Here is a 57,671-nt window from a genome sequence, read left to right as displayed (position 1 = left end):
CCAGTTGTGATGACTTGCATTAAGATAATTTATCATTATAAATTATCTTAATTATTTAAACTCAGCAGGAATATGCTTTTGTTAGGGATAACTTCTCAGATTTCGCAAATTAACGATTATTTTTTATTAATCAAAAGATAAGAAAAAGGAATGAATAACATTCCTTTTTTACCATTAATTTTTTTTGAAATATTCTACTCTCGTTTTAGTTTTTCGGTATTGGCGATATAAAGGGCAACCACTAAGACTAAAATTGCAGCAGAATGAAGTAGTGTTGTCAGTGGATCGCTGTGATCAACAATAATTAAACGTATTACAGCCGTAATGCCGATATAGATAAAATACCTTAATGGAAAATGGTAACCAGACAAAAAATACTTAGTAATCAGTGCAATAAACTCGAAATAGAGGAAGTAAATCACAATTCCTTCTAATAGTTCATATGCTGTTGCTTCCTTTTGCCCACTAAACATTAAGGAGGCCATGGTGTACGTTTCTTTTGCTAAAAAGAAAACCAGTACAATCGCTAATGCGATCAAGCCAATATTTAATACCCATTGCAAAACCCACGCAATATTACTGGCGTGCCGCATATTTCTCATACTATTCATTCGTTATATTCCCTAGATAGTGATGCATATTGATATGGTAAGCTTGCGTGCACTTCCCCACATCAAATGCACAGAATTAAATCGCCTTCTATAAAAGGTTATAAGTCTTTTAGGTTATTGTAATTCATATTTAGGGTATTAACATTATGGAAGCAAAATAAAATAGATTAAATTTAACTAAGCCAGCAACGGCTGGCTCTCAAACCTTTTATTTAGCCATTAGCTTCATAATATCTTGTTCTGTCAGCATGGGTGTTTTTTCAATAAAGTTGTAGTACTTAGGTTTACTCTCAACAAATATTTGCATGGCCATCTCTGCATGCTGACTTTCTTCAAATAAAGCCGCAGAAACATAGTAAGAAGACGGTGAATGCAGATGATAAAATAGATGCGTTCCGCACCGTTGGCAAAATGCGCGTTCACCCCATTGTGATGAGGCAAAACGCGTCACCGCCTCTTCCCCTTCAATAACGACATCATCATGGCAATCAACACTAAAGCCAGGGCCACCATTCCAACGTTGACACATACTGCAATGACAAACACTTATTTTATCGATAGGCTGATGGGTACTAATTTTTACAGCGCCGCAGAGGCATTGCCCTTGATACATGGTATTTCCTTTTGATGATTCACGTTAGTTTAGTGCTCACTATAAGATGAGACACGATAAAAATACAAGGTGATCATTGCTTGTCACCAATTCGGAATTGGCGACCATTAAAGCGGCGATCTGTTGTTGTTTCAGTCAGCTCTACACGCCTTACCTCGGCTTGCTCACGCATTGATTCTATATCACCAAGATCTTGCATCTTATTTTGTTTCAATGGATGTTCTATTTTCACATTAACCTGCTCGTATGAAGTGACCGTTTCTGCCGCCTCAGCAAATAATGACGCGCTGGTTAGCAATGCGATAGCAATAAATAACTTTGAAAAAAAACGTGTTCTCATTGAAATTCCCTCCTGCTCAACCTTCGTTTTAGCGCAATACCATGTCAAAAAATAGTACCGACAAGTAATCATTTGGGGAATTTTGTAAATTTTTTAATAGCAAAATATGCCTTTTCTATAAAGGCGCTGTACGGTCGCTTATCACAATAGGGAGAACGTTTTCCCCCTATTAGCGATAAGGATTTTCGAAAGGAAGTTAATTTATTCTGATGACTTTGCATTCACTTCTTTTAATAGATACCAGCAGAAATACAGCAATACGATGATCCCTACCCCAAGTAGCACCCATAACGTGATAGTCATCCAGTCAAACTCATTTATCACAAAGTCATTTGATGTTAATTGCTCTTCACCACCCAGCTCAATAATCTCTTCTGGCACATACAATTTAGGATAACGATGCATTAATTCATCGATTGTTAGTGGTTGACCAAGTAACTCTTGGTAGCTGATATTATCAATACCGGCAAGCTGGCTCCCCCAAACTAATAGATAAGGCGATGCTCCTTGTACGTTGAACATTAAATTAACGGCATCGCGTTTCCCTTCAATATATGGTGGTTTATCATCCCAGCTGCCTTTTAATGCAGTAATTCTGAGTTTTTTAACCATTAAATCATTTAATACCAACTCCGGATTGCGGATTTCTTGGCCATTTTGTATTTGGTTATAGGCCACTATATTTGTTAGTGGTAGCCATTCTTCTCCAGAAGTAGAGGTATATTCAATGTGTAAAGGCAACACGCGGTTTGCTTGCCGCAATTGGATCACAATCGCACTTAAAGGCTGTGGCGAGGGTAAACGATATATTAATTGGTTTAGTGACACCCCTTCATTATTGGTAATAAAGTGGCAGGTCTCTTGCCGCCTTGTTGAATGAACAACCATAGAGGTCCCTTGCGCCATTGTTAAATCAGGGATCTTCGTCTCTTTAGCTGCCACAATAATGACCATCAAATAAGGGGCTCTTAGCGCAACGTAATGCCCTTCTAATAACTTAATTGTATTGCTATAAATCCCCCCAGAGTTTGAATTCAAACTTATGACAGGCTGATAAGCAGAAATATTCACCCAATCCTGTTTATTATCGCTAGCATAAATAAACACTTTCCCTTGCCAATCTTGTTGATTATTCATCCACTGCAAAGAAAGTGTCTGAATCGGAAAATCTTCTTGATTATTATTTTGTCGCGTTAATAGATAAGATTGATATACCGCATCTTTGGCTTGCTGCATTGCGGGCAATTCTATGCGTGTTAGCTTACTTGGTTGCGTTTCAATCAAAAGATATTGTTGATCGTCGTGAGTTTCTTCTTTCGAATTGACTTGGTCTGCACGAATAATTAGTCGCTGCAAAGCAAAGCTAACTTGTGAGATTTTACGCCTCTCTTCTGTATCATAAAATAAAGCCGATGGAACCTCCTGACCTGTTCCATTAAACACTCTGACATCTTGTAATGTTTGAGGATATGCAGAGTTGATATAGGCTTCAGAAGGAAGCTCAAGCCAAGCAAACGAACTATTATCGCTAGAATATTTCAATTCTATGCCCTGATAAAAGTCATAGGGCGTTAATGCTTTTTGCTCTTGTGCATGCACGAAGCTAGACAATAAAAATGAAAAAGAAAGATAAACGAAAGTCAGCCACTTCCCTTTGCTTTTAGTTAGCTTCATCTTCAACCTCATTAGTTCCTTTATGTTGGGCTGTTTTTGGTGGCAGTGGTGAAAAATACCCCACCACTAAAATCAACACCGCGACAACAATAAAGCTTATTGCACGAGATAAGCCATCCTGCCCATAAATATCGACTAAGAATAATTTAGCAATAACACAAGCAAATATTCCTGCCCCCAAGAACCAGCTCATACGGTTTTGTTTAATGCTGGCAAAAATCATAAAGCCTAAAGCGACTAGTGACCAACTAATAGAGAGGACAGTTTGGACTAATCGAGAATTAAAGAGCGCATCGACATTCCAATTAATTTCAGCAAAATCGGAGATGATCCTGATGATTATGCCATTAAACCATACCCCACTCAGAACGATAGCCGAAAAGCCTAGTCCCCTAATGATCCAAAGGTCAAATTCCCTAATTTTCTTTAATTTTTGTATTAGCCCACGACGCATTAATAATAACGAAGCAATGCTAAATAAACCGGCTTCATCCAATGGGTTGATCAGTGGAACATAATTCCAGAATGTCAGTTTCCCATCTTCAAAATTAGCAATAAATGAGAGGCCGATTAAAACAACAATAACAGGTAAAAAACTATACCAATAAATTATACCGTTGCGTTTCATTGGCGGCATTTTTTGGCTTTGCAACCAATACATCACTAAAATTGTTAGGGTTATCGCCATCACATAGATAAAGTAACCAAGCTCATTCATTCCCCAAGGTAAAATGGCGACAAACCAATTCACTTGTGTCGCAATAAACGCCAAGATCAGCCAAAACGTTGCACCGTGTAATATACGTTGCAGCCAAATATTACGCGCTTTCTGAGCATGTATCACAAATAAAATCGAACTACCTAACATCACTGGCCAAATCAGAGAGCCATCTCCTCTCCCCATTGGGTTTTGGTCATTAATAAAATCCAAGGCCAGATAGTAATAGCCAATTAGCCAAATAAACGATTGGCATAACAATAAAGGCACCCAATCAGTCTTAATGGCTAACATGCGCCATAGCCAAGCGGAAATAATGACTAATGCCATGATGATGAAGCTTTCAGACTCACCGCTCCAAGATAATATGTCGGTGATAACAGGGAGCCATACAATCCAAATCATCAAGCCAAGAATTAAGAAAGCATAGCTAAGCACTTTGTAATTTTCTGATGTGCCACGTTTTACGTGAAATATCGCACCGGCACTGAAACAAGCCGCCAATAAGACAGGCACCAAATAAGTACTTGTACGGCTCCATATATTGAAGGAAAAACCAGCTAATAAGATCAAGGCACTCACTGAAATAAGCCATGGCCCAATTACGATTAGTTTTTTATTTTGCTGAGAGAAGCCATAGTACAGTAATAATAACCCTTCGACAGACCAAAGAATTGATGTCCATTCATAGGTGAGCGCCAGTGGTATTGCCAACGTAACGAACCCAATACCAATGATAATATTGCCTAATGCTAAATTTTTCCCCACCACAGCATAGCGTTTATGGATCCTTAACCCAGCGAGTAAATAAAGTAAACCGAGTAATAGTGCCGAAAATGCTGGCGCAAAGCTGATTTGCCAAGAAATTGCACACTGCATTGCCATACTAATAAAAGGTGGAACAAGCAGTAATGTATAGTCGACAACTAATTGCTTCTCGTGTGGGTAACGTAATGCAAATAATTGTGTTAACACATTAAACACAATTAAGTTAGCAATCAGAAACAGTTGGCTAGAAACATAATAGTCAATTTGATAATACTGTACTCCCCATAATAGTGCGACTGCATAGGTCATGAACATGCCAACTAAATTAAGTGGGCGCCATGCTTGCCATACACTAATCACTAAAATGGCGATTGATAACATTAAATAGTAGGAAAAGAGCAGAATATGATTTCCGCCACCAGTAGATAGCAAAATAGGCGCTAAATACCCGCCTAACGAGGCTAAAACAGCCAAACTGATCGCTCGTTGTAACAATGCAAGCAAAATACTGGCTGCACAAATCAAGATCATTGCAACGAATGCCATACTATAAGGTAGCATTGTATACAGTTTAAAAGCGGCAAAAACGGTAATGTAAAAACAGCCTATTGAGCCACCTTGTAAGATCAAGGCAAATAAAGACTTTTTATGGCGTAAATACCACCCCACACCAAGTAAAGCTAAACAAGCTACTGCACTCGCTATCAGGCGTACTTGTGGTGATAGCATGTTGTTTTGAATACTGAATTTCAGTAAATAAGCGATACCAAAAAACAGCAAAAGAATACCAATTTTTGCTAGTGGGTTCCCTTTCCAAATCCAACTAAAAAAGTGACTAAATAGAGGGACTACCTCATTATTTTGGCCACTCACTTTATTGTTTGAAGGATGACCAACGTTGTTTGAAGATTGAGCAACACGATTAACATCCACTGTTGGTTGGAATTGCCGTTGAGGTACTTCTTCTGTTACTTGGGAGTTTAAGACGGGTGGAGCCGTAGGCAAAGGCTCCAACTCATTAGAATAATGAGAGAGCTCTTCCGAGGCGCTTTGATATTGTTGTGGTTTTTCAGAGGCAACAATCGTTTCTGGAGGGCTCAGCTCCGTTTGCTGATTAATCTCCCTATCTTGATAGCGCTTTAGCGTTTGCTCTAATGATAGAATACGTTGATTTTGCTGGAATAATTGGTATTTCACTCGCTGGACAAAAACTATTGCGATAATCGCAAGTATAGGTGAAACAGCTGCTAAAATAGCAATTATTAACCCTATCAGTATCAAGCCATCCACAAATAGCTTTCCCTCATCTTTAAACCTACGATTAAAAAATTTGCAAAAAAAGCGTATTCCTCTCTTCGCCTAGTGTAGATAGCATTCTAGCTATTGCCAAGCTGCTGTAATAAATTATTACAAATTAAAGTGCTCGCTAGGTTATGCCTAAAAACGGTAACTCAAAAAGAGTTTGTCCTACAAGCCAACACGCTATTACTCTTATTAAGAGGAACCATAAAATAGCCTTTTTTGCTAATGTAATATGCTTATTGACTATTTTTTATCTCTCTTGATTCTCTGTAACTCTTTTTTTTGTTTTCATTGATGTTATTTAATAAAAACTCATCTTTTTTTCGCCTTTCTTTATAAATTTATGTTATTTATATGTTTACATTATTAAAAAATAAATACGCATTAATAATGTAAGAAAGAGTATCAATAAAAGAAGTATATACAAAATAATTTAGATTGCATATAAATAGTTTTATTTCGATACTCAAATTAGGATTAATCGATTCCATCAATCGCTGCTTAAATATGCTGGAAATATTTTTATTTCATATTATGAGGACATTATGCTGTTACATATAATAATGGCTGCACTTGGACCAATCATCCTCGGTTTAGCGGTCGGGTGGCTATCCGGGAAATATGGTTTTATAAAACGTGAGTATTCACAAGCGTTTGCAGACTTTGTGGTTAAAATTGCGCTACCTTTTGCTTTATTTCTTGCCGCTGCACAAGCGCCACCTTCCGTACTGCTAAATATTGATTATCTATTAGCGTTGGCGGTTGGTTTAATCGCTTCTTATATTATTGGCTTCGTGGTTGGTAAGTTATTCTTTCGTCATAATAAGAAAGATGCAGCAATGCAAGCCTTATCGGTTTCCTTCCCTGATATGGCTTACTGTGGACCACCTGTTTTATTAGCAACGGTCGGGTCGTCCGGTCTTATTGCGATGGTGTTGGGAAATTTAATTTATACCATTATTATTATTCCTTTTACCCTGTTGCTTATTAGTGGCAGACAACAGAATAATGGTATTTTTAAATCGATCGGCAAAGCGATTGCACAGCCATTAGTTTTCTTACCTATATTAGGGGCGCTATTAGCCATATTTGGCGTTAAATTACCTGAAATTTTGCAAAATTCGGTCAACGAATTAGGTAAAACCGCTGGTGGTGTCGCGCTGTTTTTCCTTGGCTTATTACTTTCAGGTATTAAGCTGAAAATCAGTGTTGAGATTGTGTTCAACGTCTTTGTGAAAAACTTTTTGCAAGCCGCATTAATACTAGGAACGGGTATTGCATTGGGGCTACAGGGCGATATGTTAAAATCAGCCTTTATTATCGGTATTTTACCAACAGCAACGGCGGTACCGGCACTGGCTATCAGTAATAAGGCTTACACGGACACCTCCGCTGGCACAGTTTTACTCAGTACATTAGCCTCCCTCATCTCAATTATTGGCGGTATTACTATCGTCGAAATGCTCTAACCTACTCAGCAGGCTAGCATTAGCCTGCTTTTCCTTCCTGATTTTGTTCACCGATTATTTGCCATAGAGATCACAAAAAAAGTATCATATCTATATATGATTTCTTTTCGCATTCAGGGAATAAATAATGAAAATTAGCGATGAATTAGCTTATGCAATCGCTTCCGTTACAGAGGTTGCGGCATTAGCCGCGCATAATTGGGTAGGTAAACAAGATAAAAACGCAGCAGATAAAGCCGCCGTTGAAGCCATGCGTAACCGCCTAAATGAATTAGATTTTCACGGTCAAGTCGTGATCGGTGAAGGTGAAATTGACGATGCGCCCATGCTATATATTGGGGAGCAAGTGGGTAATCCCTCAGCGAAACAGAAATTAGATATCGCTGTTGATCCTATTGATGGTACTCGTATGGTCGCCTGTAATGAGCACAATGCCATTGCGGTTTTAGCCGCAGCGCCAACGGGTACCCTGTTACAGGCTCCAGATATGTATATGGAAAAATTGGTTGTCGGTTACGAAGCCAAAGGTACAGTACATCTCAATAATCCATTAGAAAAAAATCTTGAAAACCTCTCCTCAGCACTGAATAAACCAATAGCTCATTTATCAATTGCTATGCTTGATAAGCCACGCCATCAACATATCATGCAAACAATTCGCAATTTTGGTGCGAATGTCATTGCAATCCCTGATGGCGATGTTTTAGCTTCCTTATTAGCTATCTTACCTGAGCATCCTATTGATATGATGTATGGTATTGGCGGTGCACCTGAAGGTATTATTAGTGCCGCCATTGCACGTGCTTTAGGTGGTGATATGCAAGCTCGTTTAGTCTCTCGTACTCAAGCTAAAGGAGATAATGCACAAAATAGACTCTTAGCTGAACAAGAGGCAGCGCGCTGCCGCCAAATGGGCGTGAATATTGGGGAAATTCTCACATTAGACTCAATGGTGAGTAGTAATGATGTCATGTTTGCAGCAACAGCCATTACCCCCACAGTGTTAATGGATGGCATCGCGCATCATTCCCACAGTTACACCTCGAATACGCTGCTAATTAATGGTCATAACCGTTCGTTAAAGATTATTAATAACCGACATTTCCATTAATCTCATCTGATCGAACTGGTATTAAACCTACCAGTTCTTTTTCAAAGCGCCTTTGTAAATCTACTTAGTTCGACGACATAATTGGCAATAATTTTCACCTTCACATTTTGACATTATTCTTCTAGGTTATAGAAGGATATTTTTTAATCATCTGTATCATGATCTAATAATGGAGTATTTATGAAATTGAAACTTTTTATCGCCACAGCCGTCGCTCTGTCAACCCTGTCTGCTTTTACAGCTCAAGCTAACTCAAATGCTAACGCTAGCACTACGTTTTCAGCGTCTGTCGCGAAAAAACTCAATAGCTATGAGGATATCATGGTAGGTAAAGTCTGGGTAACCACAGAAGCGCTTGATCAAGATAACAAGCAAGTTGACCCCGCCAATGAACAAGTTGCCAATTTCTTTGGACTTGCCGAATACTTTCCAGATGGCACATTTAAAATGATGACGCCAGAAGGTAAGCCAAAAATGCAGGGTGACTGGTCATTTAGTGACGATGGTAAAAGCCGCTCAATTACCGCGAAAAATGATAAAGGTGAAGTGCTATTTACCCGCGTAGTTGAAAACATCACCGTGACGCCGGAAGAATATACTTATCGTATTTATCCAACACCGGATGATAAATCAAAATACGTTGATATTGTGCATAAAGTGAAAAACTAATTGCCCCAATATGCGGTTGTTCCCTTGCATGGTATTACAACAACATATTCCTGACCCCATCATAGTAAAAAGGATGGTGACATAGTAAAAAGGCCATAGACAGCTCACCGTCTATGGCCTTTTATATAGGTTAAACTGCGTTATTTATCTTGTGCCAATGTCATACGGTTCAACATTGGAGCAGTAATCACCATCAAAATCGCAATCACACCCGTTACAATACCAATTTTCAAGAAGACATCACTGTAAACGGATAGTGATTCAAGTGAACTTGTCACCTTCCCTTCTGGTACAGCGGCCAAGGATGCTACGTAACCGGCAATAAATGCAGCAGCAGAGTTAGTTAAGAACCATGCTCCCATGATAAAGCCCATCAAACGCTGAGGAACCAATTGCGCTACCATCGCGAGGCCGAGACCTGAGATCATCAGTTCACCAATACTCTGGAAACCGTAACAAATTATGAGCCAGCCAGCAGACACTATCCCCGCCTCGTTGGCAAATTTCGCACCTAATGGCAACACCAAGAAGGCTGCCGAGCATAGCAACATACCGATAGCAAACTTGTGTGGCATCGGTAAGTGATCGCCCATTTTATTGTAGATTGCCGCCAGAATTGGGCTACCAATAATAATCCAGAATGGGTTTAATGCTTGATATTGTGCTGGTTCAACAGAGAATATTCCAAATATTTCATGCTCAACGTTGTGTAACGCAAAGAAGTTAAGCGAGGTTGGCATCTGACTGTACAGAACAAAGAAGACGATAGCTTCTAACATCAGAATAAGTGCAACAATCATGCGACGACGTGCAGAGCCATTTAGCGCTAAGGTTTCTTTAATAAAGATAACAATAATCCCTAGCGAAATGATACCCAATGCTGCACGAGCGATCTCCAAATTGTGCAGTAACCATGTAGAAATCACGATCAGAGCCACAACCCCTACAATAGTCACTAGCAATTTAGAAATCACTATTGGAGCAAAGTCAGGTTTAGAACCATGATCGGCAACCCATTTCTTACACATAAAGAAGTTAATCAATGTGATAACGAGGCCGACAACACTGAGGGAAAAGGCAATATCCCAACCATAATGTTTTGCCAACCAAGGCGTTGCTAACATCGAGAAAAGAGAGCCGATGTTAACGGACATATAGTACATGGTGAATGCACCATCCAAACGCGGGTCATCTTTTTCATAACAAGTGGATAGTAACGATGATGGGTTAGCCTTAAATAAACCATTACCAACAGCAATCGTTGCTAGCCCGATATACACCATGGAGACATCGTGCCCTGAATATGCGACGAAAGCATAACCAGCAATTAACACTAACGTACCGAGAACGATAACGCGTTTTGTGCCGAGAATTTTATCGCCTAACCATCCCCCAATAGCAACAAAGCCATAAACTAATGCAGCAAAAGCAGAAAACAAAGTAATTGACTCTGTTTCTGACATGCCCAGCACTTGGCTTAGGTAGAGAGGGAGGATCCCTTGGAGACCGTAATAACCAAAACGTTCCCAAAGTTCAATAGAAAAGATGAGATAGAACGAGCGAGGTTGCTTAAACGCGTTAAGACTGACTTCCTCTTTGTTGTTAGTTGTGGACACTAGTTACCTCTATGACAACCTGTACATAAGCAAAAAAAGCTAAATGGGGTACTGTTTATACCCTCAGCATTGTTATTGTCTCAAGAATTCCAGTTTAAAAATCCAAAGTTGTCCGGTTAAACGCGTTAAATTCACTAACTTCCCGCCGATACATTAACCTTCAAATTCGACATCACTGTGTGTAATAGGATGCTTATGAATCACAAACATAAAATTCAATGAGTTAAAGCAGATTTGATTATTTATTCAACATTGATAGTGATAAATACCGCTAGAAATGCGAAAATCAATTAAGCAATATACGCTATTTATGCACCAAAAATAAAGATTTAGCTAGTACTAATTACCCCATAAATAGTTCGATATCGTGAATAAGGTCACTTTTATAGCTAATTTACACAGTTAATACTGGATATTAATTAACCAATTGATACGTGAATGTTAAGCATTTTGTGCTAATTTTAAAACTAAGATAATTAAATTTACCTTAAGCTCATTTCAATTAATAACCTTATATCTTTCCCTCGGTGGATTGTTATATGACAGTGCCGTCCGACTAAAAAATCTATTATTGGATACTCTATTTGGGATGGGTTGTTTGATATTTAATCACGCCGATGGGAGTCGTATGGAACCACACTCCATCTATCTATTCACAGAACTAATCAGGTGGGATTTGAAGGAAGTTAGATAAAAAAAAGCCCAGCAAATCGGCTGGGCATAATGCATTCTACTTAAGGATCTTAGTTACTTCGAGTAAAACTACCATTTCATAGCTGCATTATTGCATTACTTCATGTAAAGAAATGAATGTTGAGGGTAAATATATGAATGTTTACGCAAGCAAACAGAATATACTTATTACTAAGACCACCAGCTCATACAAAAGGTTCATAATTTTTTATTTTTTTATCACCAGAAATTCCTTTTGCAGCACAAATAGCTATTTTGCGATAACCACCTGAAAGAGATTGTTTATTGCGCTAGGGAAAACAGCGAGTTAACCTTATGGTAGATACGTTAATAAAAGGATCTTCAGTGAAAAAATTTTTGTTGTCACTGTTCGTTATTTGCAGTGCCTTTGCGCTTAACAGTTATGCAGCACCTTTGTCTCCCCCTCAAGACAAACAACTGTTGCTCAAAAGTGCGCAGGACGGACAAGCCGAAGCTCAGTTTAACCTTGCTATGCTGCTTCAATCCGAAAAACAGTTAACGGAGGCCGCTAAGTGGTATCGTTTGTCGGCTCAGCAAGGGTTTACAAAAGCGCAAATTAACCTTGCGTTGCTGTATCAACAAGGCAATGGTGTCGATAAGAGCCCAGAACAAATGCTGTTTTGGATGAAAAAAGCGGCTGAAGCAGGCGACCCTCTAGGCCAATTAAATATGGCTGAATATACTCTGAGCGGCGTTGATAAATTATTGCCTAAAAATAAACAACAAGCCGAAGCTTGGTTGGTTAAGGCGGCAGCACAACATTTTCAACCCGCAGAATTAATGCTAGCTTACTGGTATGAAAAAGGCATTGCCGTTACTGAAGACCCCCAAAAAGCACAACAAATCTACCAGTCGCTAGCAAAGCAAAATAATCCCCAAGCTCTTTATTTATTGGGTTATCAAGCCGCCACTGGCATGTATGATAAAGCCGATTATCAGCAAGCCTATCAATACTTTTCACGCTCAGCTCAACTGGGCTTTTCACCCGCACAAAATAGCTTAGGTATGCTCTATTTGCATGGTCAGGGGGTGAAAAAAGAGGTGAAATCCGCGATTAAATGGCTAACACTGGCCTCCGAACAAGGTGAAATTTCTGCTCAATTTAATTTAGCATTAATTTATGCGAGGGGTGATGGTGTGCCTGCTGACCAAGCAAAAGCCTGTCACTGGTTTATTCGCGCAGCCCAACACGGTAATAATGACGCACAATATGCCACGGGAGCATGCTACCAATACGGTATGGGCGTCAAACAGGATGATAGAAAAGCACTTTACTGGTATAAGCTCGCCGCCTCTCAGGGAAATGAAAGAGCAGAAAAGAAAGTGTTGATCCTCGAAAATAACCTTAAAAAATAATCCTGCTTGTCTGCATAAAAACGGTTTGCTGTTTGTTTATGCAGACTTCATGATGTTATTAACCGCTATTTTTGAACGGCACGGTAGATTCGTTGAGGCCGCCCTACTTTGCCGTACTCAATTTCCGCTTCGATTTTATGTTGAGCTAAGCAGTACTCTAAATAACGGCGTGCCGTTGTACGGCTCAGTTTAATTGTTTCTGCAATTGTCTCGGCGGTATATTCCGCATCGGGTTGTGCAAAAAGTGAGAGCACTTTTTCGAGTGTCAACGCATCAATGCCTGTTGGTAGTTCCTCTTTGGCCTCCCCCCGTGCATAAGTATTAAACATATCGTCGATTTGGCTTTGATTCGTTTTGCTCCCTGCCTGTAACACTGATTTACGTTGAATATAGCGGTCGAGTGTTTGCCCTAAGCGCTCATAAGCAATAGGCTTCACCAAATAATCGAACACACCTAAGCGGATAGCTTCTGAGACAGTTTCCATATCGCTCGCCGCCGTGGTAAATACGATATCGGCATTGTTTCTTTCTTGGATCAATTCATGAACCAGATCAATGCCTTTACCGTCAGGCAAATAGTTATCGAGTAAGATGAGATCAGGCTTCATATATTCAATCATTTTTCTGGCCTGAGCCAAATCACCTGCAACCCAAACTTTATCGCAAGCGGGATAGGATTTTATATACTCACCGTGCATTTCTGCTAATAAGAGTTCATCTTCCACAATGAGGATTTTTATCTTAATCATTTTGCATCTTCACTTTCGGAATAAAAATTGAGAATAGAGTACCATGTGGTTGATTATCTTCAATTATAACCACACCATCACACCTTTTGACATACGAAGCCACAAGATACAAGCCAATGCCATGCCCATCGACTGACTCCGTTTTTGTTGTCATACCTCTTTCAAACCACCTCTCTTTCATTTCAGCAGGGAAACCACAGCCCTGATCCGCGACTTCGATCACAAACTCGCTCCCTTCATCAGAAAGGTACAACTCAACCTGCTTATTACCCTCATTATTTTTCAAGCTTGCTTCAAACGCATTGTCCAGAAGATTCCCCAAAATGGCACAAAATTCTGTACTGCTAAGTAACGGCGGTAACGAACTCAATTGGCACCCTTCTATAAATACCAATTGCACCCCAAGCTCTCTGGCACGGTGATATTTACCAAACAGTAACCCAGCGACTTGCTTATCGGCAAATTGCTTGCGTAATGAATCAATCAACTGCTGTTGTGACTCAGATTCCCCTTTGATCATCGCTAGTGCTTGATCATATTCCTTCATTTGTAGAAGGCCGCTCAGCGTTGACATCCAATTAAGGTGTTCATGACGCAAAGAGCGCAAATTCTCAACGTATTGACGTACTTGTGTCAATTGGGAATTGAGAGATTCAATATCATTTTGGCTACGAAAGCTAATGACCGCGCCAATTAAGTGATTTTCATCGTGTAATGCAATGCGGTTTGCAATCACATTTAACCCATTGAAGGAACATATGACATCATGTTGTGTGGTAGAGATATCATTAATAAAAAATGTTGCCGGCGTCACTAACTCACTGATAGCGCGCCCAACCAAATGGTTAGATGGTTCACTTAGGGAGAGCATTTTGCGTGCGTTGTGATTGATATTAATGATGCGCCCTTCACAATCAACGGCAATCACCCCTTCGAAAACGGCTTCAAAGATCCCTTTTTGCATAACCACCATTTGCGCGATCTGCTCAGGCTCCATCCCCAGCATTTGCCGTTGGATCAACCGAGTAAAAGCCCATGACAAAAAAAGCAAGATGACCAAAACCCCAAAAAAGGTGGCACCCGTTTGTACAAATAATTCACTACGGGAAGTTTCAATTTTATTGGTGAGGTACCCGATAGACACCACCCCAATCACCTTATTATTTTCATCAAATATCGGCGTTTTTGCGCGTACAGCATTCCCTATAGACCCTTCACCGTCAATAAAATAGCTTTCACCTCGTTCCAATGCACCGGGTTTATTCCACTGCATTTTAAAGCCAACCTTTTCTTGGTTTGGGTGATATAAGCGCATCGAATTTTCATCCCCTATCACCACATAATCATAATCTGAATCTTGATTTAGTTGATCTGCAATCACTTTGAGGCTTTGAATGTCTTTGGTTTTGACGGATTGGACGATACCTTCCATCGATGCAATCAGCTTCGCCTGGCTCATGGCAAGAGAGCGAATATTGGCCATTAAACGGTTTTCTGCCGTGTCGGTGAAATACTTGCCTAGGCTAAAAGTCAATACGACAGAAACGAGTAATAGCAAAAAGAACACCCGTACTGAAAAGGATATCGATTTATTTTTTCTAAATAGAGAACGTTGATGCTCTTTTGCCATGAGATACCCTATGTTACCTACTGAAAAGTAAAAATATTGTTACACGAAAAGCAAGCCAATAACACACACTAGACTCGATTTAGCGAGCAAATAAACACCATATTAATAATTAAATCCATTAAAACCAAGCAATAAAAAACATATCCCATAATAAAGTGCATAAAAACCATTAAACAAATACAAACTCCTTTTAGAAACATGAAACAGGTCAAATATAATAATGCTATAAGCATTAATATTAATATCGAAAAGGATAATTAAATAAAAAGCTAATGAGTTATTTATTAAATTAATATTAAGAGTTTTATTTAATTAACTTTAACATTAGTAACAACTTAAAAACATCTCTATATGAGATGCAGGATACTAATATGTTCGAAAACATAACGTTTCACCAAGTAAAACGTCATGAGAACAGGAAACTAGCTGAAATTGCTCAGTTTTTAAAAGAGAACGACCTCGATATTGATTCAAGCATTGACGTTTTTATTACAATTACGCGCAATGATAAATTAATTGCATGTGGTGGCCTCGCTAAAAATGTTATTAAATGTGTGGCTATCAGTGATCATGTTCGTGGTGAAGGTCTTGCATTAAAATTAGCCACTGAATTAGTTAACCTTGCCTACGAAAATAATACAACCCATCTCTTCATTTATACTAAAACTCAAAACGAAAGTTTATTTCAACAATGTGGATTCCATACTTTGGCTACTGTGCCAAATATCATGGTATTAATGGAAAATAGTTGTTGTTACTTAAAACGCTATATTAAAAACTTAAAAAACTACCGTAAAGAAGGCAAAAAAATAGGTGCTATCGTGATGAATGCCAATCCATTCACTCTGGGTCACCGCTATTTAATCGAAAAAGCCGCTCAGTCTTGTGATTGGCTACATTTATTTGTCGTCAAAGAAGATACCTCACGGTTCCCTTATAGCGTTCGCTTAGCACTGATTGAAGCTGGCACCAAAGGAATTGAAAATCTCACTATCCACAAAGGCTCTGAATACATCATCTCAAGAGCGACTTTTCCCTGCTATTTCATCAAGGACAAAGCCGTTGTTGATAATTGTTATACCGAAATCGATATCAAAATTTTCCGTCAATATATTGCACCAGCACTGGGGATCACACACCGTTTTGTGGGCACTGAGCCTTTTTGCAAAGTCACTAATCAATATAACGAAGACATGCGCTATTGGCTCGAAACTCGCACGCTTAGTTATCCACCTATTGAGCTGGTTGAATTTCCGCGAATGGTCTATGACGGCACGGCGGTATCCGCCTCACAAGTTCGTAGACTGCTTGCTAAAAAAGATCTTGCGGCGATCAAGCCGATTGTTCCCGAGGCAACCTATCGCTATTTAGAGGATATGTTAGCTTCCCGTTCAACATCGGCCCCTCACCGTATCGAAAATTCTGAATTAGTCACAGGTGAACTATGAAAATACTCCACGCAGCGGTTGCAGGCACGCTTGAATCAAGCGATGTCATGGTACGAATAGAACCCTTAGAAGACACGCAGGAAGTTTCAATACAAATCAGCAGTAGTGTTGAGAAACAGTTTGGTGATGCGATTGAAAAAATTGTCCTTGAATTGATTGAACAACATGAAATTGAAGGCGCTCAAATCATTATTGATGATAAGGGTGCCCTTGAATGTGTTCTTAGAGCGCGCCTAGAAGCCTTGCTTGCAAGAGCATGTGATATCACTGCATTGCCTTGGGAGGACAAATAATGACACCGGAAAGAAAAACTCGGACGCGTAGAAGCATGCTGTTTGTCCCGGGCTCTAATGCCGCAATGCTGAGTAACTCATTTATTTACAAAGCTGATGCGTTGATGTTCGACCTTGAAGACTCCGTCGCCTTGCGCGAAAAAGATACGGCTCGTCGTTTGGTCTATCATGCGCTACAACACCCTTTATATCAGGATGTTGAAACCATTGTTCGTGTCAATGCACTGGATTCCGCTTTCGGCGTCGCAGACTTAGAAGCCGTTGTTCGCGGTGGTGCTGATATTGTGCGTTTACCCAAGACAGATACAGCACAAGATGTTATTGATATCGAAAATGAAATTTTACGTATTGAGAAAAGCTGTGGTCGCGAACCTGGTAGCACCGGTTTGCTTGCTGCTATTGAATCACCGATGGGGATCACACAGGCAGTCAACATTGCTCACTCATCACCCCGACTTATTGGCATCGCATTAGGTGCCGAGGACTATGTCCGCAATTTGCGTACCGAGCGGTCTCCAGACGGTATTGAACTCCTCTATGCTCGGTGCGCCATTTTACAAGCTGCACGCTCAGCCGGTATTCAAGCATTTGATACCGTGTACTCTGACGCCAATAATGAAGAAGGTTTCTTAAAAGAAGCCGCACACATTAAGCAACTTGGTTTTGATGGCAAATCCTTAATTAATCCTCGTCAAATCGAACTCCTTCATAACCTTTATGCGCCGACACAAAAAGAAGTGGATCACGCCCAACGCGTTGTTGATGCCGCCAATGCCGCGGAACAAGAAGGCCGTGGTGTGGTTTCACTGAACGGAAAAATGGTTGATGGCCCTGTCATTGACCGAGCACGCTTAGTGCTTTCACGAGCGGCATTATCAGGTATTCGAGAAGAGTGAGGCATTGAAAATGACAACGATAACACAGCGCCAGGCACGCGTATCAGCCTATTTTGACCATATAACTGACGATGCCCCTCGTCAATTTAAAGATATTGGCAAAGTACAACAACAAGTTCAAAAACCCCGCAATCGCAAACTGTGTGATGATTTGCAAGTCGCCATCCGCCGTTCAGGTTTAAAAGATGGCATGACCATTTCATTCCACCATGCTTTTCGTGGCGGCGATTTGACCATCAACCTTGTCATGCAAGTGATTGCAGAGATGGGATTCCGTAATCTCACTCTGGCTTCTAGCTCGTTGAGTGCTTGCCATTCCCCATTAGTAGAACATATTCGCCATGGTGTTATCCGCAAAATTTACACATCCGGTATTCGTGGGCCATTAGCAGAAGCCATTTCCCGTGGTGAATTAGCTGAACCAGTACAGATTCACTCGCATGGTGGGCGAGCTAACCTGATCCATAGCGGCGAACTGAATATCGATGTGGCTTTTATTGGTGTTCCATCTTGTGATGAATACGGTAATGCCAATGGCTATACCGGTGAAGCTTGTTGCGGTTCATTAGGTTATGCAAAAATTGATGCCGAAACGGCAAATAAAGTCGTGATGCTAACCGAAGAGTTACTCCCTTATCCACATAACCCTGCTAGCATCAAACAAGATGAAGTCGATTATATCGTCAAAGTAGCGCGTGTGGGGGATGCCGACAAAATCGGTGCCGATGCAACTCGAATGACCTCTAATCCGCGTGAATTACTGATTGCGCGAACAGCCGCAGACGTCATCGAAAAATCAGGCTATTTTAAAGAAGGTTTTTCACTACAAACGGGGACTGGCGGTGCTTCACTTGCCGTCACTCGTTTCCTTGAAGACAAAATGCGTCGCCATAACATCTGTGCAGGTTTTGCATTAGGGGGTATCACATCCACGATTGTTGATCTGCATGAAAAAGGCTTTATTCGCAAATTAATTGATGTGCAGAGTTTTGACCGTGCTGCGGCAATGTCACTCGCCCGCAACCCGAATCACATCGAAATCAGCGCCAATCAATACGCTTGCTTTGACTCAAAAGGGGCCTCTGTTGATATGCTTGACGTTGTTGTACTCAGCGCCCTCGAAATTGATACACGCTTTAATGTCAACGTGTTAACTGGCTCAGATGGCGTGATCCGCGGTGCATCTGGCGGACACAGTGATACCGCGGTTGCATCAAAACTGTCAATCATTGTTGCACCTTTAGTACGTGGTCGCATTCCAACTTTAGTCGATGAAGTGATCACTTGTGTTACCCCCGGCTCTAGCGTCGATATTCTCGTCACTGACCATGGTATTGCCGTCAACCCTGCCCGTCCTGAGCTAAAACAGCAATTGGAAAGTCAGGGCATAAAAACGGTCTCCATTGATTGGTTACGCGAACGAGCTGAACTGTTAACGGGTAAACCTAATCCAATTGAATTTACAGACAAAGTCGTGGCAGTAGTTCGTTATCGCGATGGCTCTGTAATTGATGTCGTGCATCAGGTTAAGGAGTAACACCATGTTTTACCCACTGCCTGATACGATAGAGCAACCTGAAATTTCTTTATCTGAATTGTTGGCAAGCCGTGATGTTCGTCAGGCTCGGCAACAACAATGGATTGGTCTCCATCAGGTAACCCTGATTTCGTTTACTGTCGTTTTTCCTGGACCTGTTAAAGATAATCATCTTGTCAGGCAAATCTTTAATCAGGGATTAAATGCGCTTAAACAGGTGGCTCAATGCAGGCAGTGGGTACTTTTAGCACAACAATCTTTCGCTTTACCAACAGGCCCTGAATGTTTCGTGGCAGTCGATGCCGATGCCATTGAGGTTAAAACTGCCTTAATTGAAGCAGAAGAGTTATCAGCGGTCGGTCGCCTGTGGGATTTTGATGTCTTTGATGCACAAGGACGGCAATATTCGCGCTCTGAGCTGCAACTTCCTCCTAGACTCTGCTTAATCTGCGAAAAAGAAGCTAAGATCTGTGCGCGAGAGCGTGCTCATTCATTAAGTGAAATTATTCATCAGATAGAGGTGCTAGCCAATGCGTCCAATCACGATTGAGCAAACAGAGCAACTCACACAAGAGATCGTGCACTACTACAGCCAACTCGGCTGGCAAGCCATGATGGCAGAAGTCAATTTAACCCCCAAACCAGGGTTAGTTGATAAATTCAATACTGGCGCTCATAAAGACATGGCGCTGACCGATTTTCATCTTAGTGCTCATGCTATTGCACAACATTTTCCTGACTTTTTACTGGCAGGCGCCAAATATAAGCAGTACCCCATCGAGCAAGTTTTGACGCTTATTCGCCCTATTGGTATAGCTTGTGAAAAGTCGATGTTCCAATCCACCAAAGGGGTTAATACCCATAAAGGATCAATATTTTCTCTTGGATTACTACTAACCGTTATTGGTCGCCAATTAGCACTGCATGAACCCGTTTCAGCCATGAGTATCAGTAATGGGGTATCACAAATGTGCCGAGGCATTACCGCGGAACTAAAACATAAAACGATCCGTCCTACAGCAGGCCAGCGGTTATATCAATCTTTCGGTTTGACAGGCGCGCGCGGTGAAGCTGAAAGTGGTTATCAATTAGTCGTCAATTTATCGCTCCCCTACTATTTAAAACAACTTGTTGAAGGTAAACCACAAGAACTCGCATTACTTGAAACGTTAATCCTATTAATGGCGAACAATGATGATACCAATGTTGCCAATCGTGGTGGATTGGAAGGGTTAGCATGGTTAAAAACACAAGCGCAAACTTTACTCGACCAAGGTGGATTAACAACCTCTGCTGATTTAGAAAAAATTAAATCATTCGATAATCAATGTATCGCAAAAAATTTAAGTCCTGGAGGAAGTGCTGATTTACTTATTTTAACGTGGTTTTTATCTCGGTTACCTTATTCAAAAGACAGGATCCATTTTACTCATTAATAAAAAAATAAATTTAAATCAACATAGGAAAATTAAAAATCATTTTAATAAAGATATGTTAATTAAATATTGATTATTAGTTTAACGAATTTATAACTTATTTGGTATTGAAGAAGAGATTGACACTCTTCAACGAATCTCTGCATGCCAAATTTGTCATTAAACAAATTCATAATATTAAAGTTCATAAAATTTAATATTAATTAAGTTTAGTATTAATATTAAGGAAACTGGCCTATGCAAAAAGATAAAATATGGAAGCTATTTATTCTAATAGCGATTCCCATAATCATATCGCTTATTCCCACGCCGGAGGGGCTACCCCATATTGCTTGGTTACTATTTGGTCTCTACTTAGCCGCTATCGTCGGGCTGGTACTAAAACCTTATTCTGAACCTGTAATATTGTTAGCCACCATTGCTGCAAGTGCAACGATCATCGGTGTGACTGGCACTAAAGATGTCAAAGTGAGCGAGGTCTTAAGTGGTTATGCTTCGGGTACAACATGGTTAGTCTTTGCAGCGTTTACACTCAGTGCTGCTTTCGTGATCACTGGGTTAGGTAAACGACTTTCCTATGTTTTAATTGGTAAATTAGGTAGTACGACATTAGGTCTTGGCTATGTGACTGCCATCCTTGACTTAATTATCGCGCCTGCAACCCCCTCCAATACCGCGCGTGCTGGTGGGATTGTTTTCCCTATCATTAACAGTGTGGCTGTGGCTCTGGGTTCAGATCCCGAAAAAAGCCCTCGAAAAGCAGGTCACTACCTTTTAGTGAACGTTTATATGGTGACAAAAACCACCAGCTATATGTTCCTAACAGCTATGGCTCCAAATGCGTTAGCACTGGCGATGATGAGCGATATTATGGGCATTAGTTTGAGTTGGGGAGGCTGGGCGCTTGCAGCCGCAGTTCCGGGTCTTATCATGCTCATTTTAACGCCATTCATTATCTATAAGCTTTATCCACCTGAGTTAAAAAAGGTCAACAACAAAGAGATCGCCGCAAAAGGTTTAGAAGAGCTTGGCCCCATGACGGTAAGAGAAAAGCTGTTGAGTATTGTGTTCCTATTAGCTTTAGCGGGTTGGATCTTTGCCGATAAAATTGGTGTCAGTGCTTCCACGGTTGCGATTTGTGTTATGGCTTTGACATTAATTCTGGGCGTTGTGACTTGGGATGATGTGCTAAAAAATAAAGGTGGCTGGAATACCTTGATTTGGTACGGCGGTATCATCGGGATGTCTGGTGTACTGACAAAAGCTGGCTTTTTCGAATGGTTAGCCAATGTTATGGGTCAACACCTCTCATTCGGTGATCAAACCATGCTTGCCTTCTTTGTGATTATGTTTATCAGTGTTGCGATACGTTACCTCTTCGCGTCTGGCGGTGCTTATGTCGCTGCAATGGTGCCTGTGTTTGCAACTGTCGGTATGGTTGCGGGTGCACCACCAATGCTGCTAGCCCTCGGTCTACTCTTCTCGAATGCTTACGGTGGCAGCTTAACCCACTACGGAGGCGCGGCAGCACCAATCGTCTTCGGTGCTGGCTACAACGATATTCGTTCTTGGTGGATTATAGGTGGTATCGTTGCATTCTTAAGTTTACTGGTACATATGACAATTGGTTTAGGCTGGTGGGAAATATTAATCAGCTCCGGTTTAATTTAGAAAATAATAATCTGAATACAAATTAAATTAACAATGGGATCTGAGCTTATGAGATCCCATTTAAATATAAAATGCCCTCTTCCTATTATTTTGCTGTGCTACCGGCAGCGATTGTTTTTATTTCATGCCATCAACAGCATAAATAATAAATGAGCAATACTCTAAATAGGAAAATACATGAAAAAAATACCTTGTATGTTGATGCGTGGCGGCACATCTAAAGGCGTATTTTTATTAGCAGATGACCTACCAAAGAATATCCAAGAGCGCGATGAACTCATATTAGCTATTATGGGATCGGGCCACGCACTGCAAATTGATGGTATTGGTGGTGGTAGCCCTCAAACCAGTAAAGTGGCAATCATTAGCCGCTCCCCCCACCCTGATGCCGACATTGATTATTTATTTGCTCAAGTTTCAGTGACGGAACGTATTGTTGATACCGCGCCTAATTGTGGCAATATTCTCTGTGCCGTTGGCGCTTACGCCATCGAAAAAGGGTTAATGCCTATAACAGGTGATGAAACAACAATCCGAATTCGTAATATCAATACGAATACTTTCGTCAACGCCACAGTACAAACACCAAATGGTCATATTGTTTATGAAGGTGATACCACCATTGCAAGCGTTCCTGGTCATGCTGCCCCTATCGCCCTCACATTTTTAAATGCGTGTGGTACAAAAACTGGAAAACTACTCCCCACGGGCCATGCCATTGATACTTTCGATGGCGTCGAAGTCAGTTGTATCGATATGGCGATGCCAATTGTGCTCATTGACGCCCCTCAATTAAACAAAACGGGTTATGAGAGCGCGGCTCAACTTGAAGCGGATAAGGCGTTTATGCAGCGCCTAGAGAGCATCCGCCGCCAAGCTGGCCTTGCGATGGGATTAGGTGATGTCAGCCAAAAAGTGATCCCCAAGCCTGTTCTGGTTTCCCCTGCAATTCATGGTGGAACGGTTAACGTTCGCTATTTTATGCCTCATAAGTGTCACGGTGCATTAGCTGTTACAGGCGCCATTGCAATAGCGACAGGCACCATCTTAGAAAATAGCGTCATCAAGCGTTATTTAACAAAAAATGTCGATATGCAACATATCTCGATTGAACACCTCAGTGGTCATTTTGATGTTTCGCTCAATCAGCAAGGCGACTTCCCAGAAGGGTTACAAGCTTCCATTATTCGAACGGCGCGAAAGCTATTTTCCGGGGATGTGTATGTTCCTTAATCGGTTATCTCTCTGACACATGACGCCTATCTATTATAGGCGTCACCTTTCTCTAACTAGTGTGACTGAAATTCCCCTTGGATCACATAAGAAACTTGATGAGCCTCATCAGGTGTTGGCAATTCTAATTTACTTGCCATACGCTCCATTACCTTTTCTGGCACGGCGTAGTCACGTTGACGATTTTGTTGTTGCCACTGCTTGTAGGGAACTTCCAAATAAATAAGGTGGATTTTCGCCTGATAGCGGGCAAACAAACCGATCATACTGGCTCTTAATGACGCACTCAGTGAAGTTGCATTCCAAATAAAGTCCTTTTTTGCACGTAACAAGACTTTCGCCTGCTCCTTCGCTTGTTGAGCGACCCAATCTTGCGCATTTTTATCGGCAGGATCGATTTTATGCGCGCGACGAATTTCATCAAGGCAGACCACTTCCCATTGCGGATAATGCTGAGCAATAAAGTGATCTTTTCCCATTCCCGGCAAGCCACACAGCATAACCACTTCGCTTCCTTGCTCCTCAAAAGGCTCGTAATCCGTAGTGCCACGCTGGTGATGAAAATAGTGGAAACGCCCAGCCGCCGAAGCAAAAGCTTTTGGTTGCATCCAACACCCCTGTTCGCGACAAAATAGCTCAAATATTTCAATGCGAGACAAGAGTTCCGACTGATCTTGGCATATGCGCCCCAATACGTCCGCCTTTGCTAATAAACACAGCAGTGACATATCAACACGTAAAGAAGCAGCAAATAGCGCCCGCTCAGGGTCGACTTTTTCCATCAACCATAAAGGTAAGCCATGATAGCGAACTAAAGCGGCGATTTGTTCACGTATCGCAAACGGGGTTTCAACCTCTCGATAAAGAATGCGTCGAGCAGATAATTCACCTTTTTTCGCATGACCAGGAGAGATAATACGCCCGTTTTCATCTTCTCGTGTTGTCGTACGCTTTTCAACATCATGCAGCAGTGCTGCTGCCCAAACGATATTTTGCTGTAAAACAGGGAGTTGTTGGTATTCAGGTAATGCTTCGAGTGCTGCTAAAACCATTTGTGTATGTGTTGCCACATCACCTTCGGCATGATGCAGCGCATCTTGCGGTACGCCTCGCATATCACGCACAAAATCAAATTGCGCCTCTAGCTGTGACCATGCGCGTTGTTCAGTCAATTGCCAACTCATACTTCCCCCTTTTGGCGTTCGAACGCTAACTTCGCTCGCTGCCAATGTCTTTTCCAATGAATATCGGTTTTAACATGGTTTTTTCGCACATATTTAAAGACATGCTGCATAAAATCAGCGACCAAAAAACGGCGGCTATCGCGAGTCACAATGCCTTCCATACTACAAGGTTGCTGAGTAAACGTATCACAAGCCCCAAAAAGGCTATCTTGTGAAGCGGCCTCACTAAGCTGAGCCGCATAAGCCTGTGGCCCAAGTTGCCTATCAATCTTGAGGGTTAGCTCCGGCACTGTTGGAAAATCAAATAGAGCGGCATAAAACTTCACCTCTTCCCAGCTAAGCCAATAGTCACCTTGTCGCACGGCAAAAACATAGAAGTAATCTTCAATATGTTGATATTCAATAGAGTGTATCGCATAGAGGTTTTCGCCAAACAGTTCGATATCCCCTAAATCGTTTTTAATTAACTGCCAGCGCTGGCGGATCTGTTGGCTCCATGCTGACTGTGTTGGCGCAGCATGCGAGCGAGCAAAAACCCCATATTGGCTTAAGCAATTATTTTCACCATCGAGTTTTTCGGTATGTACCAGTTGTTCAATATTCTGGATGTGCGACCACCAATCGCTATTAATACGATCATCACTGGTGGTGCCAGGTGAGAACGGATAGTGATACGTTCTACCATACTTTCTTGATTGCATATTCATCATGCTTTCTCTACAGAAATAGGAAAAACAACAAATCCTTTAGCAAGATTTGCCTCTGTGTTGTGTGAGAAATCAAGAGTTGGTATTACATATCTCTCCCGCGGAACGGCCTCGTTATGGGGTGTTACTTATTCAAAAGTAACAAATTCATTTAAAAACAGGCCGATTCTAGCCTAACTGTCAAGTAAAAGGCTATCAATTTAATCTGAATCTATGACGGTAATGGAGTGGCTTTCATCGCGTATCAGCCCACTTTCACTTTTGCTGTGTCGCGCTGTTTAGCCCCTTTCCCTCAATTTTAAACGTTAAAAATGACAATGTGCCCCTTATCTTAAGGGGCACACCGATGCATTAAAGGGCTAACCTGTGGCTTAATATAAGCCGAGTACAGCACCTACCGCTAAGGTGAAGAAGCTAAACAGCCAAATCCAACCGAATGAATAGCGCAGATGGCGCCCCATATCAATTCCAGCAAGCCCCATTGCCAACCATGCAGCTGGTGAGAATGGGCTAACAAATGTTCCGGCGTTATTACCAATTGCCATTGCATATACGACCGAAGAGGGGTCTACACCAGCCGTTTCAGCGATTTGCTGAATAATAGGTAGCAGAGCAAAGTAATACGCATCGGTACTGGTGAAAATATCCATCGGTACGCCGAGGATGCCAACAAAGATATGGATTTTAGAGACCCATTCTGTTGGTAATATTGCCGTTAAATCTTCAGCGATCGATTTTAGCATTCCCCCATCCGACAAAATACCGAGGAAAGCACCCGCAGCGAGAATAATCGCGACCATGCCTAACGCTTGTGGGGCATGTTCAGAGAGAACCTTCATTTGATCTTTCGGATTAGGAAAGTTAACCAGCAAGGCGATTGATAACGCAATCATAAACACATAAGGCGCCGATAACAGTCCAAATGCCAGACAAATAATAGAAGCGACAATTAACCCACCGTTAATCCATGGCTTTTGTGGCTTGTTTATTTGTTCATTCACATCCGCTATTTGCTCATTAGCAGGCAATAAAGAGTCCATCAGATACGGACTTGTGCCTTTAAGTGCAGCAGCGGCAATACGGCGTTTCTCACGTAAACCCATAATTACTGCGAATACCACAGCACCAGCCATACCGATAATCTGCACAGGGATCAAGCTTTGCCATAACGTTGCGGCATCAATGCCTGTCACCGCAGAAGCACGGCCTAATGGGCCACCCCATGGCACCATGTTCATAATCCCCATACTGGCGCACATCAATAACAACATTAAATAAGGGCTCATGCCGAGCTGGCGATATAAAGGCAGCAGTGCTGGAATAATAATCAGGAATGTCGCGGCACCAGAGCCATCTAAATGCACGACACCCGCAATTAGTGTGGTCATCACACACACAATGATCACATTGCCTCGCGTCATTTTGACCATCAAACGGATAAGAGGATCAAAAATATGCAAATCTTTCATCAAACTAAAGAATAAAATAGCGAACAGGAACATCGCCGCCACTTTAGAGACTTTATTGATACCGCTTTCAAAAAAAGCTGAAATTTCAGGGATTGAATACCCTGCAATCAGGGCGCCAATAAAAGGAATACAAGACATTGCAATGATAGGGCTAACTTTTCCCATCATAAGCAAGGTGACGATGGAAAGAATGATCAATATACCGATAATTGTTAACACATTGAGTTCCTTATTAGAATTATATTTTTAAGGTAAAAATTAAATACACTTAAACGAGTATTAATTTATTCCATTGTATATTTTCAATGTTGCGATATGCATTTTGAATATACGGTAAATACACATCTATCTCCCTGACCTTATATAAATCAAAATTAATTTTCGCAAGAGCTAGATCATTTTTTTGCTGAATAACAACCTAAAAATTAGCCATAAAAATCAGCGTTTAAGATAAAAATTTAGAGCAAAACGCTATTAGCACCATTAAAACCATTAATTAAAATTAATACCAATATTAATTGTTTTTTATTTACTTAATTGCTAAGCTGGCGATTATAAGAGGGTAATTATTTTTAATTATCAAACTAGTTTATGTTTTCTATTTTTTTTTAGTGTTTTATTTTCACAATGAGGAGAAACAGACAGAAAATTATACTTTTTCACATAGTTCTCAAATTTATACTTATCTACTTGCATTATTCTGTGACTAATAGAATTGAGCTTTAACTGTAAAAAACCACATGAACAGCACAAAATGATACTGAACTTACTTGTATCATGGATAAATTAATCATGATCACTAAGGAACAAGACAGATGAGCTTCCTATTTTCCCCCGCAGCTTTGGGGCAAATTTCCCTAAAAAACAGGATCATTGTTCCACCGATGTGCCAATATTCCGCCATCGACGGCATGCCAACCGCTTGGCATCATTCACACTATATGAATCTCGCGCTTTCAGGGGCGTCGTTAGTTATTGTCGAAGCTAGCGCAGTCACCCCCGCTGGGCGTATCACCTATAAAGATCTCGGTATCTGGAATGATGAACAGGCAACCGCCCTAAAAAACATGTTAGCAGATATCAGGCAATTTGCTGATGCACGCTTAGGTATTCAAATCGCTCATGCAGGTAGAAAAGCCTCAACAGATCTCCCTTGGCTGGGTGGTCAGAGCCTCTCTAAACAAGAACAAAATGGCTGGGAAACGGTCTCTGCGTCAAACTTGCCTTTTGGTCATTCACACCCGCCAAGAGAACTGAGCAAACAAGAGATCCACGACATCCAACAACAATTTGTCGATGCGGCTAAACGTGCAGAATATGCGGGATTTGATGTTATTGAAATCCATGCAGCCCACGGTTATTTATTGCATCAATTTTTATCGCCAATCGCGAACCAGCGCCAAGATGAATATGGGGGCAATTTTAAAAACCGCAGTCGTCTATTAATCGATGTATTTCGTGCGGTTAGAGATGCAGTTAATCCCAATATTGCTGTTGGCGTTCGAATTTCTGCAACCGACTGGGTTAGTGGTGGATGGGGGGTTCCTGAATCCATTGAACTTACTGAACAACTCGAAGAACTAGGCTGTGATTATATACACGTCTCGTCAGGGGGGTTATCGTCTGAGCAGCAGATCCCTATTAGCCCCAATTACCAAGTGCCACTCGCTCAAGCTATTCATGAGCATACAATGATGCCGGTGATTGCCGTCGGCCTTATTACTGAGCCTAATCAAGCCGAAGCGATAATCGCTACTGGGCAAGCGGATTTTGTATCAATCGGTCGAGGGATACTCTTCAACCCTCGTTGGCCTTGGCATGCGGCAGCGCAACTAGGGCAAAATATCAGTGTTGCACCACAATATTTACGCAGTGCGCCTTATCAATATAAAAAGTTATTTAGCGCATAATAATAGTCACAGCGGTAACAAGACACTTACCGCTGTGATATATCTTAATTAACGCTCAGCTTTTGTACACTGATTAACAAATTCAACCATTGATTTTTGAAAATCAGCTTCTGCTGTTGCTGATTTCGCTAATTCACCTTCAATACGTTTATATTCTTTCAAACCGTATTTTTCGATTGTTTTGTCATATGCACAGGCACAAATTGCGCTAATAGCATCTGCGGTTTCACCGGCTGGACTCCCAGACGCTTTCACACAATCACTCACAAAAACTTTTTTAGATTCAGCGATTTCGGCTTTATCGTCCGAGCATGCTGCTAATAATGTCATAATGCCTGCCATACCCAAAATTAATGCGATCTTTTTCATCTTTAGCCTATTATAAATTTAGTTTGCATTACTATTAATCTAAAAAATTTAAATAAGAGAGTCATATTTAGATTAATTACCCATACCTTTCTCATGTAAATAATAATAGCTGCTTTAATTTAAAAAATCTCTATTATAAGGACTATTTTTAGTAAAAGTCTTATTTTGATAATGCACGAAAAGAGCGCCATCGATAATAAAAGAGAGCACTTAAAATAAGAATACAACCTATTATTTGGATCATTGGCATCCGTTCATGATACCAAATGGTAGCAACAAACACGGTCATCACCGGTTCTAAAATCATAATAATGGCAGCGTTCGCGGCAGTGGTATTTTTTTGCCCAATCAACTGCAAAATAAAACGTAAGCTGGTTGCTATCACCACACTGGCAATAAACCACATCAATATCGATGGCGCTAACGTGGTTGGCCACTCCTCTAATAAAAGAGATAACGTCAAACCAACCACGCCCGTACAAGCCAACTGAATAGCCGTTAAAGGTAAAACAGGAACACTACGCGCATAGACGCTGGTATAGCAGAAATAAATGGCTTGAACGATTGCGGCAGCTAAAAACCAAAGTTGACTACTCTTAAACTGAACTTGCCCCTTAAACAGGGTTAAACACGCTAAGCCTAATACTGCAACAGGTAACGCTTGCCAAAAATAACGTGTCGGCCGTATTTTTAAAAGCACCCAACCCACTAACGGCACAAACAGCATGGCTAGGCTCATGATAAACGCGCCCTCACCTAGCGAGTCTGTTGTAGCAACGGCATAAATCCATAAAACGAGGTTGAGGGCCATCCATCCCCCCGTCATCAAAATACTCGGTAGTTGTTGCAAGCGAATATGATGGCGTTTCCCCCAACAAAAAGGGGCTAGAATGATCGCCGCCAATAAGAAACGACTACCTAAAAAAGCAAATATTGGCATGCCTTGTACAGCTTCACGAGAAAAAATCCATCCCCATGCGGCAATAAAAGTGGTCAGCACTAAAAATAGTTCGGCTTTCCTTTGCGACTGCATATTTTATTTTACCTATCAATCACGACATTATTGTCATCATCATACTGTCTATACCATTTATGCCAATCTCTATTTTGCCTCTTGATTAAATAGGGCTTTGAAAACCTCTTCATTTCCTCTTAACACGCCAATGACATTAATAAAATACAGTTATCAATCACTATTCCTTCCTATTGACTGTTTTCTCATCGAATAAATGGGGAAATATGCCATTAAACTGGTCAATTTTTCTGAAATTTTGGGGTGACATAATGCAAATAGATAATTAATCAATGGCTTGATGCAGTGAGCACATTACGCATCAGCTCAAAAAGGTAGGTCGATATGTCAATCACACATAAACATCCATATAGCGATTCAGAGAAAATTAGTCAGATAAAAAGCGCTATTAATACACGCAAATATGCTCATCCTGCTGAAATTAGCTTGTTATGGAAAAATGCCATGAACTCATCGTTCAATCTCAGTTGGTCTAAAGTGATGTTAGCGGCGTGTATCTCTACCGCTATTGTATTACTGTTGACATCCTACTAAACAAAAAAATGGCCGGGATCTTCTCCGGCCATTGCGGTTTTTGTTTGAGTAATGAATTACCAGAAACCTAAGACTTTCCACCAAATACTGCCTAAACCAATCCAGATAATAAGGTTGACGACACTCATCACAAATCCGGCTTTCCACCATTCGCCGAGTGTTACGTAGCCTGAACCGAAAATAATGGGGGCAGTTCCTGTGCCGTAATGGGTCAGAGACATCATCAAAGAAGAGGAGAATGCTAAGGTTAAGCCGAGTAACATCGGTGGAGCGCCAAGCGCTAAACCAGCCGCAAAGAAAGCAGCAAACATCGCGGTAATGTGGGCGGTTGTACTCGCAAAGAAGTAATGTGAGTAGACATAGATAAGCACAAGGATTAATGCTCCCCAAACCCAACTCAATCCCATATTATCGATTGAAGTCCCTACTGAGATGGACATCCATTTAATTAAACCTAGCTTACCTAAGAAACTTGCCATCATCACCAAAGCAGCAAACCAAACAACGGTATCCCAAGCCCCTTTGTTTTTTAATACATCATCCCAATTGATGACGCCCGTGGCTAATAAAATACCCAGTCCAATAAATGCGGCGGTTGTTGCGTTAATCTTATAAGCAGGTCCAAATACGTGTTCGGGTACACCTGCCCACATCACCAGTAATAGCACAAACACGCCAAGCGTAATAACTTCTGGTAATGAAATTGGGCCTAATTGTTGTAAACGCTGTTTTGCAAAATTAGGCGCATCAGGGGTTGACGTAATTTCAGGTTTATACATGAAATAGATAACTAACGGCATCAAAATTAACGACACCAAAGCAGGTGCAAATGCTGCTAGCGCCCACATTGACCAAGTTAATTCATTTGCTCCTCCAGCTTCGCTGACAATCAAACTGACAATTAAAGGGTTTGGCGCCGTCGCGGTAATAAACATCGCTGAAGTAATCGGGTTAATATTATAGTTAACCAAAGAGAGATAACGCCCTATTTTACCGGCAGTACCATCATCGGCCTTAGAGCCAAAACTATCCGCAATGGAGCGCATAATAGGGTGAATGATCCCCCCGCCACGCGCAGTATTACTTGGGGTCACTGGCGCAAGTACTGTTTCTGCAATCGCCAGTGAATAAGCAATACCTAATGTTTTTTTACCAAATAAGGAAATAACATAATAGCCAATCCTCGCGCCTAATCCGGTTTTATTTAGGCTCATTGAAACCATAATAGAAATACCGATTAACCAAATCAGGTCATTTGAGAAACCACTTAACGCATCCGCTATCGCATCCTTTGTGGAGTTTGGATTAGTCACTCCCGTTGCAGCCACTAAAGCAATGGCAATAATGGAAACACCGCCAATAGGAAGGGCTTTACCAATAATTGCGGCGATCGTTCCAACAAAGAGTGCTAATAGATGCCAAGCATCGGGATTAACACCTTCGGGAACAGGGATTAGGAACCAAATAATAAGTGTGATTGCAACTGCTATCAATGTAGGTATAGGTTTTAATGGGGTCAGTTTATTCATATCGGGCATCCATACATGTTTTTAAGATGGAAATAAAAAATTCTTAGCAATATATTTTTTATCATTACAAATATGTTAACTAAATATCTTTGGCAGACATTGATCGTTATCATTGACATAGCTATTTTTACATATAAAAAACGATTTAAATTTAGTAACAAAGAGTAATTAGTAATTACAACAATTTACTAATAGTATTTAACAAGGAACCATCATAATATTAACTTTTATTTTATAAACGACAACGACAATGTATAACATTCATATAAAAAGCACGTTTATTGCCTTAAATAATTAACCATACAAAAAACATTGTTTATTTAATTTAAAATAGACGTTGAAACATCAACAATATACAAAACCCAATGATTTATTTATATTACAATAGGTAAAAATGCAGGCTGAATCGAATTATTCATACAAATAATCTTAATTTTGCTAAATAGCATTAAATAACAAATTCAAAAATTTAGAGTTAAATGTACAAATAACACGCTATTCATCAATGAGTACTTAGATGTTTTAATAACCTTATATCTTATTAGATAGTCTAGTAGGAAACTATTTACCACTACATTACAATTATCACTTGATTAAACTTCATACATATTGTGGTTATTTAATCTAATCTTAATCATGGACACTCTGAATTAGATAACTATTCTAAGGAAATATAGATGATAAAGCATGATGTAAATTGTTATAAAGAGCACCAACCTTGCATTATTTTATGTACAACAAACAGCCAAAATAATGCGGTCAAGATTGCTCAACAGTTATTAGATAGACGCTTAGCGGCCTGTGTTTCATTACTGCCTGAGATAACCTCCATTTATCAATGGAAGAACGAGATCGCACAAGATAAAGAGGTACTGTTACTCATTAAATCTACTAATAAAAACCAAGCTGAATTGTTTTCTGCTATCAAGGAAATCCACCCATACGAAACTCCTGAATTGATTAGCCTCGATTTGGATCAGGTCGACAGTGGATATTTGGCGTGGTTAGTTAAATCAGTCAAATAAGCGTCATCATGGTGTTAAATAGTGAGGTTGTTCTCAATATTCCACTCTCCATGGCGTTACCGATGGATTCGCTAACTGGTCTGCTATGGTAAGTAAAAAATAAATGCTATACAGAAGTTCTCGTTTTCGCTTTATTTGCCCTCTTTATTGAGGGCTTTTTTCGATGATTTTTTTTGGTCAGTCGAAAAATGACCCCTTCGCTGGCTGGGGCCATTGATAGATTAATGCAACTATAGCTGGCGAACAGGGGCATCCCCTGCAACATAATAATCAGCCTGACTTGCCGGTAAGGGTTCACGCCCACGGATTTTATCCGCCATCTTTTCGGCAATCATAATTGTCGTTGCATTCAAGTTACCTGTAATAATCAAAGGCATGATTGAAGCGTCAATCACTCTTAGATTTTCAAGGCCATGTACACGACCTGCACCATCAACGACCGCCATTTCATCGTATCCCATCTTACAAGAGCCACAAGGATGGAATGCCGTTTCAGCGCGCTCGCGGACAAAAGCATCAAGCTCGTCGTCTGATTGAACATGCTTACCGGGGCTAATTTCCTCACCTCGGTACGGGTCTAATGCTGGCTGAGCCATAATTTCGCGGGTAATGCGAATGGCGGCACGGAACTCTTCCCAATCCTGCTCACTCGACATGTAATTAAACAAAATACTCGGGTGTTGGTAAGGATCCGTTGACTTTATCCTCACACGCCCTCGACTCGGCGAACGCATAGAGCCTACGTGAGCTTGGAAACCATGTACATTTACTGCATTACTGCCGTTGTAATTAATTGCAACAGGCAAAAAGTGGAACTGGATATTTGGCCATGCAAACTTATCACTTGTCCTGATAAATCCGCCCGCCTCAAATTGGTTACTAGCACCGATACCCGTTCCTTTAAACAACCACTCCGCACCGATAGCGGGTTGGTTATACCATTTTAATGCTGGATAGAGCGAAACGGGCTGCTTACACTCATATTGCAAATACATCTCAAGGTGATCTTGCAAATTTTGCCCTACCCCAGGCAACACATGCACCGCGGGGATATTAAACTCTTTGAGCACATCTTCTGGCCCTACACCTGAGCGCTGCAATATTTGAGGTGAAGCAATGGCGCCAGCACACAAAAGCACCTCTTTACGGGCTTTGGCATGCACGGCAGTTTTACTGCTCCCTTGGTAGAATTTCACGCCAACCGCTTTTTTCGATTCAAATTCAATAACATCTGTAGTGGCGTGGGTAATAATGGTCAGATTTTTACGTTTTCTAGCCTGATCGAGATAACCTCGAGCCGTACTCGCACGACGCCCTTTTGGTGTTACCGTTCTATCCATTGGACCAAAGCCCTCTTGTTGATAACCATTTAGGTCATCTGTTCTTGGATAGCCAGCCTGAACCCCCGCTTCAACCATGGCATGAAACAAGACGTTATTACCATTTTTAGGCGTAGTCACACTGACAGGACCATCGCCACCATGATAATCATTTGCACCGATATCCCGCGTTTCCGCTTTGCGAAAATAAGGTAAACAATTGAGGTAACTCCAGTCTTCTAAACCTGGAGTTTGCGCCCACCCGTCAAAATCCAATGCGTTACCTCGGATATAACACATACCATTGATCAGCGATGACCCCCCAAGCCCTTTTCCGCGCCCACACTCCATACGGCGGTTGTTCATGTAAGGTTCAGGATCAGTTTCATAGGCCCAATTATAGCGTCGACCTTGTAATGGATATGCTAATGCCGCTGGCATTTGTGTACGAAAATCGAACCTGTAGTCCGGTCCTCCAGCTTCAAGGAGCAGCACAGTAACATCAGAATCTTCTGTCAGGCGGGTAGCAAGAACGTTACCGGCTGAACCAGCACCGATAATAATGTAGTCATAGACCATTGTTATCTCCTCTGTTTCAGTCAAATTAAAAATAAGAAATTAAAATACGGATGCAAACTCCCCAAGTTCGACTTGTATTGATTTGATTTGAGTATAATTTTGTAGTGTGACTAAGCCATTTTCACGGCCAACCCCTGAGTGCTTATAGCCCCCGACAGGCATTTGCGCGGGTGATTCACCCCATGTATTAATCCAACAAATTCCGGCTTCTAATTGATGAATGACACGATGTGCACGGGATAAATCACAAGTCACGATCCCCGCTGCCAAGCCATATAGCGAGTTATTCGCGCGTTCAATCACCTCATCTTCAGATTGGTAACTGAGAATGCTCATCACAGGGCCAAAAATCTCTTCTTGAGTGATTTGCATATCATCAGAACAGTCGGTAAATACCGTAGGTAATACATACGCGCCTTGAGCAAACTCACCTTCTGTGAGGCGTTCACCTCCACAAAGCAGTTTCGCCCCTTGTTGTTTACCAATTTCGATATAACGCAACACATTTTCCATATGAGCAAAACTCACTAGCGGGCCAAAATTGGTTTCATCATCAATAGGCGAGCCTATTTTGATACGTGCAACACGTTGTTGGATCTTCTCTTCGAATTGCGTTTTTAAATGTTCTGGAACAAAGACCCGCGTACCATTAGTACAAACTTGCCCCGAACTGTAAAAATTAGCCATCATGGCAATATCAGCAGCCTTATCCAGATCTGCATCATCAAAAATAATCAGTGGTGATTTCCCCCCCAACTCCATCGTGACATCTTTTAGAGTTGACCCAGAGGCATTTGCCATCACTTTTTTACCTGTAGGCACGCCACCTGTGAAGGAAATTTTGGCAATGCCCGGATGCTCCGTCAGCCATAGGCCCACATCAGCGCCTCCTCCTGTCACCACATTAAACACACCGGCAGGTAGCCCTGCTTCTGTGTAAATTTCCGCTAATTTGAGTGCGGTCAATGAGGTCACTTCACTTGGCTTAAAGATCATGGCATTACCTGCGGCTAAAGCAGGAGCAGATTTCCAAAGTGCGATTTGGATAGGGTAGTTCCAAGCACCGATACCAGCGACAACACCTAACGGCTCACGGCGCGTATAGGCAAATGAACTATCGCGTAATGGGATCTGTTCGCCTTCTAAAGCGGGGATCAAACCGGCGTAGTATTCGAGAACATCCGCCCCCGTCACAATATCCACATAACGCGTCTCTGAAAGTGGCTTGCCAGTATCTAATGTTTCTAACTGAGCCAACTCGTCATTACGTTCACGTAAAATATCAACTGCTCGACGTAAGATGCGTGAACGCTCTATTGCCGTCATTGATGCCCATATCTTTTGCCCTTGTTTGGCACTTTCCACCGCCCAATCGATGTCTTCATGTGTCGCCGATTGTAAACGAGCGATCACTTCACCGTTCGCTGGGTTAATTGCATCAAACTGCCCACATTCCGGTTGTGAGCTATCTACATAACCACCATGAATATAAAGTTTATGTAATTGTGGTTCGTGCATAATATCTCCCTCCTATTAAAACGTTTCTTTTGGTTTAGCTATCCCGCGACCGACTGAGCTGCATATCGATATACTCATTCGTGATGGTCAACGCATCCTGTAATGGAAAAGCTTCATTACTCAATGCACTACGTAACCATAACCCATCAATTAACGCCGCCAGCCCTTTTGCGGCCATACGCGCGGCGTGCTTATCGAGTACTCGAGCAAACTCATACGTTAGGTTGGAATACAATCGCCTATCATTCACTTGCTGCAACCGATTTAAATTCGGTTGATGCATGCTACTTGCCCAAAAGGCTAACCATGTTTTCATCGCCGCCTCACTGATTTGCGAAGAATCAAAGTTACCTTCAACGATGGCTTGAATGCGCTGTTTAGGTTGGGCATGACTCAGCATTCTTAAACGCATTGCCACGGCGATCCCAAGTTGGTACTGAATATGACGCATGGTGGCTTCTAACAGACCATTTTTATCGCGGAAGTAATGGCTGATGATCCCTGTTGATACACCCGCCTTTCGAGCAATTAACGCGATACTGGCCTCTTGCATGCCCACTTCATTAATCACTTCAAGTGTGGCTTGAATTAACTGCTGCTTACGTATCGATTGCATTCCTATTTTCGGCATAACCTCTAGACCCAAAAAAATACAGTGAACCCTGTTATTAAACTTTTTTTTAATTGAACATTCAATCAATATTAACTATATTTTATCACAATTGTTTTACAAAATTAGGAGAAAGATAGATGTAAAAAAACAACTCTTTGCAATTAATTCAATTAATTAGCAAAGAATGTAACTTTTAACTTTTGAATAAATAAAATTGTGGAAACTGCCGATGACAACTCAAAATAGTCCAAAAAATCAGCAGAAAGACAAATTAAACTCTGTGGTTTTTTTCACTTCTGCTGGTCTAATACTAGCATTTTCATTTTTCACCATACTCATGACAGAAACCGCCAACCAATGGATCGTCGCAACTCTCGGATGGGTATCAAAAACGTTTGGTTGGTACTACTTGTTAGCCGCAACGCTGTATATTGTCTTTGTGATATTTGTGGCGACATCACGCTTTGGTAATATCAAATTAGGGCCGGAGCAATCAAAACCTGAATTTAGCGTATTAAGTTGGTCTGCCATGCTGTTTGCGGCAGGGATCGGTATCGACCTAATGTTTTTCTCTGTTGCCGAGCCTGTCACGCAATATATGCTGCCACCCACTGGCGAAGGGGAAACATTAGAAGCAGCTCGTCAGTCGATGGTGTGGACTCTCTTCCACTATGGCCTGACGGGCTGGTCTATGTATGCGCTGATGGGGATTGCGCTCGGTTACTTTAGTTACCGATATAATTTGCCTTTAACCATTCGCTCTGCCCTTTACCCTATTTTTGGTAAACGTATCTATGGGCCAATCGGCCATACTGTCGATGTTGCCGCCGTTATTGGTACAATTTTTGGTATTGCGACCACATTAGGTATCGGTGTGGTACAGCTTAACTATGGTTTAAAAGTCCTGTTTGATCTCCCTCAAGGGCTTGGCGTACAAGGTGGCCTGATTTTACTTTCGGTCATTATGGCCGTTATTTCCGCCACATCTGGGGTTAATAAAGGGATCCGTATCTTATCCGAACTGAATGTTTTGCTCGCATTAGGGTTGATTTTATTCATTTTGTTTGTTGGTGATACGGAATTTTTACTCAATGCGTTAGTGCTTAACGTGGGTGATTACATTAATCGCTTTATGGGAATGACGCTTAACAGCTTTGCTTTTGATAGACCAACAGATTGGATGAATAGCTGGACGCTATTTTTCTGGGCTTGGTGGGTTGCATGGTCGCCGTTTGTGGGCTTATTTCTCGCACGAATTTCCCGTGGACGGACAATTCGCCAGTTTGTCATTGGCACGCTGATTATCCCTTTCGTGTTCACCCTACTTTGGTTATCTATTTTTGGTAACAGCGCCTTATACGAAATCATTCATGGCAACAAAGAATTGGCAGAAACGGTGCTTGCCGCCCCTGAAAAAGGCTTTTACTCCTTACTAGAGCTCTATCCCGGGTTTGGTTTGACCGCATCGGTGGCAACGATCACTGGCCTACTATTTTATGTGACCTCTGCGGATTCTGGGTCACTCGTACTCGGGAATTTCACCTCAAACCTAAGCGATATCAATAATGATGCGCCTAACTGGTTACGTATTTTCTGGTCAGTGGCGATTGGTTTATTAACCCTAGGTATGTTGATGACCGATGGGGTTGCCGCACTACAAAATACGACCGTGATCATGGGGTTACCTTTTAGTTTTGTGATCTTTTTTATTATGGCGGGGCTGTATAAATCGCTAAAAGTCGAAGATTTCAGGCGCGTCAGTTCACTCACCACCAATGCGCCAGCGCCTTTATATGGCAATGGTAAGTTAAATTGGAAACAGCGGTTGGGCCGTGTGATGAACTTCCCCGGTACCACTTACACTCAACGTATGTTGGATCTAGTGTGTACGCCTGCCATGCAAGAAGTGGCAAAAGAGCTATCACTACGCGGCGCTAATGTGGAATTTAATATTCTGCCCCCTGCCGAAGATGAGCGTTTAAATCACCTAGAGCTCGTGGTTGATTTAGGGGAAGAACAGAACTTTATCTATCAAATTTGGCCGCAACGTTACTCTGTTCCCGCCTTTACCTACCGCGCACGTTCAGGTAAATCCCATTACTATCGCCTAGAAACTTTCCTTTGGGAGGGAACACAAAGCAATGATTTAATGGATTACACCAAAGAACAGGTGATCAGTGATATTTTAGATCAATATGAAAAACATCTTAATTTCATTCACTTAAGCAGAGAAGCGCCAGGGGCAACATTAACCTTTCCTGAAACTAATTAATCGTTTTACTGCAAAGGGGCCATTAGGCCCCTTTTTAAGCTGCAACAATACACGTGTTTTTGAAATAAATTTCATGACAAGTGATTAATCTGTTCATCATTTAACCAATAAATATGGCGTATTTTGTTCATTAATGGCGCGATGCCAGATGGCTAAAATTCCCCCTATTCAAGGAGAAATGATGATGAACAAGACACTATTTGCCCCTTATTTGGATGTGACCGTTGATGCGATTTGGAATGACCCGCTTTCTCCTAACGGCAAACCAAACCCTAAATATAGCCAAGCTGCAATTAGTCACAGCGTTGATGGTGTTTACTTGGCTTTTTTAACCGCTGATCCTAATAATAATGCCGCATGGGGAGCATATTCGAGTATGCCTATCGCTTGGGCTAAGCCATTTTGTGATGCGTTAATTGAAGCCAATATCAAAGTGATTGTGTCATTCGGAGGTGCAGCTAACTATGATGTCTCTGCAAGGCAGACTGTTGACCAATTGATTGCAACTTACCAAGAAGTCATTGATATACTTGGTGCCTCACAACTGGATTTTGATTTTGAAAATGATTTATACGATGCCGATAAAACCTTTACCGCACTATCAACCATCGTGAAAAATAACCCTGATATCACCTTGAGCCTAACGTTACCTGTTATGCCGTATGGCCTTGTCGAAAAAGGGTTAGCGCTAGTACAAAAATCGGTTAACGCAGGTTTAAAAATGAAAGTGAATGGTATGGCGATGGATTATGGTCAAGGAACGGATAAAAATATGGGGCAGGCCGCCGTAGATGTGGCAACCAGTCTAAAAAACCAATTAAAAACCTACTACCCTACACTGACAGATGCTGAGCTGTATGATTTAGTACAAGTCACACCGATGATTGGCCTTAATGATGATAGGTCTATGTTTAATTTTAACGATATCAATACATTAAGTAATTTTGCAAAAACTAATGGTGTGAACTTAATTTCAATGTGGAGCTTAACCCGCGATAGGGTCGGCGTCGGCGAGTCCGCATCAGCCTCTTATTCAGGTAACCCCGAGCAAACCAAAGATTTTGAATACACGGAACGCTTCACTAACGCACTGAAATAACGGCCCAAGGTGAGGCGATACATTGCCTCACCTTATTTTCCTGCTTGTTCAATCATGTGTTTAAGCTGTTGCGGATCATGCAACCATGCTGGCTCACTAGTGCATCCCATCGTGGTGAAAGAGCGATGACAGACATCATTACCCCAACTATCCCACGCATCATTTTGTTGTTTTTGAGCAAGTAAATCTTCATAGCTGCGCTCCTCTTCAGCGACTTTCTTGTTTGGATCAAACATGAAGCGTTGCTGCTGCTTGATAGCATCAATACCTTGATAATCTTCATCATACACACGGTCAGCAGGCGCTTTTTCTGTGAAGGTATAATCCGTTGCTATGGCTTGGGGAGACATAATAAATAGGCTAAATATCAATAAATTTTTAAGCATCATCATATTTTCATTACAAAATAATGCCAAAATTATAAATATGACAAATGAGATGGCGAGTTTTATCAGTAAAAACTCGCGTGATTGGTCTTTTTATCCGCAAATAAGTGATAGTTTAACCAAGCATCAAACGATTGATTTAATTAAACTTTAATATCAAATAGTCAATCATATAAAGCTCAATGAAAAATAACTGGTTTAAACCCTGACTATGACGGATAAGCGTGGTATCCCATTTTTTCTGAAATCTGACGTCCGGCAGCCTTTAGCAAACGGATATAATATTCCAACTGCTGTTCATCAAAACGAATTGTAGGAAAGGAGATTGATAGTCCTGCTATCACATGCCCTAAGCGGTCATAAATAGGTACGGCAATGCAACGTAACCCTAACTCTTGCTCTTCCCTATCCTCTGCATAATGTTGCTCTCGCACCACCGCTAATTCAGCCATTAACGCCTCAATACTCAATAGTGTTGTATCGGTTTTTTTGACGAATTCAATCTGCGCTAAAATACCTGTTACTGTTGCTTCATCCTGCCATGCTAAAAGCACCTTACCGATCGCAGTACAATACAATGGATTACGCCGTCCAACCCGTGAGTACATGCGCAAGTTGTAGCTAGAATCAATTTTATGAATATAAATAATCGCATTATCATCAAAAGCACCAAGGTGCAGCGCTTCATGGGTTAACTGTCCAATATGGCGCATCTCCTTATCAGCAATTTCAATTAAATCAACATACTCTAGAGATTTAGCACCCAACTCGAATAGTTTAAGCGTCAATGAATATTTATCCGCTTCCCCTTCCTGTGCCACATAACCTAATTGTTTCATGGTTTGCAAGAAACGATAGGTAGTCGCTTTTGACATCAGCAGTCGTTGTGAAAGCTCAGACACACCAATCTCTTTTTGTTCTCCTAATGCATTGAGAATACTGAATACTTTTACTACTGACGAAACGGCATCCGTTTGCGTGACCTTATCCACCATTCACCTTCCTATTTATTCAAATCAATATGATAGCCATATCAGATGGTTTGATGTGCTGACTTTATGTTTACTCAACAGCATAAAGATCACTTTCATGAAAAACAAGAACGGTGATTTGATATTTTTAAAACGGCGTTTCATTTTTATTTGAACTTGTCTAAAAAATAGGTTTTAATGCTGTTAGCTAATGAGGTTTGACTCAATTCGGTTATAAAAAATAAAAACGATAGGTGGTAAAAATGGCTACAGCTTTGCAAGTTGCCGTGATTGGCGAATGTATGGTTGAGTTACAAAAATCAGGGGAATTATTTAAGCAGACTTTTGGCGGAGACACCCTAAATAGTGCACTCTACCTTGCACGTTTAACCCACAAACAAGGTGTTGTCACTCGCTATTTAACGGGGCTTGGTCAAGACCCCTTTAGCCAACAAATGCGAGAAAGTTGGCAAGCCGAAGGGATCTATACTGACCATGTCGTGATCGCCGAAAAACACCTTCCCGGTATGTATTTAATTGAAACTTCAGAAGAGGGTGAGCGCCGTTTTTTTTATTGGCGTGATAACTCAGCAGCGAAATTTTGGTTAAATGCGCAAACCGCCGAGCGCACCCAACAATTACTGAATCAACAACAATATCTCTATTTAAGTGGCATCAGCTTAGCTATTTTACCTGAAGCCGCTCGCCAATTGCTGTTTACACTGTTAGCAACAGCTCGCCAGTCAGGTGCTAAGGTCATTTTTGACAATAATTATCGCCCTGCATTATGGCCTTCTGTCGAGGCGACACAGCAAGCCTACCAACAAATGTTATCACTGACTGATATTGCATTTTTAACTTTTGATGATGAGCAACTGCTGTATGGTGATCAGCAAGAAAGCCAATCCATTGCACGTGCACAGCAGCAGGGTGTTGAAGAGATCGTTATTAAACGCGGAGCAAAACCCTGCTATATCATCATTCACGATCAACAATTCGAAGTGGCTGCGAATAAAGTGACTCACGTCATTGATACCACCGCCGCTGGCGATTCTTTCAGTGCAGGCTATCTTGCCTGTCGAATTCTAGGTGGCTCTCCTGAAGAAGCGGCTCGCACAGGCCATTTACTTGCAGGAACCGTGATCCAACACCGAGGCGCCATTATTCCGCGTGAAGCGATGCCTATCATAGAGCTAAACAATATCAAAGGGATCTAAACATGAATCAATTAATCGAAAAACTAAAAAAAATCAGTGTGGTGCCAGTGATCACAATCAACAAGGCGGAACATGGCGCGCCTCTCGCACAAGCGCTAATGGAAAATGGTCTACCTTGTGCTGAGGTCACCTTTCGCACTCCCGCCGCAGTACAAGCGATTAAAAATATGCGAGCAGCATACCCCGAAATCCTTATTGGGGCGGGCACGGTATTGACCACGCAACAGGTTGATCAAGCCATTGACGCTGGCGTGGATTTTATCGTAAGTCCAGGTTTTAACCCTAAAATCGTCGCTTATTGCCAACAAAAAAATGTCATTATTATCCCTGGGCTCAATAACCCAAGCTTAGTTGAGCAGGCATTAGAATTTAATTTAACCACAGTGAAGTTTTTCCCAGCAGAAGCTTCTGGTGGCGTAGCGATGCTAAAAGCAATGAGCGCGGTTTATCCTGTTAACTTTATGCCAACGGGTGGGATCAACCCCAAAAATATCAAAGAATATAAAGCACTACCATCTGTATTAGTTTGTGGTGGCTCGTGGATGGTGCCTAATGAGCTGATCGATAATGAAAATTGGCAAGCTTTAGGCCAATTAATTGCTGACGCTGCGAGCCTTTAACCAACGCCTCTGGCGCTCTTTACACTATCTTAAGTCAAGAGCGCCAACTTATAGAAGCGTAGCGATAATACGCAATAAATTACAGTCACATTATTGATACTCTCATCCTTTAGCTAGCCACTTCCCTGTCTGCTCTTTTAATCGTAAATAGCCTACGACTCCGTTAATGATTTTAAGCGACCGCGTAAACGTTTTATGGCTTGGCTATGGAGCTGACTGACTCGCGACTCTCCGACCTCCAAAACCGCACCAATTTCTTTTAAGTTCAATTCTTCTTGATAATAGAGGGTAAGTACCAGTTTCTCCCGCTCTGGTAACTGCTCAATTGCCTCAATGATTTGTGCGCGTAGATTAGACTCCATCAGTAAACTTAATGGATTGCCTCCATCACTTTCATCAATAGCAGGCTCACAGCTTTCGCCATGAATTTCATGCCATTCATCATAGGAATAAAGTTGACTGTTGTTGGTATCAAGTAAGGCTTGACGGTATTCTGTAACGTCAATATTGAGTGCTTGGGCAATTTCACTTTCCGTCGCACTGCGACTCAATGATTGCTCTAATTCTCCAATGACTTTAGCCATTTCACGAGCTTGTCGGCGCACACTACGCGGTGCCCAATCTCGACTGCGCAATTCATCTAGCATGGAGCCGCGAATACGCTGCACTGCATAAGTGGCAAATGATGCTCCTTGAGAAGCATCGAAGCGCTCTAACGCATGCAATAACCCGATACCGCCAGCTTGAATAAGATCATCAATATCGACGCTCGCAGGCAATCTCACTTGTAATTTTAGGGCCTCATGTCGTATTAAGGGATAATAACGCTCCCATAGGCTATTTTTATTAATTACACCTTCGGCAGTATACAAATCACTCACAACCGGAATCACCCTTTAAAACTTATATAAAGGTATTCATTATGCTAGCTGCACAATAATTCAATCCGTAGAGTAATGAGGTAAATTAGTGCTATTTATCCTAACCTAAATAAATTTAGCGAAGACAATTACACTGTGAGTATATAATGTGATGCCTGAATGATAAACAAAAAGGCCAGAACAACGTCTGGCCTTCAATCACTGATATTAATCCGTGACGAATTAACGTAACAGGCTCAGAACACCTTGTGGAACTTGGTTTGCTTGTGCCAGAACTGAAGTACCTGCTTGTTGCAGGATTTGACCACGGCTCATGTTAGACACTTCTGTTGCAAAGTCAGCGTCTTGGATACGGCTACGTGCTGCACTCAAGTTGTTGACTGAGTTGTTCAGGTTATTGATAGTAGATTGCATACGGTTTTGGAATGCACCCAGTTTAGAACGGTATGAATCCACATTTTTCAGTGCAGTATCTAAAGTATCTAATGCGTCAGATTTTGCAGCAGTACCGCCACCTAGACCAGTGATCTCAGTACCTTTCACATATTCAGTTTTACCTGAAGTAGTTGTTGTGTCTTTAGTCGCTTCGTACCATTTATTATCTTTTGTATCTTTGATATAGAATTTATTAGGGTCTGTTTTATCTGCATAAATTTCAGCAGTGCCAATTTTTGCGCCACCTACGCTTGCAACAGCATAGTTATCAGCATCTACGCTGATTGCAGTGCCTTTACCTGCTGGCTCTTTTGGACCAGCTGCAGCCGCAGAAACCTTCTCAACTTTGTCTTTGAAATCTTTGATTCCTAGTGTATCAAGATCCATCTTTTGCATTTCCATGCTGATAGTTTGACCATCTTTCGCACCTACTTGGTAAGAAACAGTGTCACCATTTAGAATTTGTGTTCCGTTAAATTCAGTGTGTTGATAGATACGGTCGATTTCATCCAGACGTTGTTGTACTTCATCACGAATTGAAGTGATATCGCTGTCAGAGTTACTGCCGTTAGCTGCTTGAACAGTCAGTTCACGGATACGTTGCAAGTTTTCGTTGATTTCGTTAACTGCGCCTTCAGCAACTTGCGCCATTGAAATACCGTCGCTCGCATTACGAGAAGCTTGGGTCAAACCTTTGATGTTAGCAGTGAAACGGTTAGCAATCGCTTGACCTGCTGCGTCGTCTTTTGCGCTATTGATACGTGAACCTGAAGATAGACGCTCAATTGCAGTACCCAGTACGCTTTGTGAACGGTTTAGGTTGTTCTGAGTTGTCAGAGACAGGATGTTAGTGTTGATAACCTGTGCCATAATATATGTCCTTGTTATTCCGTAATAATAAAGTTAGCCAATCTGTTAGGCTTTACAGTTTGTTGCCAGCAATACCATTATCGGCGGCATAAAAAAGGGCTTTAGGGATTTCGACAAAAATTTTTTATCTCAAAGCGAGAAACCCAGCTACCGCCCCGCTCCAAGCGGTAAATTATTTTGTCAAAATAAATTTATAAACCGCAAATTTTAAATTATTGATTATCAATAGAGATAAATACCCTGTTTTGTAGGGTCAACTCCTGCCATCATTATTTATCGACTTAGTCTAAGATTTCCGTTCTTCTCGCCGATAACCCTGTAAATGAGAATAATTTTTTAGGAGAGAACAATGGCTGGTATATCGACACTCGGTATCGGGGCAAACTTAGACTTAAATAACCAAATGGACCAACTTGAAGCGATGGAAAAACGTCGCCTTGAGCCATTAACGGCACAAAAAGCCAGCTATGATGCACAGATTAGCGCTTTTGGTAAGATGCAGTCATCTCTAGAAAAATTAAAAAAAGCGGCGGAAGATCTTAAAAAATACAATGATATCAGCACCACCAAAGTGAACGGTGAATATAAAAGCTTCGACGTTAAAACAGATGGCAAGGCCGTAGCTGGGGTTCATGATGTCCTAGTCACTCAACTTGCGAAAGCACAAACTATTGCGACTAAAGGCCATGATGATAATAAAAAATTATTAGGTAACGGTAACGCAGAGCGAACTATCACTATCACTCAGCCTGCTGAAGAAGATCCCATTATTATCAAACTTGATAATGAACACACCTCTTTGGTTGAAATCGCTGATGCTATCAATAAAACAGATAAAACGGTCACCGCCGCGGTGATCAAAGATAAAAGTAATCGTTATCATCTTGTCGTTACCTCCAAAAAAGAAGGTACTGAACACCGTATTAATATCAAAGTTGAAGGTGATGACGAGCTCGCTAAAATACTGAATGTTGAGTCTGAACTAGACAGTGGTGGAAATGTCGTTTTAAAAGATAAAGAAAACATCGGCATGGAGCAAAAAGTTCCCCCGCAAAATGCCTTGCTAAATATTGATGGTTTTGAACTTGAATCACAAAGCAATGAAGCAAAAGATCTCTTTCCTGGGCTCACTTTGACATTGAAAAAAGAGAGTGAAGACAAAAAACCTGACCATTTGATCATTTCTGAAGATATTGAGCCCGCTAAAGCAAAAATTAAAGCGTGGGTAGACGCCTATAACGAATTCCAGAATTTAGCCAAAGAATTGACCAAATATACGCCAACAACGAAAGGAACCGCCCCAGATAAAACCAATGGTCCACTTATCGGTGATTCGACATTACGCACAATTCAAAGCCAATTACGTACTCAAATACGTTCAGCACAAGATAGTGGTGAAATTAATTTATTAAATAAAATGGGGATCACACAAAAAGTTGATGGCACATTAGAGATAGAAGATAAAAAGTTCGAAAAAGCGTTAAAAGAGAATCCTGGTAGCGTCAAAAGTTTCTTTATGGGGGATGGTAAAGAGACAGGCTTTGCAACCGAGAACTTTAATTTCTTAAAAGATACCCTCGATGCCCGCGAAGGCACACTGCATAACGCGACTGATGGCGTACAAAAGAAAAAGAAAAGCCTTGATAAGCGTATTGAACAAACTAATAAGCAGATTGAAAACACCATGGATTTATACCGCCGCCAATTCCAAAATTTAGATAAAATGATGAATTCACTCAATAGCACCAGTAACTCATTAGGCAGACTGTTAGGTTAATAATTATGTATCAGCAAAAAGCAAAACAAGCCTACCAACAAGTCGATTTGGAAAGTGAAATTGCCAATGCGACCCCATACCAACTGATTAGCATTCTCTATCGAGGGGCGTTAAGCGCCCTCAAACGTGCTGAAATTTTTATGCAACAAAATAATATCGCTGCAAAAGGCAAAGAACTTTCTAAAGCAATCGATATTATTGACACAGGTTTGAAACAGGCGCTCAACCATGAGGCCGGAGGTGAAATCGCCGATAATCTTGCAAGTCTTTATGACTATATGATCATGCGCCTATTAAATGCTAATCTTGAAAATAATGTGGCTTATATCCAAGAAGTTTACCAATTACTCTCCGATATCGCGTCAGCTTGGCAACAGATCGGGGCAAATGTGGATGAAAGATAACCAGGTGAATAATAAAAAACCTACCGATTTATATGAAATCTATCGTGATGTCTTAGCATTAAGTGAAAATTTAGTCGCACTCGCAGAAGCACAACAGTGGGAACAGTTAGTTGCCCACGAAACAGAATATGTTTATGCCGTCGAAAATTTAACGCAGCTAACTCATGAGTTTGAAGCACACCAACCCATCACCGATGAGTTGGTTAGGTTATTACATCAAATTATTGAGAACGAGCAGATCACGAAAACGCATTTACAACAGCACTTAGATTTTTTAAGTAAAGAAATGAAGCAACTGGACCAAAAACGAGCACTCAATAATAGCTACGGCCAATTTAATGAGCCAGATACGCCAATAACAATAAAACCCATTGAATAGCCATGTGTGTCAGGCGGCCTACCTGACACTTATGGATCGATTACTGTCTTAAACGCTGCTGTTTCTTTAGTTTTTTCAACAGCATATTGCGTTTTAAGGTCGATAAATGATCAAGAAAAACCTTTCCATGCAAATGGTCAATTTCATGCTGCATCACAATCGCCAAAAATTCATCAGAATCGGTGATAAACGCCTTCCCGTCTCTATCTAGCGCCTTAACTTTTACGCGCTTAAAACGTGCCACATCAGCATAAATTTCAGGCACGGATAAACAACCTTCTTGGTAGCTCGTTTCCCCTTCACTTTCAATAATTTCAGGGTTAACAAATACCATAGGCTGATCACGGTTTTCAGAAATATCAATCACCATCACCGATAATGTTGCGCCAATTTGCGTCGCTGCTAAGCCAATACCATTATCGGTGCTGTACATGGTATCCAATAAATCATCAATTAATGGCTGTGCTGCCGCAATGTCGGTGACTGGGTCACATTTAACGCGTAACCGCTCATCGGGTATCTCAATAATAGCTCTTACTGCCATATCTCAAAAATCCTATCTGTCATACTCTTTATTCAAACTATTACGCATTATCGTCTTTTTAAATTGACGATAAGATGCAAAAAATGGCATTACCCACTAGCTAAAAAAATCACATCAAGATCAACTAGGTTGACCTAAAAATAAAACACCCTATAATTTCACAGAAAAATAACATGTTATCTAGAAAAAAACACTAAAAATAATAGCCGTTTATTTTTATTGCTACATCGCAGCTTAGCAACCCTAACTATGCTAAGGTTTTAACCATATGATTAATTAATAATATAAATTAATAAAAATCGTTATCTCAGAAAATACATTCAAAATGCTAATATTTTAATCTCCGTTATTTATGATAATAGTAAAATTAAAATATCATGGCATATTGCTTTTATTTTATCATTTATAAAGTGTATAAAACCGCACTTAATTCATACCAAATCACTTTTTACGATATCATTGAGAGTAATATTAGAATATTCAAAAGTGGCCATTAACTCTAATATAAATTAATGCCTCTTTTTGAATGTAATAGAAGCAAAAATTAGAGGCGTTTATTTCATTAATAAGGATATCAACATGAAAAAAACGTTATTGGCGAGTTCAATGGCGGTATTAGCACTTTCACATTCAGCACAGGCGGCCCCCCTATTTCCGAGCGCAACAGAGGTTGCCTTCGATGTCGCTGAGTCACTAGCTGAGTTCCAAAAAGCCGCTGAATTATTCAAACATTACAGGGCAGAACAAGCAAAAAATATCGAAATACCTACCCTAGAAGAGTTAGTGTATCAACAACTCATCAAACAAGATAAAAAAGTGACGCCGACGATCACGGAGATTGATGAAAAGATCCAACAGTCGATTAATATTAACAATGATTATATTGATAACCGATTGATTGAGCATCACCGTGATTTAGACAATAAGCTTGAGTTACTCGATTCACAACACAGTACAATCCAAGCTGAAAATCAAAATAGGTTTGCCCATTTCCAGCAAAATCTCGATAACACACAAGCCTTCAATAAAGTACGTTTTACCCAGCTAGATAAAAAAATCACTAAAATGGAAAAACAGGCCAACTCAGGTATCGCTTCTGTGGCGGCTATGTCTAATATCCCTTATTCGTTAAATACACGTTTTAGTGCTGGCATTGGCTTGGGTCATTACCGTAATGGCAATGCTATTGCTGCTGGAGCACAATACCAATTAAAAAAGGATCTGAATCTGCGTAGCTCTATCGCATGGAATAATGCCGATAGTGCGATTGTTGGTGCAGGTATCGCCATTGGTTGGTAACTCATCATTTTTGATGATACTTATGCTTAAGTAAAAAATATCCTCCGGCGTAGCCGGAGGTTTTTAATATGCGCCGATAAGGCTTTGTTACCTACCGCGCCCTAACAGGCGCACAACGGCTCTGACATTCTTCTACTCACATAACTTTCTTAAAATACTGCCTACCGCTCTACGTTTTTCACCGTGAAAAACTTGTCTTCTATATTTGGGTGCAAATTCCATCGTGTATGCGCTAAGCTCTTTTCGTCTCCCATTGGAACCCCCCTTTTGATTTCTTATTTGACTCTTGCCGTTGCCAGGCCGCAAGATGTTTTAACAAATCAAAAGGGGTTTTTATATCTTATTCAAAACTGAAAGCTTTACGGCCCCCCAGCCTAGCTGGGGTTTTCTATATACAATGAACTGTTTCCATTTACTGAGCGCCTTCTCAACTTTCTGCTTCAATTGAAAGTAAAAAGAAACAGTTAAAATATTTATTTATCCACCCCAAAAATGTTCAAAACAATTTAATCAACAGAGTAGTTGTCTAAAAAAACACGTAAATTACCCCCTCAACCCAATATATGATGACATAGCTTATCTTTAATTTATTAATGTAGCGTTCCATTTAAGTTTTTCACTCGCGGAGCCAATACCTCTGTGTCTTCTTTTGCAAGGTATAATTGACCCAATATCTAGCTCTATGATTTTTGTGCTCTAACAAAGTAATAAAAGAAAGAGACTCTAGGAGCATACACAAGTATGTAACGAGGGCGAGCGTCGCCAACACACGAGGGTGCAAACAGTGGCAAGCTAGCGCTATAACATTAGTGTTCCGACAAAATAGCAAAGGCAAGAAACCCTAGGAGCATACATAAGCATGTCACTAGGGCGAACGAGTGTGGACAATACCGTTAGGTGAAAAAGGTGACGAGCGAGGGCGACTGCTAAACAGGAATCGACATCACCTCTTGGTACGCCGCAACCAACTTATTACGCACTTGGATCCCCATTTGTAGGCTCAAGCTGGCTTTTTGCATATCCACCATAACATCATTTAACGAGACATTACTTTTACCTAATGTAAAGTCTTCTATCTGTTTTGCCGATTGGTTTCTCACGGTATTGATTTGATTAACCGCTGAAACCAGATGATCGGCAAATCCAACGGGTTCAACCACCGGTTTTTGATGGTTTGCGGCCTGTAATGCCGTTGTCTGTAGCTGCGACAACACCCCTTCAATTGCTTGGATTGTCATTTTCTTCTCTTCAATGTCTGTGCGAACAACCATCGCTGTTTTATATAGCTGCATACCCTAACACAGCCTTTTTAACTTGAAGCCGATAAATAACACCAAAATGATAGGCTGATTCCGTCATTAGATTTATCAGAGTCATCAATAATAGCAGCGTAAAAAAGTGACGTTACGAAGAGGGAATAACATTGTTTCGCCAAAAGTGTTTTCATCTGTTGATTCTGCAAGGCAGGGAATATCTATGAGTGCCGCATCGAAAGAGACGGGAGAAGCTTCAAAAGGGTTTGCATCTATTGCAGCACGCTTCAAAGCATCCCCAAAAATCCCATTAATGATTGCTGGCGCCGCAGCGATTGCCGTCGTTGTCGCCCTACTTCTTTGGCTACGCAGTCCGGATTATCGTGTATTGTTAAGTAATCTCAGCGCAAAAGATGGCGGTGATATTGTCAGCCAATTAACCCAAATGAACGTACCGTATCAAATTGCGGATAACGGCAGTGCAATTTTAGTACCCGCCGAAAAAGTTCATGAACTTCGTCTGAAATTGGCACAATCAGGATTACCTAAAGGTGGCAATACAGGCTTTGAACTATTAGATAAAGAGCAGTTTGGGATTAGCCAATTTAGTGAGCAAGTTAACTATCAACGTGCATTAGAAGGTGAATTATCGCGCACGATTGAATCACTCAGTCCTGTTCAAAATGCACGAGTGCATTTAGCTATCCCCAAACCGACATTATTTGTCCGTGAACAGAAACTCCCCACCGCTTCGGTGACCGTCGGCTTATTGCCCGGACGCATGCTAGACGAAGGACAAATCACGGCAATTGTCCATATGGTATCAAGCAGTGTCTCTGGCCTAACGGCGGCTAACGTGACCATCGTTGATCAAACGGGTCGCTTGCTCACAAATAATGATAATAGCCAACAATCTGCCAACAATGCGCAAATTAAAATGACCAAAGAGATGGAATCCCATCTGAAACAACGCATTGAAGACATCATTTCGCCTTTAGTGGGGCGCGCTAATGTGCATGCCCAAGTCACGGCACAAATGGATTTTTCGAAGGTTGAACAAACCTCTGAAGAGTATAAGCCTAATCAAACGCCAAATAGCGCAGCCGTACGCTCTCGCCAAAATAGCCAAAGCTCGCAAAACAATACCAGTGGTGTAGGTGGTGTGCCAGGTGCGCTATCTAATCAGCCACCAAGTGCGCCAAGTGCCCCTATTTCTACCGATAATAAAGGTGCAAATTCGGCACAAAATAGCCCTTCTAATAATGGCTCTAGCCTTTCACAAAGTGATGAAACCACAAACTACGAAGTCGATCGCAAAATTAGCCATACCCAACGTCAAATTGGCGTTATCGACAGACTATCCGTAGCTGTGATCATCAACTATTTACCGCAAGATGGTGAAGATGGCACACAACAGATGAAACCATTATCACCAGAAATGATGCAGCAAATTGAGTCGTTAACCCGTGAAGCGATGGGCTATTCCAGCACACGCGGCGATTCACTGAGTATCACTAACTCATTGTTTACCAACGATACTGTCGTTGAAGAACAACCATCCATGCTTGAAAACCCTCAATTTATCGCTCAAGTGTTGGATTACGGCAAAATCATCTTGATAGCCATCATTGCTTGGTTGATGTGGCGTTTCGGCGTCAAACCACAATGGGTGAAATATCGTCAAACTCAACAAGCCCAATCGGCGGCAGAAGTGTTTGTGGCGGCTCAGCCTAAAACCCCTCTCGTGGTCGATGAAGAAATTAATGAAGATATGGACGAACAAACCCGTCGTCGCTTAACTCGCCAACGTGTGAGTGCAGAGATCCAAAGTCAGCGTATTCGTGAAATGGCTGAAAAAGATCCACAAGTCGTGGCAATGGTTATCCGTCAGTGGTTAGGAAAAGCACAATAATGTTAAGTGGAACCGAAAAAAGTGCCGTGATGCTAATGACTCTCGGCGAAGATCAGGCCGCTGAGGTCTTTAAGCATTTGAACCCAAAAGAAGTGCAGCAATTAAGTATGGCTGTTTCAAACATGCGCCAAATCTCTAACAATGAGTTAGCAGAAGTGCTCACTGAGTTTGAAGAATCGGCGATTCAATTTGCGGCATTAAATATCAATACCAATGATTATCTCCGTTCGGTACTGGTTAAAGCGCTGGGTGAAGAGCGCGCAGCTAGCCTACTTGAAGATATTTTCGATAAGCAAGAGAGCACATCAGGTATTGAAAGTCTTAACTATATGGAGCCACAAACTGTGGCCGATATTATTCGTGATGAGCATCCACAAATTATCGCAACCATATTAGTTCACCTTAAGCGTAACCTTGCGGCCGATGTTTTAGAGCTGTTCGAAGAGCGTCAACGCAATGACATTATGTTGCGTATCGCAACCTTTGGTGGTGTGCAACCTGCTGCTTTAGCAGAGCTGACGGAAGTCCTCAATAATCTGCTTGATGGACAAAATCTCAAACGCAGCAAAATGGGTGGCGTAAGAACAGCGGCTGAAATTATTAACTTAATGAAAAATCAGCAAGAAGAAAGCGTTATCAACGCAATGCGCGATTACGATGGTGAATTGGCACAACGCATTATTGATGAAATGTTCCTATTTGAAAACCTTATCGAAGTCGACAATCGCAGTATTCAACGCATCCTACAAGAGATCTCCAACGACTCTCTGGTTATTGCGCTCAAAGGCTGCAATCAAGCTCTACGCGACCACTTCCTCAACAATATGGCTGTTCGTGCGGCTGAAATTGTGCGCGATGATTTGGAATCCCGTTCACCAGTACGCATGTCTCAAGTGGAAAACGAGCAGAAAGCTATTCTTATGGTTGTCCGTCGCCTAGCAGAAAAAGGCGAGATCACCATCGGTGGTGGAGACGATGTCTATGTCTAAATCCCCGATTAATCCAGAAGCATGGCAACCTTGGCAGTTGCGCGAACTGAATCAATGGGATCTCAACGCCTCCGGTGTCTCTTCACCGGAGGAACTCCCTGAGCCAACCAAACCAGCAGTACCGTGTCTTGAACCCCAAGAGGTACTCGAACAAATTAATATTCTTGATAACTTAAAAGAAGAAGCTCAACGAACAGGTTTCCAACAAGGTTATGAGCTAGGTAAAAAAGAAGGCTATCAAGCTGGTTTTGAGCAAGGCCAACGCGAAGGTGCAGAGCAAGGCCGCCAGCAAGCACTGGCTCAAGAGCAACCAATTATTGATACATGGCAAAAGCTGCTATCTGAATTTCATTATTCATTAGATAGTTTCGATACGGTGATCACCACTAAGCTTTTACAAATTGCTTTAACTGCCGCAAAACAAGTGCTCGGTCAATCCACCATTTGTGATGGCACGGCCTTGCTGGAAGAGATCAGCCATTTGTTACAGCAAAAACCGCTGTTTTCTGGGCAACCTGAACTACACGTTAACCCAGCTCACACAGCATTGATCGAGCAACATTTAGGCTCGCTGCTGAATTTGAATGGCTGGCGCTTAGTTGGCGATCCGAAGCTGCATCTTGGTGGTTGTCGTGTCGTCGCTGAAGATGGCGAAATCGATATGACAGTGGCAACACGCTGGCAAGAGCTATGCCGCCTCTACGCACCGGAGACACTCTCATGACCGTACGAATGAGTCGCTGGATTGCTGCACTTGAAGGTTTTGAATCCCGAATGAAAGGGATCCCAATGATACGCCGCTATGGACGACTGACAAAAATAACCGGGTTAGTCATGGAGGCAGAAGGGATCAAGATGCCATTAGGCGCCACCTGCTTTGTCGAACGAGCCATTAACGATCGCCATGACGAAGTAGTTTGTGAAGTTGTCGGTTTTAATGGCCCACGCATGCTATTGATGCCACTTGCTGACCTAGAAGGTATTGCGCCGGGCGCGCGCGTCTATGCACAAACTAACGGTGATGATGGACAAACCAGTCGTTTGTTGCCATTAGGGGATGAACTATTAGGACGCATTCTTGATGCGCAAGGTACACCGCTCGATGGAAAAGGCCCATTAGACGCCAAGCAACGGGCGCCATTGATCACGCCTCCTATTAACCCATTAGAACGCACGCCTATCCATAGTGTTTTGGATGTGGGCGTACGCGCCATTAACGCCTTACTGACCGTTGGGCGAGGCCAACGCATGGGGCTATTTGCAGGTTCAGGGGTCGGAAAAAGTGTTTTACTCGGCATGATGGCGCGTTTCACTCAGGCGGACATTATTGTGGTTGGCTTGATTGGTGAGCGTGGTCGTGAGGTCAAAGATTTTATCGAAAATATTTTAGGGGCCGAGGGCTTAAAACGTGCCGTTGTGGTTGCGGCACCTGCCGATGTCTCGCCACTATTACGTATGCAAGGGGCTTCTTATGCGACACGGATTGCCGAGTACTTCCGTGACCTAGGAAAAAACGTATTGCTGATCATGGATTCCCTCACCCGTTACAGTATGGCTCAACGAGAAATTGCCTTAGCCATCGGTGAACCTCCTGCAACAAAAGGTTATCCACCTTCTGTTTTTGCCAAATTACCTGCATTAGTCGAACGGGCAGGTAACGGCAAAAATGGTGGCTCTATTACCGCTTTTTATACCGTATTAACCGAAGGGGATGACCAACAGGATCCTATCGCAGATTCTGCCCGCGCCATTCTCGATGGGCATATCGTGCTATCAAGATCACTGGCGGAATCAGGCCACTATCCGGCTATCGATATTGAGGCATCAATCAGCCGAGCGATGACAGAGTTAATTGATAAACAACATTATCGCCAAATCCAACGCTTCAAGCAGCTCACCTCCAGTTATCAACGCAACCGCGATCTGATTAATGTGGGTGCGTATGCAACAGGCAGTGATCCGCTGTTAGATATGGCAATCCAATATTACCCCCGTATGTCGAAGTTTTTACAACAAGACATTGATGAGCGCTGCGATTATCAAAGTGCTTGCGAACAATTGGTGCATGCTGTTCCAAATGAGTAATGAGGGTTAAATGAGTAAAAACAATGCGTTAGATACATTATTGAGTTTAGCCGTTGAGGCCTCTGAAGAAGCCGCAAAGGTGTTGGCCCAAGTTCGACAAACGCAGGTACAAATGACTCAACAACTCAATATGTTAGAGAACTATCAGGCTGAATATCGACAAAAATTAAACCAAACACTGCACAGTGGGATAGATGCTGATAAATGGCAAAACTACCAGCAGTTTTTAGTCACATTAGAACTCACCATTGAGCAACAGCAGCAACAGCTTTCATTATGGGAGCAACGTGTTAACGAAGCTAACCGCCATTGGCAAGAAAAACAGCAACGCGTCAATGCATTCGACACTTTAATTCAACGTGCTGAGCAAACTAAAAACCAACGTTTAAACCGCCTAGAGCAAAAGCAGATGGATGAATATGCTCAGCGCGCAATGTTACGGAGAAATCAATAAATGGACGTCAATAATACAGGCTCTCCAGCCATTACGGCAACAAATGGCGCTAAAAACGGCCATACGCAGCCAAATCAATCACGTGCTGATGATAATCAAGAGGCGGTGGTGCCTTTTCAAGCCGCGTTGGAAAGCCAGCAACCCACGCCACAAAAAGCGTCTACGTCTGAACCAACGATGG

52 protein-coding genes and 1 pseudogene (1 of these 53 only partly in view) are annotated in these 57,671 nt (G+C 41.5%); 29 read left to right on the top strand and 24 right to left on the bottom strand.

Annotation, left to right across the window (positions count from 1 at the left end; genetic code table 11):
• Positions 1-194 precede the first annotated feature (194 nt).
• The 5 genes from psiE to PSE69_RS07185 all read right to left on the bottom strand — a co-directional run bounded on the left by psiE (position 195) and on the right by PSE69_RS07185 (position 6,014).
• Positions 195-611, bottom strand: coding sequence for a phosphate-starvation-inducible protein PsiE (psiE, locus tag PSE69_RS07205; protein ID WP_014658103.1), 417 nt, complete (start codon positions 609-611; stop codon positions 195-197).
• A gap of 208 nt (positions 612-819) precedes the next feature.
• Positions 820-1,224, bottom strand: a complete 405-nt coding sequence (locus PSE69_RS07200; RefSeq protein WP_060561340.1) for a GFA family protein — start codon at positions 1,222-1,224, stop codon at positions 820-822.
• 73 nt (positions 1,225-1,297) lie between these two features.
• The gene (locus PSE69_RS07195; protein WP_014658102.1) at positions 1,298-1,564 is read right to left on the bottom strand and encodes a hypothetical protein; all 267 of its coding nucleotides are present in this window, start codon (positions 1,562-1,564) and stop codon (positions 1,298-1,300) included.
• A gap of 201 nt (positions 1,565-1,765) precedes the next feature.
• Positions 1,766-3,238 (bottom strand): DUF3999 family protein, encoded by a 1,473-nt coding sequence (locus PSE69_RS07190; protein ID WP_121875087.1) that lies wholly within the window; start codon positions 3,236-3,238, stop codon positions 1,766-1,768.
• On the bottom strand, positions 3,225-6,014 hold the full coding sequence (locus PSE69_RS07185; protein ID WP_014658101.1) for a DUF2339 domain-containing protein: 2,790 nt from the start codon (positions 6,012-6,014) through the stop codon (positions 3,225-3,227). Before PSE69_RS07185 ends, PSE69_RS07190 begins: the two co-directional genes overlap by 14 nt.
• A gap of 557 nt (positions 6,015-6,571) precedes the next feature.
• On the opposite strand from PSE69_RS07185, the gene PSE69_RS07180 reads away from it, so the two are divergent.
• The 3 genes from PSE69_RS07180 (at position 6,572) to PSE69_RS07170 (ending at position 9,275) form a co-directional block, all read left to right on the top strand.
• On the top strand, positions 6,572-7,495 hold the full coding sequence (locus PSE69_RS07180; RefSeq protein WP_040133024.1) for an AEC family transporter: 924 nt from the start codon (positions 6,572-6,574) through the stop codon (positions 7,493-7,495).
• A gap of 127 nt (positions 7,496-7,622) precedes the next feature.
• Positions 7,623-8,606 carry a class II fructose-bisphosphatase gene (gene glpX, locus PSE69_RS07175; RefSeq protein ID WP_004918770.1) on the top strand — a complete coding sequence of 328 codons (984 nt, stop codon included), beginning with the start codon at positions 7,623-7,625 and terminating at the stop codon, positions 8,604-8,606.
• Between the two features lie 180 nt (positions 8,607-8,786).
• On the top strand, positions 8,787-9,275 hold the full coding sequence (locus tag PSE69_RS07170) for a DUF4822 domain-containing protein (protein ID WP_014658099.1): 489 nt from the start codon (positions 8,787-8,789) through the stop codon (positions 9,273-9,275).
• 140 nt (positions 9,276-9,415) lie between these two features.
• Here the strand turns inward: PSE69_RS07170 and dtpA are convergent, their stop codons facing one another.
• Positions 9,416-10,891 carry a dipeptide/tripeptide permease DtpA gene (gene dtpA, locus PSE69_RS07165; RefSeq protein ID WP_004918766.1) on the bottom strand — a complete coding sequence of 492 codons (1,476 nt, stop codon included), beginning with the start codon at positions 10,889-10,891 and terminating at the stop codon, positions 9,416-9,418.
• 1,038 nt (positions 10,892-11,929) lie between these two features.
• Here dtpA and PSE69_RS07160 point away from each other — a divergent pair.
• Positions 11,930-12,961 carry an SEL1-like repeat protein gene (locus PSE69_RS07160; protein WP_040133023.1) on the top strand — a complete coding sequence of 344 codons (1,032 nt, stop codon included), beginning with the start codon at positions 11,930-11,932 and terminating at the stop codon, positions 12,959-12,961.
• 65 nt (positions 12,962-13,026) lie between these two features.
• Here the strand turns inward: PSE69_RS07160 and dpiA are convergent, their stop codons facing one another.
• Positions 13,027-13,710 (bottom strand): two-component response regulator DpiA, encoded by a 684-nt coding sequence (gene dpiA, locus PSE69_RS07155; protein ID WP_004918761.1) that lies wholly within the window; start codon positions 13,708-13,710, stop codon positions 13,027-13,029.
• Positions 13,703-15,340 (bottom strand): sensor histidine kinase DpiB, encoded by a 1,638-nt coding sequence (dpiB, locus tag PSE69_RS07150; protein WP_014658097.1) that lies wholly within the window; start codon positions 15,338-15,340, stop codon positions 13,703-13,705. Before dpiB ends, dpiA begins: the two co-directional genes overlap by 8 nt.
• A 371-nt stretch (positions 15,341-15,711) precedes the next feature.
• Between dpiB and citC the strand changes: the two genes are divergently transcribed.
• The 8 genes from citC to PSE69_RS07110 all read left to right on the top strand — a co-directional run bounded on the left by citC (position 15,712) and on the right by PSE69_RS07110 (position 23,854).
• Entirely contained in the window at positions 15,712-16,788 is a 1,077-nt protein-coding gene (gene citC / locus PSE69_RS07145) for a [citrate (pro-3S)-lyase] ligase (RefSeq protein ID WP_036943776.1), read from the top strand.
• Positions 16,785-17,081, top strand: a complete 297-nt coding sequence (gene citD / locus PSE69_RS07140; RefSeq protein ID WP_004918755.1) for a citrate lyase acyl carrier protein — start codon at positions 16,785-16,787, stop codon at positions 17,079-17,081. Before citC ends, citD begins: the two co-directional genes overlap by 4 nt.
• Positions 17,081-17,977: a citrate (pro-3S)-lyase subunit beta gene (gene citE / locus PSE69_RS07135; protein ID WP_004918754.1), complete on the top strand. Its 897-nt coding sequence runs from the start codon at positions 17,081-17,083 to the stop codon at positions 17,975-17,977. Before citD ends, citE begins: the two co-directional genes overlap by 1 nt.
• A gap of 10 nt (positions 17,978-17,987) precedes the next feature.
• Positions 17,988-19,514, top strand: a complete 1,527-nt coding sequence (citF, locus tag PSE69_RS07130) for a citrate lyase subunit alpha (protein ID WP_004918753.1) — start codon at positions 17,988-17,990, stop codon at positions 19,512-19,514.
• Positions 19,515-19,518: 4 nt separating this feature from the next.
• Complete coding sequence (gene citX, locus PSE69_RS07125) at positions 19,519-20,064, top strand: citrate lyase holo-[acyl-carrier protein] synthase (protein WP_272675194.1); 546 nt, start codon at positions 19,519-19,521, stop codon at positions 20,062-20,064.
• Entirely contained in the window at positions 20,045-20,950 is a 906-nt protein-coding gene (gene citG, locus PSE69_RS07120; protein WP_040133022.1) for a triphosphoribosyl-dephospho-CoA synthase CitG, read from the top strand. Before citX ends, citG begins: the two co-directional genes overlap by 20 nt.
• Positions 20,951-21,187: 237 nt before the next feature.
• Positions 21,188-22,621: an anion permease gene (locus PSE69_RS07115; RefSeq protein WP_004918749.1), complete on the top strand. Its 1,434-nt coding sequence runs from the start codon at positions 21,188-21,190 to the stop codon at positions 22,619-22,621.
• Between the two features lie 177 nt (positions 22,622-22,798).
• Positions 22,799-23,854, top strand: coding sequence for a 4-oxalomesaconate tautomerase (locus PSE69_RS07110; RefSeq protein WP_121875085.1), 1,056 nt, complete (start codon positions 22,799-22,801; stop codon positions 23,852-23,854).
• A gap of 56 nt (positions 23,855-23,910) precedes the next feature.
• Here PSE69_RS07110 and PSE69_RS07105 read toward each other — a convergent pair whose 3' ends face one another.
• From PSE69_RS07105 to PSE69_RS07095, 3 genes are all read right to left on the bottom strand, one after another.
• Entirely contained in the window at positions 23,911-25,038 is a 1,128-nt protein-coding gene (locus tag PSE69_RS07105; RefSeq protein ID WP_272675193.1) for an AAA family ATPase, read from the bottom strand.
• Positions 25,035-25,745 (bottom strand): RNA ligase family protein, encoded by a 711-nt coding sequence (locus PSE69_RS07100; protein ID WP_014658091.1) that lies wholly within the window; start codon positions 25,743-25,745, stop codon positions 25,035-25,037. Before PSE69_RS07100 ends, PSE69_RS07105 begins: the two co-directional genes overlap by 4 nt.
• A 371-nt stretch (positions 25,746-26,116) precedes the next feature.
• Positions 26,117-27,433: a CitMHS family transporter gene (locus PSE69_RS07095; protein WP_014658090.1), complete on the bottom strand. Its 1,317-nt coding sequence runs from the start codon at positions 27,431-27,433 to the stop codon at positions 26,117-26,119.
• Positions 27,434-28,029: 596 nt separating this feature from the next.
• Between PSE69_RS07095 and PSE69_RS07090 the strand changes: the two genes are divergently transcribed.
• On the top strand, positions 28,030-29,124 hold the full coding sequence (locus PSE69_RS07090; protein ID WP_040133020.1) for an NADH:flavin oxidoreductase/NADH oxidase: 1,095 nt from the start codon (positions 28,030-28,032) through the stop codon (positions 29,122-29,124).
• 48 nt (positions 29,125-29,172) lie between these two features.
• Here the strand turns inward: PSE69_RS07090 and PSE69_RS07085 are convergent, their stop codons facing one another.
• A complete protein-coding gene (locus PSE69_RS07085) occupies positions 29,173-29,493 on the bottom strand; it encodes a hypothetical protein (RefSeq protein WP_004918736.1) in 321 nt (106 codons plus the stop codon).
• Positions 29,494-29,653: 160 nt separating this feature from the next.
• Entirely contained in the window at positions 29,654-30,526 is an 873-nt protein-coding gene (locus PSE69_RS07080; protein WP_121875147.1) for a DMT family transporter, read from the bottom strand.
• A gap of 324 nt (positions 30,527-30,850) precedes the next feature.
• Between PSE69_RS07080 and PSE69_RS07075 the strand changes: the two genes are divergently transcribed.
• On the top strand, positions 30,851-31,060 hold the full coding sequence (locus PSE69_RS07075; RefSeq protein WP_053110736.1) for a hypothetical protein: 210 nt from the start codon (positions 30,851-30,853) through the stop codon (positions 31,058-31,060).
• A 56-nt stretch (positions 31,061-31,116) separates the two neighbouring features.
• Here PSE69_RS07075 and PSE69_RS07070 read toward each other — a convergent pair whose 3' ends face one another.
• Positions 31,117-32,589 carry a DASS family sodium-coupled anion symporter gene (locus tag PSE69_RS07070; protein ID WP_014658088.1) on the bottom strand — a complete coding sequence of 491 codons (1,473 nt, stop codon included), beginning with the start codon at positions 32,587-32,589 and terminating at the stop codon, positions 31,117-31,119.
• A 677-nt stretch (positions 32,590-33,266) separates the two neighbouring features.
• Between PSE69_RS07070 and cutA the strand changes: the two genes are divergently transcribed.
• On the top strand, positions 33,267-33,614 hold the full coding sequence (gene cutA / locus PSE69_RS07065) for a divalent-cation tolerance protein CutA (protein WP_004918729.1): 348 nt from the start codon (positions 33,267-33,269) through the stop codon (positions 33,612-33,614).
• A 230-nt stretch (positions 33,615-33,844) separates the two neighbouring features.
• On the opposite strand, the gene betA is transcribed toward cutA, so the two are convergent.
• Genes betA through betI form a run of 3 tightly spaced genes read right to left on the bottom strand, consistent with a single transcriptional unit; the run spans position 33,845 to position 37,661 of the window.
• Positions 33,845-35,512 (bottom strand): choline dehydrogenase, encoded by a 1,668-nt coding sequence (gene betA, locus PSE69_RS07060; RefSeq protein ID WP_004918727.1) that lies wholly within the window; start codon positions 35,510-35,512, stop codon positions 33,845-33,847.
• A gap of 39 nt (positions 35,513-35,551) precedes the next feature.
• Entirely contained in the window at positions 35,552-37,030 is a 1,479-nt protein-coding gene (betB, locus tag PSE69_RS07055; protein WP_004918726.1) for a betaine-aldehyde dehydrogenase, read from the bottom strand.
• 34 nt (positions 37,031-37,064) lie between these two features.
• Positions 37,065-37,661 carry a transcriptional regulator BetI gene (gene betI, locus PSE69_RS07050; RefSeq protein WP_004918724.1) on the bottom strand — a complete coding sequence of 199 codons (597 nt, stop codon included), beginning with the start codon at positions 37,659-37,661 and terminating at the stop codon, positions 37,065-37,067.
• A 211-nt stretch (positions 37,662-37,872) separates the two neighbouring features.
• Here betI and PSE69_RS07045 point away from each other — a divergent pair, with 211 nt between their 5' ends.
• Together PSE69_RS07045 and PSE69_RS07040 are read left to right on the top strand one after the other, a co-directional pair.
• Positions 37,873-39,915 carry a choline transporter gene (locus PSE69_RS07045; protein WP_004918722.1) on the top strand — a complete coding sequence of 681 codons (2,043 nt, stop codon included), beginning with the start codon at positions 37,873-37,875 and terminating at the stop codon, positions 39,913-39,915.
• A 181-nt stretch (positions 39,916-40,096) separates the two neighbouring features.
• The gene (locus PSE69_RS07040) at positions 40,097-41,014 is read left to right on the top strand and encodes a chitinase (RefSeq protein WP_158002582.1); all 918 of its coding nucleotides are present in this window, start codon (positions 40,097-40,099) and stop codon (positions 41,012-41,014) included.
• Positions 41,015-41,046: 32 nt separating this feature from the next.
• Here PSE69_RS07040 and PSE69_RS07035 read toward each other — a convergent pair whose 3' ends face one another.
• Together PSE69_RS07035 and kdgR are read right to left on the bottom strand one after the other, a co-directional pair.
• Complete coding sequence (locus PSE69_RS07035) at positions 41,047-41,364, bottom strand: hypothetical protein (RefSeq protein ID WP_227698412.1); 318 nt, start codon at positions 41,362-41,364, stop codon at positions 41,047-41,049.
• A gap of 245 nt (positions 41,365-41,609) precedes the next feature.
• A complete protein-coding gene (gene kdgR, locus PSE69_RS07030; RefSeq protein ID WP_040133018.1) occupies positions 41,610-42,395 on the bottom strand; it encodes a DNA-binding transcriptional regulator KdgR in 786 nt (261 codons plus the stop codon).
• Positions 42,396-42,634: 239 nt separating this feature from the next.
• Between kdgR and PSE69_RS07025 the strand changes: the two genes are divergently transcribed.
• Together PSE69_RS07025 and PSE69_RS07020 are read left to right on the top strand one after the other, a co-directional pair.
• Positions 42,635-43,588: a sugar kinase gene (locus PSE69_RS07025; RefSeq protein WP_121875148.1), complete on the top strand. Its 954-nt coding sequence runs from the start codon at positions 42,635-42,637 to the stop codon at positions 43,586-43,588.
• A 2-nt stretch (positions 43,589-43,590) separates the two neighbouring features.
• Positions 43,591-44,208 (top strand): bifunctional 4-hydroxy-2-oxoglutarate aldolase/2-dehydro-3-deoxy-phosphogluconate aldolase, encoded by a 618-nt coding sequence (locus PSE69_RS07020; RefSeq protein ID WP_014658082.1) that lies wholly within the window; start codon positions 43,591-43,593, stop codon positions 44,206-44,208.
• Between the two features lie 152 nt (positions 44,209-44,360).
• On the opposite strand, the gene PSE69_RS07015 is transcribed toward PSE69_RS07020, so the two are convergent.
• On the bottom strand, positions 44,361-45,089 hold the full coding sequence (locus tag PSE69_RS07015; protein WP_042116490.1) for an RNA polymerase sigma factor FliA: 729 nt from the start codon (positions 45,087-45,089) through the stop codon (positions 44,361-44,363).
• Positions 45,090-45,311: 222 nt separating this feature from the next.
• Positions 45,312-46,394, bottom strand: coding sequence for a FliC/FljB family flagellin (locus PSE69_RS07010; RefSeq protein WP_121875149.1), 1,083 nt, complete (start codon positions 46,392-46,394; stop codon positions 45,312-45,314).
• A 349-nt stretch (positions 46,395-46,743) separates the two neighbouring features.
• On the opposite strand from PSE69_RS07010, the gene fliD reads away from it, so the two are divergent.
• The 3 genes from fliD to fliT are packed head-to-tail and all read left to right on the top strand — an operon-like array spanning position 46,744 to position 48,954.
• The gene (gene fliD / locus PSE69_RS07005) at positions 46,744-48,171 is read left to right on the top strand and encodes a flagellar filament capping protein FliD (RefSeq protein WP_004918704.1); all 1,428 of its coding nucleotides are present in this window, start codon (positions 46,744-46,746) and stop codon (positions 48,169-48,171) included.
• Positions 48,172-48,176: 5 nt separating this feature from the next.
• Entirely contained in the window at positions 48,177-48,575 is a 399-nt protein-coding gene (gene fliS / locus PSE69_RS07000; protein WP_004918702.1) for a flagellar export chaperone FliS, read from the top strand.
• Positions 48,565-48,954: a flagellar protein FliT gene (gene fliT / locus PSE69_RS06995; protein ID WP_004918700.1), complete on the top strand. Its 390-nt coding sequence runs from the start codon at positions 48,565-48,567 to the stop codon at positions 48,952-48,954. The genes fliS and fliT overlap by 11 nt, the downstream gene beginning before the upstream one ends.
• Before the next feature lie 40 nt (positions 48,955-48,994).
• Here the strand turns inward: fliT and def are convergent, their stop codons facing one another.
• A complete protein-coding gene (gene def / locus PSE69_RS06990; protein ID WP_004918698.1) occupies positions 48,995-49,498 on the bottom strand; it encodes a peptide deformylase in 504 nt (167 codons plus the stop codon).
• 579 nt (positions 49,499-50,077) lie between these two features.
• On the opposite strand from def, the gene PSE69_RS06985 reads away from it, so the two are divergent.
• Positions 50,078-50,797, top strand: coding sequence for a YadA-like family protein (locus PSE69_RS06985; RefSeq protein WP_121874874.1), 720 nt, complete (start codon positions 50,078-50,080; stop codon positions 50,795-50,797).
• 135 nt (positions 50,798-50,932) lie between these two features.
• Here the strand turns inward: PSE69_RS06985 and PSE69_RS06980 are convergent.
• Both PSE69_RS06980 and fliE read right to left on the bottom strand, forming a co-directional pair.
• Positions 50,933-51,051, bottom strand: a pseudogene (locus PSE69_RS06980) (IS200/IS605 family transposase); the annotation flags it as partial.
• A gap of 672 nt (positions 51,052-51,723) precedes the next feature.
• Positions 51,724-52,035: a flagellar hook-basal body complex protein FliE gene (gene fliE / locus PSE69_RS06975; RefSeq protein ID WP_014658077.1), complete on the bottom strand. Its 312-nt coding sequence runs from the start codon at positions 52,033-52,035 to the stop codon at positions 51,724-51,726.
• Positions 52,036-52,273: 238 nt separating this feature from the next.
• On the opposite strand from fliE, the gene fliF reads away from it, so the two are divergent.
• The 6 genes in view from fliF to PSE69_RS06945 are tightly spaced (at most 10 nt apart) and all read left to right on the top strand, a layout consistent with a single transcriptional unit that may run on beyond the window.
• Positions 52,274-53,962: a flagellar basal-body MS-ring/collar protein FliF gene (gene fliF, locus PSE69_RS06970; protein WP_004918690.1), complete on the top strand. Its 1,689-nt coding sequence runs from the start codon at positions 52,274-52,276 to the stop codon at positions 53,960-53,962.
• The gene (gene fliG / locus PSE69_RS06965) at positions 53,959-54,951 is read left to right on the top strand and encodes a flagellar motor switch protein FliG (protein WP_036944176.1); all 993 of its coding nucleotides are present in this window, start codon (positions 53,959-53,961) and stop codon (positions 54,949-54,951) included. The genes fliF and fliG overlap by 4 nt, the downstream gene beginning before the upstream one ends.
• Positions 54,944-55,675, top strand: a complete 732-nt coding sequence (gene fliH / locus PSE69_RS06960) for a flagellar assembly protein FliH (protein WP_004918683.1) — start codon at positions 54,944-54,946, stop codon at positions 55,673-55,675. The genes fliG and fliH overlap by 8 nt, the downstream gene beginning before the upstream one ends.
• Positions 55,672-57,036, top strand: a complete 1,365-nt coding sequence (gene fliI / locus PSE69_RS06955; protein ID WP_004918680.1) for a flagellar protein export ATPase FliI — start codon at positions 55,672-55,674, stop codon at positions 57,034-57,036. The genes fliH and fliI overlap by 4 nt, the downstream gene beginning before the upstream one ends.
• Positions 57,037-57,046: 10 nt before the next feature.
• Positions 57,047-57,490, top strand: coding sequence for a flagellar export protein FliJ (gene fliJ, locus PSE69_RS06950; protein WP_121874875.1), 444 nt, complete (start codon positions 57,047-57,049; stop codon positions 57,488-57,490).
• Positions 57,491-57,671: the start of a flagellar hook-length control protein FliK gene (locus tag PSE69_RS06945; RefSeq protein ID WP_121874876.1), read on the top strand. It continues 1,181 nt past the right edge of the window; only the first 181 of its 1,362 coding nucleotides appear in the window; its start codon is at positions 57,491-57,493; its stop codon lies beyond the right edge, outside the window.

Origin of the sequence: Providencia sp. PROV122 (assembly GCF_028482365.1) — a bacterium.
In the GTDB taxonomy this organism is placed as follows: domain Bacteria; phylum Pseudomonadota; class Gammaproteobacteria; order Enterobacterales; family Enterobacteriaceae; genus Providencia; species Providencia stuartii.
The sequence above is the reverse complement of the archived record's forward strand: the minus strand, read 5'-3'. Positions and strand labels throughout refer to the sequence as shown.

Excerpts from the sequence above, each read along its gene's own strand:
- citE (WP_004918754.1), top strand. The coding sequence starts at position 17,081 with ATGACACCGGAAAGAAAAACTCGGACGCGTAGAAGCATGCTGTTTGTC.
- PSE69_RS07040 (WP_158002582.1), top strand. The coding sequence starts at position 40,097 with ATGATGAACAAGACACTATTTGCCCCTTATTTGGATGTGACCGTTGAT.
- dpiB (WP_014658097.1), bottom strand. The coding sequence starts at position 15,340 with ATGGCAAAAGAGCATCAACGTTCTCTATTTAGAAAAAATAAATCGATA.
- fliI (WP_004918680.1), top strand. The coding sequence starts at position 55,672 with ATGACCGTACGAATGAGTCGCTGGATTGCTGCACTTGAAGGTTTTGAA.
- fliF (WP_004918690.1), top strand. The coding sequence starts at position 52,274 with ATGAGTGCCGCATCGAAAGAGACGGGAGAAGCTTCAAAAGGGTTTGCA.
- citG (WP_040133022.1), top strand. The coding sequence starts at position 20,045 with ATGCGTCCAATCACGATTGAGCAAACAGAGCAACTCACACAAGAGATC.
- citF (WP_004918753.1), top strand. The coding sequence starts at position 17,988 with ATGACAACGATAACACAGCGCCAGGCACGCGTATCAGCCTATTTTGAC.
- PSE69_RS07075 (WP_053110736.1), top strand. The coding sequence starts at position 30,851 with ATGTCAATCACACATAAACATCCATATAGCGATTCAGAGAAAATTAGT.
- PSE69_RS07010 (WP_121875149.1), bottom strand. The coding sequence starts at position 46,394 with ATGGCACAGGTTATCAACACTAACATCCTGTCTCTGACAACTCAGAAC.
- PSE69_RS07195 (WP_014658102.1), bottom strand. The coding sequence starts at position 1,564 with ATGAGAACACGTTTTTTTTCAAAGTTATTTATTGCTATCGCATTGCTA.
- cutA (WP_004918729.1), top strand. The coding sequence starts at position 33,267 with ATGATAAAGCATGATGTAAATTGTTATAAAGAGCACCAACCTTGCATT.
- PSE69_RS07090 (WP_040133020.1), top strand. The coding sequence starts at position 28,030 with ATGAGCTTCCTATTTTCCCCCGCAGCTTTGGGGCAAATTTCCCTAAAA.
- fliD (WP_004918704.1), top strand. The coding sequence starts at position 46,744 with ATGGCTGGTATATCGACACTCGGTATCGGGGCAAACTTAGACTTAAAT.
- PSE69_RS07070 (WP_014658088.1), bottom strand. The coding sequence starts at position 32,589 with ATGAATAAACTGACCCCATTAAAACCTATACCTACATTGATAGCAGTT.
- PSE69_RS07180 (WP_040133024.1), top strand. The coding sequence starts at position 6,572 with ATGCTGTTACATATAATAATGGCTGCACTTGGACCAATCATCCTCGGT.
- fliJ (WP_121874875.1), top strand. The coding sequence starts at position 57,047 with ATGAGTAAAAACAATGCGTTAGATACATTATTGAGTTTAGCCGTTGAG.
- dpiA (WP_004918761.1), bottom strand. The coding sequence starts at position 13,710 with ATGATTAAGATAAAAATCCTCATTGTGGAAGATGAACTCTTATTAGCA.
- PSE69_RS07170 (WP_014658099.1), top strand. The coding sequence starts at position 8,787 with ATGAAATTGAAACTTTTTATCGCCACAGCCGTCGCTCTGTCAACCCTG.
- fliT (WP_004918700.1), top strand. The coding sequence starts at position 48,565 with ATGAAAGATAACCAGGTGAATAATAAAAAACCTACCGATTTATATGAA.
- betI (WP_004918724.1), bottom strand. The coding sequence starts at position 37,661 with ATGCCGAAAATAGGAATGCAATCGATACGTAAGCAGCAGTTAATTCAA.
- PSE69_RS07085 (WP_004918736.1), bottom strand. The coding sequence starts at position 29,493 with ATGAAAAAGATCGCATTAATTTTGGGTATGGCAGGCATTATGACATTA.
- PSE69_RS06985 (WP_121874874.1), top strand. The coding sequence starts at position 50,078 with ATGAAAAAAACGTTATTGGCGAGTTCAATGGCGGTATTAGCACTTTCA.
- citC (WP_036943776.1), top strand. The coding sequence starts at position 15,712 with ATGTTCGAAAACATAACGTTTCACCAAGTAAAACGTCATGAGAACAGG.
- PSE69_RS07100 (WP_014658091.1), bottom strand. The coding sequence starts at position 25,745 with ATGAATATGCAATCAAGAAAGTATGGTAGAACGTATCACTATCCGTTC.
- citX (WP_272675194.1), top strand. The coding sequence starts at position 19,519 with ATGTTTTACCCACTGCCTGATACGATAGAGCAACCTGAAATTTCTTTA.
- PSE69_RS07045 (WP_004918722.1), top strand. The coding sequence starts at position 37,873 with ATGACAACTCAAAATAGTCCAAAAAATCAGCAGAAAGACAAATTAAAC.
- PSE69_RS07080 (WP_121875147.1), bottom strand. The coding sequence starts at position 30,526 with ATGCAGTCGCAAAGGAAAGCCGAACTATTTTTAGTGCTGACCACTTTT.
- glpX (WP_004918770.1), top strand. The coding sequence starts at position 7,623 with ATGAAAATTAGCGATGAATTAGCTTATGCAATCGCTTCCGTTACAGAG.
- fliH (WP_004918683.1), top strand. The coding sequence starts at position 54,944 with ATGTCTAAATCCCCGATTAATCCAGAAGCATGGCAACCTTGGCAGTTG.
- PSE69_RS07200 (WP_060561340.1), bottom strand. The coding sequence starts at position 1,224 with ATGTATCAAGGGCAATGCCTCTGCGGCGCTGTAAAAATTAGTACCCAT.
- betB (WP_004918726.1), bottom strand. The coding sequence starts at position 37,030 with ATGCACGAACCACAATTACATAAACTTTATATTCATGGTGGTTATGTA.
- fliS (WP_004918702.1), top strand. The coding sequence starts at position 48,177 with ATGTATCAGCAAAAAGCAAAACAAGCCTACCAACAAGTCGATTTGGAA.
- PSE69_RS07035 (WP_227698412.1), bottom strand. The coding sequence starts at position 41,364 with ATGTCTCCCCAAGCCATAGCAACGGATTATACCTTCACAGAAAAAGCG.
- def (WP_004918698.1), bottom strand. The coding sequence starts at position 49,498 with ATGGCAGTAAGAGCTATTATTGAGATACCCGATGAGCGGTTACGCGTT.
- PSE69_RS07025 (WP_121875148.1), top strand. The coding sequence starts at position 42,635 with ATGGCTACAGCTTTGCAAGTTGCCGTGATTGGCGAATGTATGGTTGAG.
- PSE69_RS07020 (WP_014658082.1), top strand. The coding sequence starts at position 43,591 with ATGAATCAATTAATCGAAAAACTAAAAAAAATCAGTGTGGTGCCAGTG.
- PSE69_RS07110 (WP_121875085.1), top strand. The coding sequence starts at position 22,799 with ATGAAAAAAATACCTTGTATGTTGATGCGTGGCGGCACATCTAAAGGC.
- PSE69_RS07115 (WP_004918749.1), top strand. The coding sequence starts at position 21,188 with ATGCAAAAAGATAAAATATGGAAGCTATTTATTCTAATAGCGATTCCC.
- PSE69_RS07190 (WP_121875087.1), bottom strand. The coding sequence starts at position 3,238 with ATGAAGCTAACTAAAAGCAAAGGGAAGTGGCTGACTTTCGTTTATCTT.
- betA (WP_004918727.1), bottom strand. The coding sequence starts at position 35,512 with ATGGTCTATGACTACATTATTATCGGTGCTGGTTCAGCCGGTAACGTT.
- fliE (WP_014658077.1), bottom strand. The coding sequence starts at position 52,035 with ATGACAATCCAAGCAATTGAAGGGGTGTTGTCGCAGCTACAGACAACG.
- psiE (WP_014658103.1), bottom strand. The coding sequence starts at position 611 with ATGAATAGTATGAGAAATATGCGGCACGCCAGTAATATTGCGTGGGTT.
- citD (WP_004918755.1), top strand. The coding sequence starts at position 16,785 with ATGAAAATACTCCACGCAGCGGTTGCAGGCACGCTTGAATCAAGCGAT.
- PSE69_RS07105 (WP_272675193.1), bottom strand. The coding sequence starts at position 25,038 with ATGAGTTGGCAATTGACTGAACAACGCGCATGGTCACAGCTAGAGGCG.
- kdgR (WP_040133018.1), bottom strand. The coding sequence starts at position 42,395 with ATGGTGGATAAGGTCACGCAAACGGATGCCGTTTCGTCAGTAGTAAAA.